Genomic DNA, 57,671 nt, shown 5'->3' with positions numbered 1-57,671 from the left:
TTTAAAAATGTGGTCCATTAAAAAGAATGCGTAAATTACCGATAATGTTTTATTGGGTCAATATAAAAACCATTTTTTTAATGATTTTAGATTATATTTTTAATGTAAAACATTCTTTGTGATGTTTTTTGTTATCAATACATACTAATGGGTGTGCTATTTTTACATATTTGATTAAATTGTTTTTTGAATCTTTTTAAATGTTGTTTTTTACTTGTTCTTGCTGCAACATATCTGGGTAACTTTGATTCACTAGGAAGATAGTTTACATACTTTAGGATAATATGAAGGGATTAACCTGTACTTATGGATAAGAGTAAAGCACCAAACATGTCTACTGAAGATAAAACAGTCGTCGCTGGATTAGAAAATGCTGGAACTAATACCAACAAAGTGAATTTGATTGGAAAATGTTTCAAAAGCAGATATTTAATTGAATCTAAAATTGGCCATGGTGGTATGAGCGATATATACCGAGCCAAAGATCTCTATTTAGAATCTTTAAATGTAGCAGAACCATTTGTTGCAATAAAAGTACTATTATCCCAATTATCTAATATTCCTGAAGCCCAACAAGTCCTTATTAAAGAGTCCGTACAAACTCAACTATTATCTCACCCTAATATAATTCGTGTTTATGATGTTGACACTGATGATGGTTTTCACTTTATGGTGATGGAGTGGTTAGACGGTGAGTCATTAGATCAAGTTATTAAACGTTCAAAGCCATTGGGGATCAACTTTAATGGCTCCATAAAGATTATTGAACAGATAGCTTCGGCACTGTCGTATGCTCATAAGCAAGGTATAATCCATACTGATTTAAAGCCTTCAAATATTTTTCTTACTCGTGAAGGTAATATCAAAGTATTTGATTTTGGTGTCGCTAAAAACTTACAGCAAAGAGAAGACCAGTATGCTTTTGCTGAAGCGGATCAAGACTCTCCTTTAACAGGTTATACCCCAGCTTATGCAAGCTATGAACAGTTATCTGGACAAGATGCATGTATTGCCGATGATATTTTTGCTTTCTCATGCATTAGCTATGAGTTGTTAACGAGCAAACATCCTTACAAGCGTATTGCTGCAAATGAAGTCGATTTAACGAAAACTAAATTGGTTAAACCAAAACATATTAGTTTACGACTATGGCCAATGCTGAAGAAAGGCTTAGCACTTCAAAAAGCCCATCGTGCATCTTCGATTGAACAAATAAACAAAAAATTTCACAGCAAAAGTTGGCCTTTACCTACTGCGATAGCTGCGGGTGCCGTTATTGCTGTTGTTGGGGTGCAAGTTCAACAATATTATCAAGTTCAATTAGATGACTTGCAAAGTAAAGTCGCTAAAACAAGCAAAGCACAAAATGAAGTTGAAGCGTTTCAATATATTCCCGCTACTGGGTTATTAGATCGCATAGATGATATTCCTGATGATAATGCCTTAATCAAAAATGGCTTATTAAAAATACATCAAGTAGAAGTATTAGATATTGTCGAACAGCGTATTGCTTCGTTGCCTAAAAGTCATAATGGCTTATATCAAGATTACGAAAAAATCGCACATGTTATTGAGGATGTAGAACGTTATTATCCAGATTCGATTCGTTTATCACAAATGAAGAATCAGGCTGAACGCAGCAAGCAATCTGTGATTGATTCTCTGTCAGAACGTTTAAGCTTGTTATTATCTCAAGCTCGTTATAACGAAGAGGGCAGTAATAATATCCAGTCTATTGTTGATGGTTTAGCTTTCGTAGAACCCAATTATCGTTATATGGCAAGCACAGAAGAATATACGCTGTTTGCAACAACATTTAATAATGCGTTAAAAAGCCACAATATTAAACAGATAGGTGCATTAATTACGACGGGTGAAATGATATTTGCCAGTTACCCTGATGCGAAACCGCTTATTGCATACGGTTCAGAATTAAAAGTGGCTGTAAAAGCGTTGAATGATTATCACAATTCAACGGCGAAAGGGATCACTGTGAGTTACCCATATGAGGCTGCTGAAGTGTATTACCGAGATACTTTTGACCAATTAACATTGCGATTAGAAGCCATTGACGATCCTAAAGATTTACAAAAATTTGATCGAGATGTGAGAGATCTTGCAACAAATTTACCAGAGGACTTTAAGCCATTACAAACTCTTGATAAGCGTTTAGCGGCTTCATTTTTACGTCAAGCGAATATCTATCTAGAAAAACAATATTTGAAAACAGCACGAGAATTATTTGCTCGAGGCAATGAGATGTATGAACGCCTAAATGGTGTACAAAGGCTATAACTGACAAGCTATTGATGATGAGTCTATAAGTTGATGAAGGACGATATAATAAAAATGGAATTATCGCTAGAAATTGTGAGTTATCACAGATTATCCCCTGAGCAAATCATAACTAAAACAGTGACTGATTCGTTAACTTTGGGTCGTTCAGAATCATGTGATTGGTATTTACCAGACCCTGAAAAAGTGGTTTCTGGCACACATGCAAAAATTACCAAACGCAATGATGGCTTTTATATTGCTGATTTATCAACGAATGGTCTGTATGTAAACCGTGCTGTTGATGCGCTTGGTGCAACCCGTGAACATAAAATAGATCATGATGATTTACTGACGTTCGGCGATTATGAAATTAGCGCTAAGTTACCGATGCAGACTGCAGATGCGAGTCATATACAGCATGCTCAAGTTGCTGCTATTCCAGCTAAATTAGAGACGTCTATCACCCCGCAAAAAATGACTTCATCAACGTCATCATCAATGTTTAATTCTGAATTTGACTCTGATATTGCAGGGTTTGATTCTGCTATGTTGTTAAAGCAATCTAGGCAGCAGTCAGCAGGCTTATCCGAAATGAACGCTGACTTGCAAGACCACTTTCAACCCCCCGTGGCGATCCCAGAAGAATGGGATAAAGATATTTTTGGTCAGAATTTACACAGTAATGTTATAGCCTCTGAGCCGATGAAACCTGTTACTCAAGAGGTTCAGGCGACTATTGCTCCTGTAAAAGTAACCGAGACAATTAATACTGATATCTCCAAAACGGTCGCGGCGCCTTCTCAATCGCGAGTGAGTCACCAAAACGTTACGCCATCAGGCTTAAGCCAAGCATTTTTTAAAGGATTGGGAATAAATGAGCAAGATTATTCTGGTGTGCTAAGTGAAGAGTTGATGTTTGAACTTGGGCAAAGTATGCAGTTAATGTTGACTGGTCTTATGGACTCCTTACGCCAGCGATCAAAGCTAAAAACAGAATTTAGAATTAATCAAACTACGTTCCAACAGCGAGAAAATAATCCTTTAAAGTTTTCTGCCAATATTGATGATGTGTTTCAAAATTTATTTTTAAGAAAAAGCGCCAGTTTCTTATCATCACAACAAGCTATTACAGAAGCATTTAATGATGGGCGCAAACATGATACCGCATTAACAGCTGGTACTTTAGGTGCTATTCGTGGGTTATTAAATCAATTAGATCCTGATTTAATCGAAACTAAAAGCCAAAGCCAATCGTTTACCGGGTTGTTGGTACCTGGACAGAAACAGGCCAGGCAATGGAAAGTGTATAGAAGCTTACATTCAGATCTTAACACTGAATTCTCGCAAGACAGTGCCGCCGCATTATCAGACGATTTTGTTAAAGCATACGACAATAAAATCAAAACGTTATAATTATTAAGGGCTAATAAATGAAGTTAAAGTTTGGTCTATATTTAACCACAATCATCAGTGTGTTATTACTCGCTGCCGGTTGTAAAACTATCAATGCTGTTGTGCCACCATCGACAGATGTGACGTTTATTGCGAGTGCCGATATTAATCCAGATATCAACAATCGTCCTTCACCAGTGGTCGTCAAAATTTTCGAATTATCATCAAGAACCATCTTTGATACACAAGATTTTTTTACTCTTGATGAATCAGCTGAAAGTGTTCTTGGTCCTGATCTTATTCGTAAAGATGAATTGGAACTACAACCGTCAGAATCTCGAGAGTACACGATGACATTAGGCAACAATACCCGTTTTGTTGGCGTCATTGTGGCGTATCGAGATATTGATTCATCACGCTGGCGTTCGGTTGTTGCAGTCGATCCTACGGGGTATGACGATGTCATTATTAACATCGAAAAAATAGCAGTTTATAACTCAGAAAAATAATGGTTGTGAGTCAATAGGGAAATTATGAGCGATTTTAGCCCAATAGCATGGACAGAGGGCATGTTTCTTCGTCCGCAACATATGCAACAGCAAGAACGTTTTCTGCAACATCAACAGGCACGTGCCGCGAGCAATAATAATCCTTTAGCGTGGGGAGTGGTGAGCTATGAAGTTAACTATGGCCTTTTACCGCTTGGACAATTTGGATTAGATAGAATTGACTGTGTATTTCCTGACAATACATTAGCGTGTTTACCAGAACAGAGTCCATTGCCTAAAGCTATCAGTATTCCTGCAGGTACCTTTGACCAGCTAGTGTATTTGGTTCTGCCTGTTGCGAAAAGTAATGGCTTAAATATTTCATCATATGAACAAAACCAAATTACCCGTTACACCTATGAAGATCACAACATTGTCGATACGAGTGTGGGTTCTGATGCAATGGAAGTACTCCAAGTTGCTAAACTAGACTGCCGCTTAAAACTGCAAAGTGAAGACCGTTCTGGATACGTATCGATAGCGATTGGACGTGTTATAGACGTGTCAGAAGAAGGCGTTATTCGTTTAGATAAAAAATTCATTCCGGCTTGTACAGGTATTGAACACATTAAAGCCCTAATGAATGTGACTACCGAAGTTACCGGTATGATTAATCAACGAGCAGAAGCTATCGCGGGCCGTTTAAGCCAATCTCAAGGTACGTCTAGTTCTATTGCAGACTTTCTAATGCTGCAATTATTGAATAAATACCAGCCTATTTTTGAACATTACGGTGTCGTTAATCATATTCATCCTGAATTGTTATATCGCACCTTAATTAGTTTTTCGGGTGAATTATCTACATTTAGTAGCCCTAATAAGCGGCCACCTAATTTTCCTATTTATCAACATGACAACTTAACCTATGTATTTAGCAATACCATGGTAATTGTCAATCATGGGTTAAGTAGTGTTTTAGAGCAAAGTGCAACTGAACTTGTGCTAGAGAAAACTAAATTTGGGGTTTATTTCTCGACGATTGCAGATAAAAGCATGCTCGACAATGCGGAATTCATTTTGGCTGTCAAAGCGAATGTCCCCAATGATGAACTACGTCAACGGTTACCATCTCAAATCAAAATTGGTTCGGTTGAATCGATCCGTGAACTGGTTAATAACCAATTACCAGGTATTGGTATTTCTAATTTACCCGTTGCACCAAGACAAGTGCCATATCATGCTGGATATCACTACTTCCAACTGGATAAAAATAATAGCCATTGGGTCAAACTCAAATCAAGTGGTGGCGTAGCTATGCATATTTCAGGTGCTTATCCTGATCTTCAACTTGAGCTTTGGGCTGTGAACATTTAAACGTCAAATATTAAGGATAATTTTGTGAACGATAAAACCATCGTTAAACCTCGTCCAGGGAAAGGGGCAGGTATGGCGGGTACTAAAACCAAAGTCGATGATGATAATCAAAAAACGTTGATCCAAGATCAACGTGTTGATAATCGAGCGAATCGCTCACAATTAAGCTTATCGCAAAACCCGATCGTGGACTATGCCGGTACGCTATTATCGATTTGTACACAATTACGAAATAGCACTCAACATGATGATGTCAATACATTGCGGGTTCACTGTGTAGAGCTCATTAAAAATTATGAGCAACAACTGCGTAATTCTGATTTAGCGTCAGATGACATAAAATCGGCTCGATATTGTTTATGCTGTTTTATTGATGAAGTGGTATTAAATACTCCATGGGGCGAACAAAGTTATTGGGCATCTGACAGTCTATTGTCTACTTTTCATAATGAAACGTTAGGGGGGGAATATTTTTACACCTTGCTTGATGCTTCACTGCGTAACCCTGCAGAAAAGTGTAATTTGCTTGAGCTAATGTATCTATGCTTAACGTTAGGCTTTGTCGGTAAGATGAGAATTGAGCCGCAAGGCGACCAAAAGCTTGAAGCATTACGAGAACGAACATATTTAGCTATTCAATCTTGTAAAGGCGACTTTCATCGTGAATTATCTCCAGGTTGGAGACAAAATATTGTACCAAACTTAACGTTCCAACAACCGTTTCCTTTATGGGTTATCGGTACGCTATTTGGTGTGGTAATCCTATTTATCTATATGTGGTTTAGCTACAGTATTAATCATTATTCTTCAGAAACTTACAAAGAGTTAACCTCGATAGTGCCATGGGATAAAACCGTTGAAGCACAACAACAACTTAGTCGAGAAGAAGCGCTTTTATTACAACAGTTACTGCAAACCGAAATAGGTAAAAACTTACTCGAGGTAGAGCAGTTAAGCGATCGCGTAAGGATCCGCATTGGTGCGACCGAACTCTTTGCTTCTGGTAATACCCAACCTCGTTCTGATTTTGAAGCCATCTTGGCCAAGATTGCGCGTACCCTTGAAAGCACCGATGGTAAAATTTTGATTACCGGTCACACCGATGATGAACCTATTTTTACGTCTAAATACCCATCTAATTGGCATTTATCATTAGCACGGGCAACGTCAATTGCTAATGTTCTGGCTAATAACGCATCGTTAAGTGGTCGTTTATGGCCTGAAGGGCGTGGCGAATCTGAGCCAAGAGTACCTAATGATAGCGATCTCAATCGCGGTTTAAATCGTCGAATCGAAATCGACTTATTGTTTTAATGTGACATAAAGGAATCGCATCAATGTCTTTAAAATCAGTCGGCAAAGGAATTGTCGAAACACTCAAATCTAAATGGGTCATTACTATTTTAGGGTTTGTGTGTATATCACTTCTTATTTGGTTCGGCGGTCCATTAGTGGCTATCGCTGGACATGAACCATTAGCATCAGCAGCATCGCGGATTATTTTGTTGCTTATTATCGTGATTGTTTTTGGCACCATCCATTTTACGCGACAATTATCTCACAGAAAACAAAGTGAAAAGATGGTTGATAGCTTAATTAATGGCGAAGATGGCAATAACATATCGGGCGATGATTTAGCCAAAAGTGAAATCACTGTTTTACAGAATAAAATGACTCAAGCGTTAGATATTCTTAAAAACACTAAGTTGACTAAAAATAAGAGTATCTACGAATTACCTTGGTATATCATGATTGGTCCGCCAGGCAGTGGCAAAACCACCGCGATTCAGCATTCTGGTTTGGAATACCCATTAAAAGAAAAAATGGGTGTTGATATGATTGAAGGCATTGGCGGTACTCGCCACTGTGATTGGTGGTTTACCAATAAAGCGGTATTGATTGATACAGCGGGTCGTTACACCACTCAAGATAGTCATATTAAACAAGACTCGCGTGCATGGCAGGGCTTTTTGGGGTTATTAAAAAAATATCGCCCAATCCGACCTATCAATGGCGTCATTATCAGTATGGGTATGTCTGATTTACTGAATCAAACGAAGACAGAAAGAAATTTACATGCCCGCGCGATTAAGCAACGTTTACAAGAGTTGCAAAATCAGCTTGGTATGACTTTTCCTGTGTACGTCTTATTTTCAAAATCAGATTTGGTCGCAGGATTTAATGAATTTTTTGACGATTTAACCAAAGAAGACTGCGAACAGATTTGGGGTATTACATTCCCATTAAATGTTGACTCTGAAGCCACGGATACCGTCAGCTTATTTAATAAAGAATTTCATGATTTATTATTGAATTTAAATGCTCGATTGAATAGTCGTTTGAAAAACGAGCGAGATTTAGAGCGCCGTGCTGCTATTTACGAATTCCCGAAGCAACTTAGACTTTTGCAAAGCTCTGCTGATGATTTCCTTAAAGAAATATTTGCCCCAAATGCCTATGAAGAAGCACCTTTACTTCGCGGAGTGTATTTAACGAGTGCGACACAAGAAGGCACTCCTATTGACCATCTGTCGAATCACTTATCGAGTGGCATTAAGAGTAAAGCAAAAACGTCTGCGACGAATAAGCAACGAAGCTATTTTATTAAACGTCTTTTAGAAGATGTTATTTTTCCAGAAAAAAACCTAGCCTCAACTAATCGTAAACATACCAATAAAAACCAATTGCTTCGAAAAGTATCGGTAGGTGTAGCGGCGAGTGTGACTTTACTTACCAGTTATTTTTGGTGGCAAAGTTACGATTGGAATCGGCAATTAATTGATGATACTTATCAAGGCATTACTGCTTATAAAACCATTACCAATGGTGGATTAAATGCCAAATCTGATGTAATCACATTAACCAAAGGCTTAACGCTTATCCGTGATTTACCGGTAGGTTTTGGAACGGATAAACCAGACGATGCACATACACTAGGCTTGTATCAGGGTGACAAGTTAAAACAACCAGCCACAGCGGCTTATCATCGCGCACTTGAAACTCATTTAATGCCGTTTTTGCAATCTATTCTTAGTGAAGAAATGGATGCTAATAGCGAGCACCTTAATTACTTATATGAGACTTTGAAAACGTACTTAATGCTATATTTTCCAGAGCATTATGACAAAAGCGATGTTCAGGTATGGTTCTCTGCATACATTGATAGAAACCTTGAGGGTGATGTCAATAACGAAGTGAGAGATGAGTTAAACAAGCATATAGACACATTATTGTCTCTCGGTATTCGAGGGGCTAAATACGACAGTAGTACCGTCGATTTTGCTCGGGCTAATTTAACGATGCTGCCTTTGGTCGAACGAGCATATCAACGTTTAAAAAATGATTTTTCAAACGGCAGTATTCCTGACTTTAAGTTAGTCGACATACTTAGCTTAGACAGTTTAGACGGCCTAATGTTTGTCAGTGGACGTCAATTTAATCAAGGCATACCAGGGCTGTACACTTTTAACGGCTTCCACGGTATTTTTAGTATTGAAAAAAATAAAATCATTAAAAATCTGACTGCGGACAGTTGGGTTTATGGTGATGATTTAGCGACGCTAGATGAGCAAGCAAAAACGATGCTCGCTCAAGAGCTAGAGAAAAGGTATATCCGAGATTATATTTTCTATTGGGAAGATTTTCTAAGTGATATCGCCATTAAGCCATATGCAACACGTGAGGAGGCTGAGCGTGTTACTGCTGCACTTGCTAGTCCTGATCAGCCTATTAAAACCATTATTACAGCCGCTCAAAAAAATGTGAATTTAACTAAAGTGCCTGTTAGTTCAAATAATTTAAAAGTTGCTACAGAAGTTGCTGGCAATATTACAGATGTTGCATTTAGGTCTAAAAAAGCTCAACTCAACAGGTTATTACCAGATACTTCAATACAGTCTGATGCGGCTGAATTACCGGGTAAAGACGTTGAATATGCTTTTGCAGAGTTATTAAAAGTGGATATAGCTGATGTTGATGAAATACAAACAACATTACGCGCGCTTAATCGTAATTATAACAAATTAGCTATGCAATCTGATGGTCAAGCAAATGTTGTAAACCAAGCCACAGAAGAGAGCTTTGCACAACTTGGACAGAGTTTGTCTGAGCAATTGATGAGTTTACCTCACCCAATTAAAAATTGGTTAGGCGAGGTAGCGTATAAAACTCGTTCATTTGCTAAATCAAACCAAAGCCAGCGCTTTAATGGTATTTGGCGGTCGCAAGTGGTATCTGAATTTAATAGCGCTATAGCAGGTCGATATCCATTTGATCGTAAATCTAAATCGAATGTGAGATTAAAAGATTTTGGTAAGTTTTTCGGTTATGGCGGCACATTAGATAAGTTTTGGGATCAATATCTTGCAGCGCATGTAGATACCAGTAAAAAACCTTGGCGTTTTAAAAATAATATCGGTATTCGTACCGATATATTAGAAATGTATCAACGAGCAGACATTATCAAAGAAGCTTTTTTCGAACCGGGCTCTAATCAGCCAAAGGTCCATTTCTCATTAGAACCAGAATCGTTAGACAGTACTGTCAGTATGATCCTGTTTGAAATCGATGGACAACAACTTAAATATCGCCATGGCCCACCTCGTAAGGAATTATTTTCTTGGCCTGGACCTGGAGCCAATAATGAAACCAGAATTGCTTTTTCGTTTCATAACGGTGGTCGCTCTATCAATAAAAAATATGAAGGTGAGTGGTCGTTTTTCAAGCTGTTAGATGAATTAAGTAAAAAACGTCCGCAGACTAAAAAAGATGGCAAATTAGTGATCAACCTTAAAGGTTACAACGCGGAACTTAAATTAACAGCAAACAGTGTTAATAATCCATTTTGGATGGCAAATATGGAGAAGTTTAGATGTCCTGCGAACCTTTAACATCAGTGGGTTACTGTGGGAAAGTCCCCTCAAAAGGGGACTTTATTCAGCAGAACTTGAATGTTGATTTTCTTAAAAATTGGAATGACTGGTTACAAGCTGTTATTGCTGTGAGTAAAGAACAAACTGAGCATGATTGGCTAGATTATTACTTAACAAGTCCTATATGGCATTTTTCGTTATCTTCTGGTGTGTGTTGTGATGAAGCTGTTGTCGGTACCGTTATTCCTAGTGTTGATCATGTCGGGCGCCATTATCCTTTTACGCTTGCGGGGTTACATACTCAAACAGCGTTAAGAGGATGGATAGACAATCAATGGGTTGAGGTGTTTGAACAGAGCATATTACACGTTCTTGAAGATGATACCGTCATTGATAAATGGTTTGATACGATCCTAAAAGAGCCACTATCCGTAGCCGCCAATGGTGATCGGTTATCAGAACATGAATCGCTTGATCGAAACAAAAAGTCTTGGGTATTTTTGGGCGACAATTCATCAGATGTATTGTTATTACTCGATCAACAATACAGAAAACGCTTTGACCGCTACAGTATTTGGTGGACAGAAGGCTCCGATGAGGTTGAATCATGCACCATTATTACAGAAGGCTTACCACAAATAAGCCAATTTATTTCGATGTTAAATGGTCAGTGGATAAAGCATGGTTGGAATACTGCCGAGTTAATTAAGGAGCAAACATCGTGCACTTAAGTCATGCATTAACTCACCGTGGAACGGTTAGAGAAATAAACGAAGATGCTTATTTAGAGTTGCCACATCTCGGTGTTTGGGTTGTTGCAGATGGAATGGGCGGCCATGCTGCAGGCGATGTCGCAAGTCAATTAGTGATTGATGGTATACAACAAGCGGTTGAACATCTGCAACCCGACACGATAACGTTGGATGTGTTAAAGCAATCACTGCAAAACAGTAATCGTTTTTTGCAACGTATGAGTGAGCAAGAATTTGATGGCAAGGTAGCTGGCAGTACCGTTGTGGTATTGTGGCTTTATCAAGATAATTATCACTTACTCTGGGTCGGTGATAGCAGAATTTATTTGCTACGCGACCAACAAATGAAACAAGTTACCAAAGACCATAGCCAAGTCAATGACATGGTAGACGAAGGATTACTTTTACCAGAAGAGGCTGAGTCACATCCATTAGCCAATGTTATTACTCGTGCGGTTGGTGTGGATTCAAAGTTAGACATCGATTATCGCACTGGCAAGGTCAGAGACGGTGATGTTTTTTTACTTTGCAGTGATGGCCTCAACAAAGAGTTAAACGATGTCGAAATAGAGCGAACTATTAAGTCCGGTAATATTATTGACTCTGGATTAGCACTATTGCATGCATCATTAGTCAGAAATGCTCGAGATAATGTCACCTGTATTCTTGTCAAAAATGCACATGCAAAAATATCCATTATTGACGATAGTGATAAAACGATCCCTGTTTTTGGTTAATATTAATTAGCTATAAAAAACAGGTTAAATAATGTGAAGTGAGTGTTTAATTTTACTTTGTTTATAATTGAGCAACATTAATTGTGATGTAATTACATAGGGTGTATTGGCGCGTTAATTATTATTACTTGTGATTAGTTGCAGTATTAAAACCATATATTACCTTTATTATAGACGGTGTTATGTATTGTTTTTGATGCGCTATGCTTCTATCATTATGCATTAATCATTTTGTTCAGGGACTGAATTAGATTGAGTAAGCTTAAAAATTTAACCATTGATGAATTAATTCTTCCTATTTCTGATGATGCAGGGACTGGAGTCGATCCGCGTGAAGATATTAGTCCAACATCGACCTATTACCTCCTTAAGGATGTGCGGAATATTGCACGATCTAAAGAACGTAAAGCACTGACTGATGAAGAAGATGTGTTGTCAGTTGCGGCGGAATGGCGTCCAATTTTTGAACAAGTTCCTCTTATCTTAAAAGAGCAATCGAAAGACATAGAATATGTTGCTTGGTTCATTGAGTCTGCGTGTCGATTACATGGTTTTAAAGGTCTGAGTTTTGGGTTCACGCTTGCTGCTGAGCTTATTGACACTTTTTGGGACTCTTTATACCCCATTCCCGATCCTAGTGATTTAGCAGAACGATTAGCGCCATTAATTGGCCTAAATGGTATTGAAAGTGAAGGTTCACTTATACATCCCATTAGAACCATCCCAATAACCGACGGCAGTGTGACTTTTTCAACGTGGCAATACGAGCAAGCACTCGATACAAGCCGATTAGATAAAGATAAACAAGAAAAGCGATTTGAGTCAGGCTCTGTCTCACTTGAAGATGTCGAGCACAGCATCAAAGAAACCCCAGACAGTTTCTTTATCGAGTTACATCACGATATCAATAATGCGATAGCAGCATTCAGTCGTTTATCGGCATCAATGGATGACGCGATGAACGGTGAGCCGCAACCAACAAGCTATATTCGCAAGGCATTAGAAGCGTGTGAGTTACAAATTAACTCAATTACGGCGCCCATAATCGCAAAAAATAAATCAGACTCTGAACAAGAGCAGCAGATATCACAAGAGCCAAATAGTGACGTTGTAGATAATCAAACAATGCCGTCTGGCGTAAATGGGCAACTTAATTCAAGAGCTCAAGCTATTAATAATCTTGAAAATATCGCTAACTTTTTTAGAAAGACTGAACCACATTCGCCAATGTCTTATGCAATTGAGCAAGTCATACGGTGGAGCGACCTCAGTTTACCTGAGTTGTTGCAAGAATTAATCCAAGATGGTGAAGCGAGGAATGGCTTCTTCAAGTTATCTGGAATAAAAACTGAAGATTAATCTGTAGTTGATTACTCAACATATTATTGAAAGGAGTTCAAATGAGTGTACATGATAGATTAAAGCGAGTAAGAAAACCGCGTGTTCATATTACTTATGATGTTGAAACAGAAGGCACTGTTGTAAAAAAAGAATTGCCTTTTGTTATTGGTGTTACAGGTGATTTTACTGGACACAACACCACAGATTTAAAGCCATTAAAAGATCGTCGCTTTGTACAAATTGACCGTGACAATTTTAATGATGTGTTAAAGCGTATGAGTCCACAGTTAAATATTTCGGTGCCAAACACGTTAGCGGGCGACGATTCTGAAATGAAAGTGGCTCTGCAATTTAACAGCATCGAAGACTTTGAACCTGCCGCGATTGTTAATCAGGTTGAGCCATTGAAGAAATTAATGGAAACCCGTAATAAGCTTCGCGATTTGATGACTAAAGTCGATCGTTCTGAAAACTTAGAGAACATTTTAGAAGAAGTGTTAAACAACACCACGAGTTTAGACCAGTTAGCAGGTGAACTTAACCTCAAAGGAGCTGAATAATGAGCATGGAAGCCGCGTCATTAGATGCTGTATCTGAAGAGCAAACACACAGTGTTTCTATTTTAGAGCAAGCAATTGTAGCAACAAAGCAAACCGATTCATCGCGTGCAGAAGAACTCATTCGTTCGTTAACGGAAGAAGCGCTTAAAGGTACTGTTCAATGGGATAAAAACCTTACAGTCACGTTTAACAAAGCGATTGAACGTCTAGATGAAGTTATCTCTAAACAGCTAGCTGCCATTATGCACAACGAAGAGCTACAAAAATTAGAAGGTAGCTGGCGTGGTTTACATCATACGGTTAAAAATTCTGAAACTAACGAAACCTTAAAAATCCGTGTAATGAGTTTATCTAAAAAAGATTTACACAAAGATTTAAGCAAAGCGGTTGAGTTTGATCAAAGCCAAATGTTCAAAAAAATCTATGAATCTGAGTTTGGCACTCCAGGTGGAGAACCTTATGGTTGCCTAGTGGGTGATTATGAATTTAGTAATCACCCTGAAGATGTTGAAACGTTATCATTAATGTCTAATGTAGCCGCTGCAGGCTTCTGTCCATTTATTTCGGCTGCTGGCTCATCGTTATTTGGTTTTGACGAATGGACTGAATTGAGTAAACCTCGTGATCTTGAAAAAGTATTTGAATCTTTAGAATACACTCAATGGCGCTCATTCCGTGATAGCGACGACTCGCGTTTTGTTACGTTAACAATGCCTCGTGTCCTTGCTCGTCTGCCTTATGGTTCAGCAACAAAACCCGTTGAAGAGTTTTGTTACGAAGAGTTCGATATTGATGCCGCAACAGGTCGCTCTAAGGTCGCTAATCATGATGATTACTGCTGGATGAACGCCGCTTATGTTATGGCAACCAATATGGGCCAAGCATTTAGTAAGTACGGTTTCTGTACCGCGATTCGTGGTGCTGAAGGCGGTGGTAAAGTTGAAGGTTTACCTGCGCATGTGTTTACCAGTGATGATGGCGACCCAGATTTAAAATGCCCAACAGAGATTGGTATTACCGATCGACGTGAAGCAGAACTAAGTAAATTAGGTTTCTTACCATTATGTCATTATAAGCATACAGATTACGCGGTGTTCTTTGGGTCTCAGTCTTGTCAAAAGCCTAAAATATTGACCAATCATGATGCAACTGCAAACGCAGCTATTTCAGCTCGTTTACCTTACTTAATGGCGACGTCACGCTTTGCCCATTATTTAAAAGTCATGGCGCGCGACAAAATCGGTAGTTTTATGGAAGCCGAAGATGTTGAAGCTTGGTTAAACCGTTGGATCCTTTCTTTTGTTAACGCATCAGAAGGTGGTGGACAAGAAATCCGTGCTAAGTATCCTCTCGCTGACGCTAAAGTTGAAGTGAAAGAAATCCCTGGTCAACCTGGTTCATACAATGCTGTTGCATGGTTGCGTCCTTGGTTACAAATGGAAGAACTGACTGCTTCTTTACGTCTAGTAGCGAAGATCCCTAAAGTAGGGTAATCACGCGCTAGCGTACTGACTCTCTTTTGTTTTCAAGGATAGAAACAAACGATGCCGCATGAAACCATTTCATTTGTAACAAGTGAAATTTTCAAAGAAGAAACAGGTGTTAACAAACCTGTTTCTTCGACCACACAGGCACTAAAAAATAAACACTTAGTCGAACGATTCTTAAGGGAGTCGGACTCGACTAGGTCGTTATTGTTGTGGCTCGAAAACTCGAGTCATTCACTGGCACAATTCGACAAACAATCAGTATTACCTTTTCTGTTAAAAGCAATTGAAAGAATTGATAAGCAAATAGAACAACAGATCAACGCCATTATTCATCACAATGCATTTCAAGCTTTAGAGGCTAGCTGGCGGGGTTTACTTTATCTTGTTAAGCAACAAGATCTGCATGATAAAGACCAAAAAGTAAAAGTTAAAATGCTCGATTGCTGCTGGACTACTTTGTCTAAAGACATTAACCGTGCGATTGAGTTTGATCAAAGTGATTTTTTTAAGCTTATTTATAACAACGAATATGACATGTCTGGCGGTGAACCTTTTGGCACATTGATTGGTGATTATCAAATCACCCATAAAAATCGCCCAGGTGTCACAACAAATGATATTGATATTTTAAAAGAAATATCACGTACTGCAGCGGCTGCATTTGCGCCATTTATCACCTCTGCGAGTCCGTCATTATTAGGTGCAGATGACTTTGCTGATTTATCTGCACATATGAACATCAGCAAAATATTTGAACAACATGAATACATCAAGTGGAATTCATTGCGCAAAATGGACGACTCTCGTTTTATTGGGTTAACGATGCCTAATATTCTTATGCGATCACCTTATTTAAATGATGGTAGTCGCAGTGAAGGATTTAAGTTTAAAGAGTCGATTAAAAACCCTAAAAAAGACCATTTATGGGGCAATGCTGCTTATGCTTTTGGTGGTGTATTAATTAGAGCATTTTGTGAGTCAGGTTGGTTTGGTCATATTCGTGGTTTAGAGCCTGGAGCTCGTAAAAAAGGCTTAGTGTGTGATTTAGCCGTGAGTCAATATGAACCCGATTTATACCGTAAACGCATGAAACCATCGGTTGATTTGTTAGTCAGTGACCGAGCTGAAAAGGCGTTCTCTGATCAAGGATTTATTCCACTGTCTCCCGTATTAGGCTGTGAGCATTTGGTTTTTTACAGTAATGCTTCAGTACAAAAGCCTCCTAAATATGATTTACCAGAAGACAACATCAACGCTAAGTTATCGTCAATGTTGCAATATATTCTGTGTGTATCTCGCTTTGCCCATTACATCAAAGTGTTAGGCAGAGAGAAAATAGGCTCTCTTCATTCTGCAGAAGCATGCCAGCGAGAATTACAGCTTTGGTTACACAAATATACAACAGCATCGGATGTGTCTTCTGATGAAGTGCGCAGTAAATACCCTTTACGTAATGCGCAAGTACAAGTAAAAGAAATGCGTGGCAAGCCAGGACATTTCTATTCAATTATTCAGCTACAACCTCATTTTCAATTAGATCAGATGGTGTCCAGTATTAAATTGGTCACGGAACTGACTTCAAGAAATTAACCTAAGGTATCCCATGAAAAAGATTGAACAAATGCTGCAAAATGGTCAGCTACAAGAAGTGATTCAATTTGTTGAGGCACAATTAAAAGACGACCCAATGAATGTTGATCTAAAAAGTAAACACATTGAATTGTTGTGCATTAATGGCGAACTAGAACGTGCTGATAAACAATTGAATTTTTTAGTACAGAAACACCCAGACTTTCTGATTGGTGCATCAAATTTACGTCAATTAATCCGAGCAGAGCAAGCCAGGCAAGATTTTACCGTAGGCAAAGCGGTACCACAGTTATTTTCTGAATCTGATGCACATGTCGAAGCACTCATGAAGTTACGTTTAGCCATGACAGAGTCGCAACAAGCGACGCTTGATAGTGCAGCTAACCTTGAAGCATTGCGCCCACAAGTGAGCCTAGTGCTTGATGGCAACACCATACAAGAAATCAGAGATCTAGATGATACATTGGGTGGTTTTATTGAGATATTTGGTACTGACGGTAAATTCTATCTCGCGCAATTGTCTGAAATTGATTACATCAATATTAAACCCGTTACATCGTTACTCGAGACCGTGTGGCGAAGAGTCGACTTAGGCATTAAAAACGGACCTTGCGGTGAAGCCCATATTCCGATGGTGTATGCCGGCAGCGAAACGGATGCGCAAAAGTTAGGCCGTGAAACGGATTGGCAAGAAATAGCCATTGATGTCATGACAGGTAAAGGCTTAAAAATGTGGTTTGCCGACGACAAAGCGATTGCGCTTAATCAAATGACTAAAATTTCGACTCCAGTTTTACAGTAGGTCACGGTGTTAAGTAAAAGCCAGCAACCTATAATGGCGTCGATTTTAGACCGATTAATAGATGATGCACCAGATGAGCAAGATGTTAAAGACAGTCATAGAGGTCTTAATTTACGCCAATTAAGGTCTAACGTGCGTCGTGATTTAGAGAATCTGTTAAATGCTAAGTTGCAATGGCAAACGTGGCCAGAGCATCTCACTGAGCTAGACCATTCATTGATGAATTATGGTCTACGAGATTTTTCATCGATGCCGGTGGCTAGTTTGGATGGTCGTCAACTTTTGTGTAAACAAATTGCCGATACCATAAAGCGTTTTGAACCTAGGTTTTTAGAAGTCATGGTTGAAGCTGTCGACAACGAACAACCGCTAGATCGAGTGTTAAGACTTAAAATAAATGCGTTGTTATTTGCAGATCCAGAGCCTGAATATATTACATTTGACTCTGAGGTCGAGCCGGTACATTTAGCGATGATTGTTAATGAGGGAATACTGTGAATCAAGAATTGTTGGAGTATTACAACCGTGAGCTGGCTTTTATTCGCCATATGGGCGCTGAGTTTGCTGAGCAATACCCTAAAGTGGCTGGCCGACTTCGTTTAAGTGATGAACATGTTGAAGACCCGCATGTTTCTCGATTAATCGAAGCGTTTTCTCTGCTCACGGCCCAAATTAGACAGAAACTTGATGACAGTTTTCCTGAACTGACAGAGGCATTACTAGGCCAGTTGTATCCTGACTATCAAGCGCCTATTCCATCGATGTCAGTGATTAAGGTGACTACTGAAAACCTATCAACAACCGGAGTTACATTACCTCGTCTAACCAAAGTTGATACTCAAGTTGAGGGGATGAAAACCTGTCATTTTCAAACCTGTTATGACATGAAATTATGGCCTATTGAAGTGCAAGCGGTTCAATTTCAAAATGCACCGTTTAATGCTCCAGAGCCACAATGGCCTGAACGTGCGAAAGCGATTATAAAATTAGATATAGCGGCTGAATTTGAAGAAGTCAGCATGCCAAGTCTCGGTATTAATAAATTACGCTTTTTCTTAAACGGCCAAGATCATCAAACGTTCCAGCTTTATCAATTATTATTTGAACACAGCCTTGGGTTTGCGTTAGTCAACGACAAGCAAACAGTGTGTAAATTTTTAACGAAAAGACATTTAAAATCTGTTGGATTTGAAGATGACCAGCAAGTCATACCTTACAGTCAACGTAGCAGCGCAGGTTATCGATTATTACTTGAGAACTTTATTTTTCCTGAGAAGTTTTTATTTTTTGATATTGATGATCTAGGTGATTGCTGGCAAGGCATTGACGATAAATTCTCAATATATATTTATCTCAAAGAAGGTTCACCAGACTTAGAAAAACAGGTTACAGCGAGCCATTTTTTACTGGGATGCACACCGGTAATCAACTTGTTTGAACAAAAATTAGAGCCGGTCAGCATTGATGCATCGCAATACGAATACAAATTAGCCGCTCGCTATTCTGATTCTGAAGTAACCGAAATTATTAATGTTCAAGACGTTATTGCTTATGACCCTAAAGACAATAAAGTCGACGTTACGCCATTTTATGGTGAGTCTCATCCTCAATATTTAGGCCATAGTAACTTGTTTTGGCATGTGAGACGTGCGTCAGCAAGTTGGTCAGGTGGCTATACTGAACTTGGCACTGAATCATTTTTGTCGTTAGTCGATCATAACTTTAAAGGCTTTAAGGCTGAAGAAGATTACGGCGCGTGGATCCTGAGTATTAAGGCGCAATGCAGCAATCGCAATTTACCTGCACATCTTCCGTTTGGTACCAATGAACCTAAAATGTTTGTCCCCGAACGTGCCGATATTATTAAGCATGTTAAATGTCTACTTGCGCCGACATTACCCGTTCGCGCAGCGCTGAGTGACGCGTCACGTTGGCAACTGGTTACCCATTTATCGATTGACAGTTTTAGTGGCAAAGATGCCCTCAACAATTTGAAAGAAACGCTCAAGTTATATGATTTTAAGTGTTCACCTGAAAATAAGAACTTAATTGAGAATATCCATTTTGTTGAAGTTAAACCTGATACAGCACGTGTTAATCAACATGGTAGAGTCAGTTTTTGCAGTGGAAGTCATATAGAAATTACCTTTATTAAAGATCACTACTCAGGTAGTGGGGTGTTTTTCTTTTGTACTGTTTTAGATCATTTCTTTGCTCAGTTTGCGGCCATAAATAGTTTTACTCGACTGAGTATGCGCTTTAAAGACCAAAATTCGGTTGCTTATACATGGCCTGCTCGTGCTGGCCAAAGGCCGTTATTATGATGCCTGATATGATCCATGAGCAGTTACAGGCCATTATTGAAGCACCTACCGAGCATGATTTTTATCAAGCGGTTTATCAGTTTCAACAGCAATTAGCACAAGGCAGAGAGCAAGGTTATAAGGTGGGGTATGACGCTATTCCTCAACAGGAATTATTGCGTTTTAAATCTGATCAACACCTTGGTTTTCCAGGTCAAGCAATCAGTGACGTTGTGGTTAAGACTCAAAATAAAAATAAACAATTAACGGCAGATATGCATGTATCTTTTATGGGACTAACCGGCCCAAGCGGTGTTTTACCCTCGCATTACACAGAACTATTACTAGAGCGCTTAAGGCTTAAAGATACTGGAATGCGTGATTTTTATGATTTATTTAACCATCGACTCATTTCGTTGTTTTATCGTGCTTGGGAAAAATACCGGTTTTCGGTTAATTATCAATCTTCAGCAACAGGTAAAGCAGACAGTTTTACCCATGTATTAAGCCTATTAAGTGGAAAAAAATCACTTAACCGATACTACAGCGGTTTTCATCATACCAAAACGCCTAGTGCTGAATCGCTTAGAAGAATGCTCAACGATTTTACCGGTTGCCAAGTTGATGTGATGTCGTTTCAAGGCCGCTGGCAGCCGTTAGCTAGAACAGAGCAAACGAGGATGGCCAGCAGAAGCATGCCCGAAGGGCAATATGCCCGTATGGGTGTTGATGCCAGTATGGGGAGCCGTATTTGGGATATCAATTCAAATATCAGTATTCATATAAAGCCTAAAGAGGGGAGCAATGTAAACCGCTTTATGCCAGGTGCTGCCAGCTATGAATCACTTAAATCGTTGGTGTCGGGGTATTTAGGTCATTCTGTTAAATACAAAATATTTTTAGAGATAAAACAGCAAGATGCACCTACCGCTCAACTGTCTAAGTCTGCGATAGGACTGGGATTAGGCTGTGGCTTAATGAGCCGAGCCGTGCATGCACAACAAACAAAAAGTTTAATGATTTAATTAATAAAGGACTATGAATATGTCAGCGATGACTTTAAGTAAATTAGTTGGGAAACTTAACCCAACATGTCGTAAATCTTTAGAAACTGCTGCCAGTGTATGCCATAGCCGCAGTCAATTTAGTGTCGAAATTGAACATTGGCTGCTCGCTTTATTAGAAAGTGACTCTGGTGATTTAGATATCGTTATGGCGAGTTTTTCTGTACAAAAAGATCAACTCATTAGTGATATTAGACAAGGGCTCGAAAAGTTTAAAACAGGCAACAGTGCTGCACCCAGTTTGTCGCCGCACATTGTCAGTTTATTGCGCCAAACCTGGTTAAACACCAGTATTGAATTTAATGATAATGAAATAAGAAGCGCATACCTGATTTTTACATTACTGACTGACGATTCATTAAACTCATTAGTCTCTCGTTCGGCAAAGCAATTATTAAAAATAGATCCTGCACAACTTAGGCATGCTTGGCCACAGTTGGCCCGTCAATCGACAGAGCATAAAGTGTCAAGTACTGACATTGAAGAAACACAGGCAATGCAAACTACACCAAGTAAAACGCCTAGTTTGGATCAATTTACACAAAACCTAACGGAACAAGCTGAAAACGGTAAAATTGACCCTATTCTTGGCCGCGACAATGAAATAAGACAGATGATAGATATTTTGACTCGTCGTCGCCAAAACAACCCTATTTTAACCGGTGAAGCCGGTGTGGGTAAAACTGCCGTTGTTGAAGGGTTAGCCCTTAAGATTGCCCAGAAAGAAGTGCCAGCAGCATTGCAAAATGTACGCATTCACGTGCTTGATTTGGCTTTGTTACAAGCAGGTGCAGGCGTAAAAGGTGAGTTCGAAAACCGTTTAAAAGCTTTAATAAATGAAGTAAAACTGTCAGTTAAACCTATTGTTCTCTTTATTGATGAAGCACACACAATGATAGGCAGTGGTGGTCAAGCGGGTCAAAATGATGCTGCTAATTTACTGAAACCCGCTTTAGCGCGCGGAGAGTTGCGCACTATCGCTGCGACGACTTGGGCTGAATATAAAAAGTTTTTTGAAAAAGATGCCGCGTTAACCCGTCGTTTTCAGGTTGTCAAAATTGAAGAGCCTTCACCAGAACAAGCCATCGGAATGATGCGTGGATTGTTACCGGTTATGGAAGGACATCATAAAATTCTGGTTTCTGATCAAGCTTTATGTGCTGCAGTAAACTTATCGCATCGTTATATTACAGGGCGTCAATTGCCAGATAAAGCGGTGAGTTTGTTAGACACCGCTTGCGCGCGCGTTGCAATGAGTCAGGCTTCTATGCCGGGTATGGTTGAGTCTTTACAAAGACAAATCCAACAGTTAGAAACGCAAATCAATATTCTCACCCGTGAGCAAAAAACGGGTACAGATCACAACAAAACAATAACTGAGTTAACGAAAAAACATAAATTATTGACGAAAGATTTAGCACCATTAACGCTTCAATGGCAGGCAGAATTAGTCACAGTTCAACAAATTGCTGAGTTAGTGAGTCAAATTCAAAGTTCAAAGGAAGACACCGCGCCTCTTCTGGCCCAGTTAACAGAACTTAAAGCAGAACTTTCAGCAAATAAGCACCCAATGGTGCATTGGCAAGTCGATGAGCAACTGGTTGCTGAAGTCATTTCAGACTGGACGGGTATTCCTGCAGGCAAAATGCAGGATGATGAAATTAAAACCATTTTAAACCTAAAAGACACTATGGCCAAACGAGTCATTGGTCAGGATCATGCTTTAGATTTAATTGCTAAAACGGTGCAGACATCTCGAGCACAACTAGGCGATGAAAAGCGTCCAATTGGTGTGTTCCTACTGGCAGGTCCTAGCGGTGTAGGTAAAACAGAAACGGCATTAACATTAGCTGAGCAAGTATACGGCAGTGAAGATAATGTCACCGTGATCAACATGTCTGAATTTAAAGAAGAACATAAAGTCTCATTACTTTTAGGGTCACCTCCAGGGTACGTTGGTTATGGTGAAGGTGGCGTGCTGACTGAAGCCGTACGTCGTAAACCATATAGTGTTATTTTGCTCGATGAAATGGAGAAAGCTCACCCAGGCGTGCAAGATATTTTTTATCAGGTTTTTGATAAAGGCACGATTAAAGATGGGGAAGGGCGTGATATCGATTTTAAAAATACCATTATCATTATGACCTCTAATGCGGGAACCGATACCACTATGGCATTGTTTGAAGATGAGCAGATTGCGCCTTCGATAAGCGGTTTACGTAAGGCTCTTCAAGATGATTTGCTGAGTTATTTCAAGCCAGCCTTCCTAGGTCGTTTGAACGTTATTCCATACATACCATTGACGCAAGAAATGCTGAGCGAGATCACCAAACTGCAATTACAGCGGGTAGGTCATCGTCTTGCTGACCATTATCAAGCTAAGTTTAGTTACAGTGATGACGTTGTGAGTCAAATTGTGTCTATGTGCCAAGATGCAGGTTCTGGCGCTCGTAATGTTCATAATATTTTACAAAATACAATGCTGCCGGATCTTTCTATCAAAATATTACAGAATATGGCTAACAATAAGAAAACGGCGAATGTAAAAGTGAATGTCGTTAAAGAAGAATTTGTATATAAAATTTAGCGATAGAATGATTAAAAAAACTAATACCTATTATAAAGTATTAGTTTTATATTTTACACATCAATATATACGTTAGGACTCATCAGGTATATACCCTAAATGATGTGTTCTAATTATATTTGATGTGTATTATTAATAACAATCAAAATATTATTTATCACAAGGGATAGTTGATTATCAAAAAAGCTTTGATATAATCTTCCCGCTAATTACGACACTCACTATATTTGAATGGATAATGCAGTTGAGTATTATTTGTTGGTAAGTGCATTTTTAATAAATTGAAATATTAAGTTTAAATTATTGAACTTATAAAACTGTCCATTAATGGATGACATTACGCAAAAGGAGCATTACTAATGCAAGCGAATACATATTTAAACTATGAAGGCATCAAAGGCGAAACTACAGCTGAAGAATTCAAAGACATGATTACTGTGTTATCAGTCGATTGGAACATCAGCCGTGAGATTACTTCTTTCACTGGTACTGCTAAAGACCGTGAAGCAAGTGCAACTCGTTTAGGTGATGTGACCATTACTAAATTACAAGATAATGCTTCTACTGACATCTTCAAAGAAGCGACTATCGGTAAAGGTAAAAAAGCGGTTTTCCACATCACTAAGCAAGGTGACAAAATCGAAGAAATCATGCAAATCGAATTAACTGATGCAATGATTTCAAGCTACAGCGTTTCAGTTCATGGTGACCGTCCTGTAGAGACCATCACTATCAGCTACACTGAGATGATGATGGCTGTTACGCCAACTGATGATAAAAATAACATTACTGCAGCGCTACGTTATGGCTACAGCGGTGTTAAAGGTCAACAAATGTAATCTGTTTGTGATCTTTATCTTGGGGGAACTTGTTTCCCCCAAGATCTTTATTCTTAAAGACTGAGGCAAGGAATGCTTAAGGCCACTCAAAAAAATAATATTATCAGTATCGCGACGCCATTAGGTAAGGATACCCTGTACCTAACGCATTTTACTGCCACCGAAGCCATTTCTCAGTTATTTTCAATCAGCGTGACGATGTTTACTGTTGGTACTCAGATTAGCCTCGACAGTCTTGTCGGTAAAAGTGTTTCTGTCACTTTGCGTAATGCGGAAAGTAACGGTGCGGTAAGGTATTTTCATGGTGTAGTAAGCCATCTCGAATCTGCAGGAATGCGGACCGCGGCTTCTGACGATGCACAAAACTATATCGATTACCAGGCTGTTATCGTGCCTCAAATGGCATTGATGAAGAAACGCAGCAATTGTCGTATTTTTCAAAATAAGTCAGTCATTGATATCATTACAGACTTATTTGGTCAGCATAAAGTCGAATTTCAAAACAAAACAACCAGTTCATACCCCAAGTATGAATACTGCGTACAGTATTTAGAGTCTGATTTAGATTTTGTATGTCGATTATTACAGCAAGAAGGCATTTTCTTCTTTTTTGAGCACAGCCTTAGTGCTCACACGTTAGTTCTTGCTGATGACATTAATGCTTATAAACCTTGTGCCGAAGATAAAGTTCGCTGTTTCTCGGGGCATTTAGCCGAGTCGCATATATCACACTGGCAAGGTGGTATGAGTATGGTCAGCGGTGGTTTTATTCAAAAAGGTTACGATTACGAACAACCTAAACTCTATCCTTCAGGTAATCACAGTAACAGTCATCTTCCTGAGCAAAATGCATTAGAAGTCTATGACTATTTAGGCGAGTCTGAATTTAATAAACGTCCACAACCCTTTGCTAATAACCAGCTTGAAGCGCTACAGAAAGACATGAACAAGTGCAGCGGCCAAGGTGATTGTCGTAGTTTTATGGTAGGTAAATTCTTTACCTTTAAAGATCATGAAAACGTAGCTTATAAAGGTAAGAGCTTTGTGTTGAGTTCATTGAGAACCTCTGCAACTCAACCTAATCAATCAGGCGCGAGTCAATCGGCATCAGGAAGCGTTTATCAAAACGATTTTGAATGTGTGCCCAAAAATACCCCATATCGCCCTCAACTTCATTTGCGTAAACCCTTAATCAATGGTGTTCAAACCGCTGTGGTGACAGGTGAACCAGGTGATGAGCAACATATTGATAAATTTGGCCGAGTAAAAGTGCAATTCCATTGGGATCGTGAAGGTGAATTTAACAGTAAAAGTTCATGTTGGATCCGCGTCGCTCAAAGTTGGGCGGGTAACAAATGGGGCGCATTTTTCTTCCCGCGAGTCGGTCAAGAAGTTTTAGTTGAATTCATTAATGGCGACCCCGATCAGCCTATCATTAGTGGTGCAGTGTATAACGCAGATTTAATGCCGCCATACGCATTACCCGCTAAAAAAACGCAGTCTGGTATTAAAACTCACAGCACCAAAGATGGCGGGGCAGATAATTTTAATGAGTTACGCTTTGATGATGAAAAAGGCAAAGAGTTACTGTTTCTTCAAGCCGAAAAAGATCATCTGCTAAATGTTAAGCACGATCAAAAAGACACCATAGGCAATGACAGATTTACCGATATCGTTAATAACGATAACGTAAAAATTGGTCACGACCGATTAGAAGATATCGCCAATAACGACAGTTTAAAAGTGGGTAAAGTACTCAATATCGAAGCCGGTAAAGAGATAGTCATTAAAACCGGCAGTGCATCGATTAAAATGAGCAGCGACGGTTCGATTTCTATTGAGGGTACTAACATTACGATTAAAGGGACTAACGTTAAGGTTAATGGAACCAGTATCGCCTTAAAAGCGGCTCAAATTAAGTTGAACTAGCCATGTCATTAAGCCGTTACCCTGGAGTAGGTTTGTTAGGGCCATTTTGTCGAGGTCATGAAATAACTTGTCAATTTGGTTATCGACATTTAATTTGTAAGCCCGTCGATAAACCGCAAGATCCACTGCTCAATCCCCCTAATATAACGTTATGGGTGAGTGCCACTTATGGTGAGCAATTTTTAGTCAATCGACACAGCTGGAAAAACTCACCAGAGTTACTGAGTCTGATTTATTGTTACTTGCATAACGATACCTATGTTGCGATACAGCATCCTGAAGCACACATGATTAATGCCATTGCGATGGCATTTGAGCAACGCTCTTTATTAGTCATCCCTTTAGATAGCGAGTAAGCCTCACTTTAATTGCAGCACGACAAGTAAAGGAATATTTGATGGGAATGCCAGCCGCGACAATTTCATGCATGCACCTTTGTCCTAAAACCAATCCAGGACCCGTTCCACACGTTGGCGGTCCCATAATCATGGGCTCTGGTAATGTACTGATTGGCTCGTTACCTGCCGCGCGTAAAGGTGACAAATTAATTTGCGTTGGCCCACCAGATACCATTAATGCAGGCTCGAGTTCTGTACTCATTAATGGTAAACCAGCCGCTAGGATGGGGGATGGCACCGCACATGGAGGGAAAATTATAGTAGGTAATCCTACTGTAATGATTGGTTAGTATGAACAAGGATTGTGTTTAATGAATTTGATTGATAGTTTTAATCTTCTATTGGCTCAACGACAAGTGATGTTGTCGTCGTTTCAGTGTATGCCAAAAAACGTTGAAGATAACACTCAATCGCTATTGGTCATTTTGAATATGATCCAGCAAAAAAACGATATTGCCTGGCCATTACTGAATGCCAAAAATCGCAGTGAAATTATTGATGCCTTTGTCACCGATAAGCGTTACAGCCTAATAGATAAAGTGGTTATTCTGCCTTTATTATTAAAAATCCACCTTAAAAATCAGGTCCTTGAGCAAGTTAATATTATTCAAACACTGTTTGCGAGTCATCTACTTGACACGGGTCAGTGCGGTTCAACTTTTGCATTCATGGCGAGTCAACTTGAGTTTGATAAGGTTAACTTTACGGCAAGTAACAAAACCCCTGAGCAAATTCAGCAATATATTTTATTTTGTATTTATCAAGGCAAGCGGTTAAAGCGCACCGATGGTATAGACACACCTCATTCATCACGTTCGACTCTGACGTCGTTGTATCTCGAAATGCTGATGATAAACATCCATGATCCTCTAAAGATTTATCGTTTATTTAGTGAGCTAGACTATTGCCATAGTGCGCTGTTTGAAGTGTTTATCACTTCATTAGACGAACCGATGGTAACCCAAGTGTTTAACTTAATGAGCCAAAATACCGATTTAACCTTACGGGTTATTGAGTTAATGGGGTATTCAGGATTTAGCCAGTTTGTACCGTTTTTAGCCCGCGCCATGCAGCAGCCAACTCAAACATTAATCGCTTTTCGTTCTTTGCGAACCATATTAGGAGCAGAACTGGATCAAGCTGTACCTTATCAATGGCAATTTGAAGAAGACGAAGCTGAACGTTGTGAGTACTTACAGTTTTATAGTGCTAAATTATTACATCGTTGGATGTTACTCGCCCCCAAAATTCCAGAGGTCAGGTTAATCAACGGCATAGAAGTCAACGTTGCCAGTATTGATAAAATCATTAACAACTCGAGTCCTGTTCATCAAAAAGTCGCTTTTTTACATAAGCTTAGACTTAAAAATGTCGTCAATATAACACCTCAGCGTGCGAAGATCGCCTTATGATAATGCATGCAAAGGCATTGAGTATGATTGTTGGTCCATACGAAGACCCACAACACTTGATTAACTTGCCATTCTCGCAAGCGCTCGACTTTGATTCTCAATTGTCTGACGGGCAACATGTTGCATCGGTCATGGCAAAAGGTCTTGCAACCGAGTCTGTTTTAGCGCGTTTGAGTGATATGCTGTGTAAGTTACCGATTAGCAATGAAACCCTATTTCAGCCTTATTGTCATCAACCTGTTTTTTGGATTTTACCTCATTTAGACAAACAGCAACTGGTTGAATGGGTTGCGCATATACATTCGTTATTCCCTTATTGTTTTGCACATCCACAGAGTCGTTTTTTTTCGATGGGCAGCGCCGGTTTTTTATCTGCGTTAAGCGCATTAAAGGCAATAGACGCGGATAACGCCTCTGCAACCTTTATAGCCGTTGATAGTCTGTTTATCGATATGGCTCATTTTAGCCAAAACAATGAGCTTATTTCACAACAACAAGATTGTGGCCGGTGTCCCGCAGAAGCCGTTATTATGGCGAGTATCAATCTCGCCACAGACGGCTTACAACTTGTCGATTTATTTCAAGAATCATGCAGCACTGTACAGCAAACACAAACCATAAAAACCTTGTTTGATCGTGCTTGTCAGGTTGAAGGTGTAGAGGTACTGGCGCAACTTTATTTACCCGGTAACCATACGACGGCGATAGAAAGCTGGCTAAATGCATATGAACAATTAGCTGGCAAAATTGATCAAGACACCCAATTAACCCAATCTAACTATTTTACCGGTGATATTGGCAGTGTCGCAGGGCTATACAATTTTTTACACCTTTATAACCGTTATCATCAACAACAGATCACTGGAACCAGCTTACAACTTGAAGTATCTCAACAACTTCATCTAGGTTTGGCAATGTACTCATGGATAGAGAAGGCATAAACGAACATGACGGTCAGTAATTTCTATTTTAAAGGTCATAACCGTTTTATCGTTATTGCACCTGCCAGTGTGTCTACCCCTGGAGGTTTTCAGCTACTCACATTTGATCAGACTGAAAATATCGGTACGATTATTAATGAGATTTCGCCTCATATAGTCCGAGATCGCAATGCACTCATCCATGCGCGAAGTTTATTGATGAATGCAGGCGTAAATGTCACCTTAAGGCCTAGAGATATTACCCTAAAACTCTGTGACATTATTGATCGTAATTTGCTCCGAGTTTACGTAGAAACGCCTAAGCAACAGATTCAGCATTCAACTGAAACCGCTTCAATTGGGGCAACGTCTACTAATCAAAGCACGCCAACAACCAGTAAAGGTAAGCAGACTTCAGCATCGGTGCAATCTGGAACTGTTGTTAACAGTACCCAGACAGAAGTCAGTATAGATAAACAAGAGTGCCGCAGTGATCCTGTGTCAATGCTCAGTGGTGAAGAGATACTACCGCTGATTGATTTTGAGCTTAATGGCTTAATGCCGCTAACGTGGCGTCGTTTGTATCGTTCGAGCAAAATTCTCAACAATGTTGGTATGGGTTACGGTTGGCGACATAACTTTTGTGTACAACTCGAAAGTCAATATCAAGCCCCTCCTAAAGTGGGTCCTAAAAAACCGGGTAAATACTGGTTTGAATTAACCGATGACGAAGGCCGAGTGCATCACTTTGATGCTGTTAAGCGCGGACAAACCAGTATTCAGCTTACTACTGGCTGGTCACTGGTACATCAAGCCGATGGCCGCCATGTATTAATTAAACCAGATGACAGCCATTGGGCCTTCGTACAAAAAAAACTAGCGGGTAAAGATGTTTGGCAGTTAGAGACCATTAGTAATCATCAAGGTCAGTATTTTCAACTTTACTATGACCAATATGGCCGTTTAGCCCAAATCACTAGCGGGCCTAAGCGTGGTGTGCTGCTGTTTTATAATGCACAAAGCAATTTATTAAAAGTCGCTTCGTATATGTTAGACAGTGATGGTAAAAGACAAGTACATCAGAATTTGTTGGCTAGCTATCAATACGATGATGCTCAAGCGCTGATTGCCGCCACTGACAGTTATGGTCGAGTAGAGCGCTACAGCTATGTTAAAGTTAAATCGGTAGATATTACGCCCGATAGCGATCATCAATACAGCCCAAAAAGCACCACGTATTTATTACAACGCCGCACCCGCGCCTCAGGCTTTAGCCATCACTTTGCCTGGGACGGGCAAGATCACCTAGCCAAGTGTGTAGAACAATGGGGTGATGACGATATTTATCATTATCACTTTGAATATACCGCCCTTGCTCAAGGGGTAAAAAGTAGCTGCGTTGACTCATTAGGACACCGTGAAAGCTTTGTTCATAACTCGCAAGGTTTATTAACAGAGCATCAGAATGCCAATGGCACTATTATTCAGCACCAATACGACAGTGTCGGCCGTAAAGTCGCCACCATTGATGGCTGTGGTAATCGCATTCAATATCGTTATAACGCAGAAGGTCAATTACAAGCAGTTATTCAAGCCGATGGCGGTACCACACGATTTGAATATAATCGTTTAGGGCAACGTATCGTTACCCATGATCCAATTGGCCGAGTGGCTAAAAGGTACTACGATGCGACCGGACGACTGTTGTCTGAGCAACATTTTGATGGCCGTCAATTGCAATATCAATACAATGATGCAGGGCAGTTAACGCAAAAAGTCGATGTTAATGGCGTTGTTCATCGCTACCATTGGGACCGAGATGGTGAGTTACTGGCAACGCAAGTTGGTGATGCATTAACCCGTTTTAGCCATGACAAATTAGGCCGAGTTAACGCCACTATCGATCCCCAAGGTTTAGTGACCGAATTTATTCGTGACACTAAAGGCCTAATTGTTGAAAGTAAATCCTATTCGCAAGAGACGCAAGATAAACAAAACCAGCCTCAAGAAGTCATTAGTCATTATTATCAATACGATGATGCTGGACGTATTATTCGCCAGCGCCAACAGGCTGATGCTGCTGGTGAGCAAGAACTCCGTAACGATAGTGAGTACATTGATAACATTATCGACTATGACGGTTTAGCCCAACCGCGCCAACAAACCTTTGCCGATGGCAGTTGGCTGAAGTTTTTTTACGATAAAGAGCGTAACTTAAATCGCATCGAACGCAGTGACGGGGCGCAATACCGCATTGAATACACGCCAACTGAGCAACCTAAAACCTTAATTGGTTTTGATGGCCGTGAGCAACATTATCAATATGACGCGAATGACAAATTAGTTGCGGTTAACGACAGCGATATTCGTTTTGTTGAGCTCAAGCGTGATTCAATGGGACGAATTTGTCAGCAAAGTAGTCATGTAAAACTTGAGCCCAGTGCAACATCGGCATTACTTAACACCCAGAACTTTTATCAATATAATCAGATAGGGCAAATTACCCGCGCCCATAATCAACATCGAACAGTGCAGCAACACCTTGACGCTCAAGGGCGCATTAACAAGGTACAACAAAGCCAATGGCAACTTGACTATCAATATGATGACTCGGGCAACCGCAGTGGCTTAACGTTACCTGACGGGCAACAAATTGATTATCAATACAATAAAAACAGTCAATTAAGTGGCATTAGTTTTACAGACAACAGTCCATCGAAGCAGAGTATCTCGCTAGCGGATTATCACTATCTGCCATCGGGTTTATTGGATAAAACGATACAGGGCAATCAGCTTGAGCTCACTCATGCTTACGATGCTCATTCAAGATTAATTGAGCAGACATGGCAACATGCACTAAAAGAGACGCAATTATTTGAGTCCAGACGTTATCAATACGATAAACAGCACCAGTTGCAACGCTGTGAAATCGAGCAGGGTAAAGCTAGCGTCACTGATGGTCAATCTTCTGAACATATTAACCACAAACCAGAAGTTAAGCAGTTTAGCTATAACAAAATTAACCAGTTAATCAGTAATAGTATTTCAAGTTTGCCAGAGCAAAACGCTAATCGTGGCGATGGTCAATCAAATACTCGTCAGCAATATCAATGGGATGCTTTTGGTAACCCATTACAGGCTATTCGTACTAGTGATATTCAAATCCAGGCTGTAAGTGACAATCATGTTAGCGATAATGCAGCGGCTAACAGTCAAGCGGCTGAAACAGTAAGACCGAATAAAAATCTCAATGATGTAGTAGTAAACAACGACCGCTTAATGAGCATGGCGGGCATCGATTACCGCTATGACGCCAGTGGTAACCAAATCAGCCAAATCGGCACTGGCGATAAACAACAGCGCAGCTTTAATGGTTTAAACCAATTAGTGCAAATCAACGTTAATGGCAAGCTGACCCAATACGAATATGATGCATTAGGTCGTCGCAGTGCAAAAATTACTGAACTCAGTCGCACCGACTTTATTTGGGACAATCACCAGCTGATTGGCGAATGCACTTTAGGTGAATACACCTGGTACATTTATCAGCCTGATACTTTTACTCCAGTCGCACTCATTAAAGCTGGGCAGGTTTATTATTATCACCTAGACCAACTCGGCACACCGATTTGCTTGACTGATGAAAACACCCAAATTGTTTGGCGAAGCCAGCAAGATGTGTTCGGCCAGGCAATTGAAAGCACATCTATTAAAGGTAGATACATTGAAAATGCAGATGCTGGTCAGCAAGACAAGATAACTAACCCAATCCGTTTTCAAGGCCAATACTTTGATGACGAATCTGGTTTACACTACAACCGCTTTAGGTACTACAGCCCTCAACAAGCAAGATTCATCCATCAAGACCCTATTGGCTTAGTGGGCGGGATAAACCATTATCAATATGCGCCTAACCATGTGAACTGGGTGGATCCGTTTGGGCTGAGTTGTAAAGAGAATCGTTGGAATGTATTTCAGACAAACACAAGAGGGCATTTCAAGAATAGTAGTGAGGCCGCAGAAAGCTATAGAAAAGTAAAAGAAGTCGAGGCTATGGATAAGATAAATCGCCCTGATCCATCCTCTTATTTACCAGAATCTTATATAAATGCTCATATTCAACAATTTGTAATTGAAGGTGCCGGTTTTATAGTGATTCAAGGATGGATGGAAAATCCTGATTATCCAAATCTACCGCCTAGGAAATTTGGAGGACTTCGCTCTGAAATGGATTCAATTGTTAAAAAGTATCAAGCATCAGGTGGTGATTGGACCATATTACGAGACGAGCTTAGCTTAGGTGAAGGGGTTGACCTTTCCAAAGATGAAATTGCTTATATAGTAATCGATCCCGATGATTCAAGGGTTTCCTACGACATGCCCACAGGCAGAGAGGCAGGAGCTTATAAGAATGAGTGGGTTCCTGGGGGGAAAACTAAAGGAGGTATTACCGAAGCTGCTTTAGTCAACTCAGAAAAAATATTTCATAATAATGATATTAATGAACTTTCCAAACAATTTAGAGGCTCTAAAAAAATAAAATGATAAATAATAATTTTCAAAAAGCCATACAGAGTGGAAATGTCCATGATTTCTTTAGAGGCAAGGGATCATATTTTATATCAAGTCCTGATTATGATGGGCATGTGCATGGTGCTCAAATGGGAGGGGCTGCAAGGGTTTATGCTGAAGAGTCAAGAGAAAACTCAAAAGAATTTGATGAGTCTTTTTTAAATTTTTTAGATAACTTGGAGGTATCAGAAGAAGATCTTAACCATTTACTTGCCAACTTATCTTCGTATTGCGCTCAAAAAAGTAGAGGAGGCTTTACTTACAGCTTTCTTTTTGAAGATCAAAATGGACCTGAATGGGATTCTGTAAATCGCTATCTCAATGAGGTATCTAAATCACCTTTTTTTGAAAATGTTAAATCTCAAATTTCAAGACATGCTAATTTTCTTAATAAAAAGGGATATAGATTCCTCTCGCTTATTTTTGAGGGCTTATAAAAAGTGAGGAATAATAACAAGGCCATATATGGCACTACCTAATACAGTCATGATTAATCATGATCTTAGTTTTTTAGTTCTAAATATACAAAACAAGGAGGTTGCGATGTCATCAATAAAAATAACTCAAGCTGTCGGGCTGGGTGGAGTTAACAATCTAAACGATGTAAAAGCTGTACAAACGGCTTTAAATAAATTACTCAAATTCATTCATCCTACAAAATCATTAATTGTTGATGGCCGTTTAGGCTCTAGGCCTGAAAGCGCTAAAACTGTTGCTGCGATAAAGCTATTTCAAAGTAAAGTGCTCAACATGGTGCGACCAGACGGTAAAATTGACGTTAATGGTCGAACTCATCGAAAGATGAATGAAAAACTGTTAAGTGTAACGGTGCTTCCTAATGTAAATACCTCTTTAAACATGCCTGTAACTAATGCTTTCTGGATGAAAACAGCCATTAATGAGGTAGGTGAATCCGAAGTTGCGGGTACTAAAGCAAACCCTCAAATTTTAGAATACTTTAAGGCGTCTAAGTTTTGGGGAACTGATGACAGTGGTGGTCAAAATGCCTGGTGTGGCTCTTTTGTTGCTTGGGTGATGAAACAAAATAATTTTGAACCCGTGAAAAATGCTTTTAGAGCGAAATCGTGGATTGATTTTGGTAAACCCATAACTCAACCTGTTTACGGTGCTATAGGCATCAAATCAAGGCAAGGTGGTGGACACGTAGCGTTTGTTGTAGGGCAAAGCGTTGATGGTCAGTATTTGTTTATGCTTGGAGGTAATCAAAGTAATAGTGTGAAAGTTTCTAAGTATAAAAAAGAGGTATGGGATAATTTTGTTGTCCCTTCCAACTTTGATTCATCATCGGCCTCTTTACCTATTTATACTCAAACGTCATCGATTGCAGGAAGTGAAGCATAATGAAAAAAATAATAGTCATCCTATTCTTGTTAGTCGGTGTTATACATTCCGCAATAGCTCAAAGCGTCGTTTCATCAGAATTAAACGGTTTTATACAAGCAATCGAAAATGTTCATTATCTTGCTAAAATAAAAGTCACTAAAGTAGAAGTAACGGTCCAAGATGATGGATTAGAAAAGCAGGTTTATTTTGCTGACGTTCTTGATACATATAAAGGAGAATCTCACAAAAATATAACTTATGAGATGCTTGTCGAGCAAGGTGAGGATGTCGTTTTTAATTCGACTCCTGTTTATGTCGCACTATGTATAGATAGTACAGGAAACTACTACTGGCCCGGTACAGGCTCAGAATTCAAACTTTCAACAGCGATTGACTTATGGTTAGCTGAAAACAAAGAAAAATTGATAAATATGGACACTGTCGAAGGATGGTGTAAGTAACCTGAACTCGGGATAACAAAAGGTTTTCAAACAGCCCTTTGTCTAGCACCAGTATTAACTCAATAAACTTATCACTATAATATCTGACGCCTAATTTTATACCGAAATTAGTCTAAATCAACATCAACGCCATCAACGCCATCAACGCCATCAACTCCATCAACAACGTAAAGGAATACTATGCACGATATATTTGGCGAAGTTAGACGCGAATTTTACACTCAAACAATCAAGGAGTAGTTAGGTTGGATTGTGGGGACATTTCTGCTTGTCGTGTTGATTAAATGGTTTGCTCAACAATATGACGTTCCTGAATTTGAGTTTCATGTCTGGGTTTCAGCAACGCTTTATCTCTGGTATGTCTCGACTATTAGCTTATTAATCGGTAGCACCTACTTTATAGCCCGTAATGCTCAAACTATGTTAGAGAGGCGAGCAACACACCCTCAAAAGCCCGACAGTATTGATTTAACCAATGATTTGGTCAGAGTAAAAAAAATCAAGATTAAAGCCGCGACTATTGCCGTCGTTGCACATCTTATTAATGCCGGTCTTGTTTACTTTGTCACAGGCCACGTGCCTGGCATGACGTCTGAATATCAATTGTATGCTGTGATAGGTGTGTTTGCGATAGCAGCCATTAAACCTGCGATGTTAGCGGTAAATGCGGTTCGAATGGAAATTTTTGGCATGATTGAAGAAGCGGATTACCCACAACAATCTGTTGCTGATTTATGGCGAGTGGTGAATGACTTTAACGACTATGAAGAACGATTAGAAAAAGTATTTGAACGCATAGAAGAGGCCAAGCAGGAGTTTAGCAGTGAAAAAGAGGTTGCGATTTCTGATATTGTTGAGAAATTAACAGTATATAAGACAGAATTACACGCGGTATTTGATGAAAAAATAACACTTTTCTCATCATCAGATAGCGCAAGAGAAGCAGCTTATCATGCGTTAAAAGAAGCGCAGGCACCACTCAGTAAAGAAGTCTGTAAAATATTGGCGGAACTGCAAAACTTACAAAGCTTTGTGATTGATTTGCGTGATAAAAATATCAAGGGAGAGCAATTGATGTCAGCATTAAAAGAGTTTGGCATTGAGTCATTGGCTGATTTAAATGTGAGTTTTCAAAAATCGATAGTGACGCATAATCCTCCCTTACGAAGTGTGCCATCGCCAATAGTAGATGAAGGCATACCTAGCTAAAAACGTCTGATTTTTATAGTTCGATTGAGTGATGATGACGGTGCGTTACAGGTACGCATCTGCTTTAACTATGGCTTCAGTGTTATACCCTATACAATGCGCGTGTCGAAGCTAAGGTCTTGTAACAGCCAATTGTTCCCGTTGTTGAAGATGGTACGGTAATACTTAATCACTGTGGTACATCACATGCTCAGTCTTCCTCATTAATTTATATGCAATTTACACCACTTTGACAGCCGATAATAATGCCAATCTAACAGGTTTCTGGATGATTGCAGTTTGATGTTGAGTTGTCTTTATCAAGTGATACTGTTGTGTTGAGATTAACTAAGAGCAATTTAGAGGGGAGTTATTCTGAATTAGGTTAGCAATCATTAGAGGTATTTAACGTTGATTTATTCACTACGATAATAATCAGTCACATCCAAACTTAGATAACAAAAAAGCGCCTTTCGGCGCTTTTTTAGTTGGTTAATCAGGTGATTAACGCTTATCAACGCTCACAAAATCACGCGCAGACTCGCCAGTGTATAACTGACGTGGACGGCTGATTTTATGGCCTGGTTGATCTAACATTTCTTTCCAATGTGAAATCCAACCAACAGTACGTGACAGTGCAAATAACACTGTGAACATATCGTTAGGGATACCAATGGCTTTCATGATGATACCAGAGTAGAAATCAACGTTCGGGTATAGCTTCTTAGAGATGAAGTATTCATCTTCAAGGGCAATACGCTCAAGTTCCATTGCTACGTCTAATAATGGGTCAACCACTTTAAGTTCTTTAAGGACTTCATGACAGGTTTCACGCATCACTTTAGCGCGAGGGTCGAAGTTCTTATAAACACGATGGCCAAAGCCCATTAGACGGAATGGATCGTTTTTGTCTTTCGCTTTCGCGATAAACTCAGGAATGCGATCAACACTGCCGATTTCTTCTAACATTTCTAAGCAAGCTTCGTTAGCACCACCATGAGCGGGCCCCCATAACGAAGCAATACCTGCTGCGATACACGCAAATGGATTTGCACCTGAAGATCCAGCTAAACGGACAGTAGATGTTGATGCATTTTGCTCATGATCAGCATGCAATACAAAAATACGTTCCATTGCTTTTTCAACGACTGGGTTGACTTTGTACTCTTCACACGGAGTAGCAAACATCATCGACAGGAAGTTACCCGCATAACTTAAATCGTTACGAGGATAAATAAATGGTTGTCCCGTTGAGTACTTGTAGCACATCGCTGCAATTGTCGGCATTTTCGACACTAGGCGGTAAGCTGCAATTTCACGATGCTTTGGATTGTTCACATCAAGCGAGTCTTGATAGAAAGCAGATAATGCACCGGTTACACCACATAGCATTGCCATTGGGTGTGCGTCACGACGGAAGCCTCTGAAGAAGAATGCAATTTGCTCATGTACCATAGTGTGTTCTTTCACTGTGGCAACAAATTGTTCGTAATCAACTTTCGACGGTAATTCACCGTAAAGGAGCAAGTAGCATAAATCTAAATAGGTCGATTCGGTTGCTAGCTGTTCAATCGGGTATCCACGATGCAACAAAATGCCTTTATCACCATCGATATAGGTAATTGCTGACTCGCAAGATGCAGTCGCTAAAAAGCCTGGATCAAAGGTGAAATAACCTTTCTTTCCAAGTGTGCTAATGTCGATTACATCAAAACCTTCAGTACCTTTTTTGATCGGTAGGTCGATTGAATCGTTTCCTGGTAACTCTAATTTGGCTATATTATCAGCCATACCCCGTTCTCCTTACGTCATTCTTATCTATGAGTGCGGCATGTTAAGCGGACATTACTGTACAGTGAATGTGGATCACAGATCAATTTAAATAAGCGTTTAAATTTGTTAGACCATGGTATATGTCCGCGCAAAACCGCTCTGCGCTTGCATTAGAATAAAAAATTACTAAAAAAACTTATTTTGCATAATGTGAGGTTTGTATTTGACAATTCCCGCGAGTATACTTGCCTGCGTCCCTAAGGGAGACCAACGTCACAGTTTAGAAATGATGAATTTACGAACTAAATAGTGATTTCTCAACTGATTAAGATGTGTGAGAGTAGTCTGTTTTTTGTTTAATACTGTTATGCCGAATGTCGACATTGTCCATTAAGCAAAAAATAGACACATAACAAAAATAATGCTCAATGGAGCTGAGTGAGCAGAACGTGAAAAAGCAAAGACCTGTCCATCTAGACCTGCAAACGATTCGCTTTCCTGCAACAGCGATCGCGTCAATCCTACACCGCATTTCCGGTGTCATCATGCTATTTGCTATTGGTATTCTTCTTTGGTTGTTAAATTCAACTTTAACATCAGCAGAAGGTTTCGCTAGCGTACAATCCTTGTTTGATAGTTTCGTGATGAAGTTCATCCTCTGGGGAATTCTAACCGCGTTGGGTTATCACTTATTAGGTGGCATTCGCCATTTAGTGATGGATACTGGTCGTTGGGAAGAGTTAACGTCGGGTGTCGCATCAGCTAAGGCCACGTTTGCATTAGCAGCGGTCTTATCAATCATAGCGGGGATTTGGGTATGGTAACAAACGCAGCAAGTTTTGGACGCAGTGGTGTTCATGACTATATTTTATTACGCGCAAGCGCTGTGATTCTCGCTTGTTATACTATTTTTTTAGTAGGCTTTATCGCGTGTAGTGCCCCGTTAACCTTCGAGATTTGGAGTGGCTTATTTAGTTCACTACCAATGAAAGTGTTTACCCTAATAACGCTCATTGCTTTACTTATCCATGCTTGGATTGGTGTATGGCAAGTGTTGACTGATTATGTCAAGCACACTGCGTTACGTGGTGTATTACAGTTTACCTTTGTTGTGGTCGCGTTTAGTTATTTAGCGTCAGGCATTGTAATAGTGTGGGGTGTTTAAGTGAGTATTCCAGTACGCGAATTTGATGCAATCGTGATCGGCGCTGGTGGCGCTGGTATGCGTGCAGCATTACAGATTTCTAAAGAAGGTAAAAGCTGTGCGCTTTTATCAAAAGTGTTTCCAACTCGTTCACATACTGTATCTGCTCAAGGTGGTATCACCGTAGCATTAGGTAATGCGCACGAAGATCATTGGGAACAGCACATGTACGATACGGTTAAAGGTTCTGATTTTATCGGTGACCAAGAAGCCATTGAGTTTATGTGTCAAACCGGTCCAGAAGCGATTATCGAACTCGAGCAAATGGGTTTACCATTCTCACGTTTTGAGAATGGTACTATTTATCAGCGTCCTTTTGGTGGTCAATCGCGTAACTTTGGTGGTGAGCAAGCGGCACGTACTGCTGCTGCGGCTGACCGTACAGGTCATGCGTTGCTTCATTGTCTTTACCAACAAAACGTTAAGCATAAAACAGATGTATATTCTGAATGGTATGCTTTAGATCTCGTTAAAAACGAAGACGGCGTGGTTGTCGGTTGTACTGCAATTGAAATCGAGACCGGTGAAATTGTTTACTTCAAAGCTAAAGCGACAATTTTAGCCACTGGTGGTGCAGGGCGTATTTACGCATCAACCACCAATGCTCACATTAACACTGGTGATGGTGTTGGTATGGCGGCACGCGCTGGTGTTCAGTTGCAAGACATGGAAATGTGGCAGTTCCACCCGACGGGTATTGCTGGCGCAGGTGTTTTGGTAACAGAAGGTTGTCGTGGTGAAGGTGGATACCTTTTAAACAAAGACGGCGAACGTTTCATGGAACGTTATGCACCAAACGCGAAAGATTTAGCATCTCGTGACGTGGTAGCACGTTCAATGATGACTGAAATCCGTGAAGGTCGTGGTTTAGATGGTCCTTTAGGTCCTCACTGTTTGCTTAAACTTGATCATTTAGGTAAAGAAACTTTAGAAGCGCGTCTTCCTGGTGTATGTGAATTATCACGTACATTCGCGCATATCGATCCGGCCGATGGTCCAATTCCTGTGTTACCAACTTGTCATTATATGATGGGTGGCTTACCGACTAAGGTAAGTGGTCAGGTTATTCGTAAGAATGATGATGGTTCTGAGCAGGATGTATTAGGTTTATTTGCTGTAGGTGAGATTGCTTGTGTATCTGTACACGGTGCAAACCGCTTAGGTGGTAACTCATTACTCGATTTAGTGGTGTTTGGTCGTGCTGCAGGTCAGCATTTAGGTAAAGCATTAGATGCGACTCCTGATCCAAAAGCTGCGTCTGACGTAGAAATAAATGCATCACTTGCCCGTCTTAATCGTTGGGAAAGCAACAAAGACGGTGAAGAGCCAGCGGTTATCCGTAAAGATCTTCAATTGTGTATGCAATTAAATTTCTCTGTTTTCCGCAGTGGTGATGCCATGGCAGAAGGTTTAGAACAGCTTCAAGCAATTCAAAAGCGTCTTGAAAATGCCAAGTTATCTGATAACTCAAAAGAATTTAATACTCAACGTATTGAATGTTTAGAGCTCGATAATTTAATGGCAACGGCGCTAGCGACTGCATATGCAGCTAACTTCCGTACTGAAAGCCGCGGCGCGCATTCTCGTGAAGATTATTTAGAACGTGATGACGACAACTGGTTATGCCACAGCTTATTTGACCCTGTCACTAAAGCTATGAGCAAGCGAGATGTCAACATGGCACCTAAATTACGTGAAGCGTTCCCACCTAAGAAACGTACCTACTAAGGCAGGAGTTGCAAAGATGAAATTAACATTTGCATTGTATCGTTATAATCCTGATGTAGATACCAAGCCTTACATGAAGGATTACACCTTAGAAGTGCCTGATGGCTCTGATATGATGGTGTTAGATGCGTTAATTAAACTGAAAGAACAAGACCCAACGCTTGCGTTTCGTCGTTCATGCCGTGAAGGTGTGTGTGGTTCTGACGGTTTAAATATGAATGGTAAAAACGGTTTAGCGTGTATCACGCCATTATCTACCTTAAAAGGTAAGAAAATTGAAATCCGTCCTTTACCAGGCATGCCGGTTGTTCGTGATTTGGTTGTAGACTTAACCCAATTCTACAAGCAATACGAAAAAATTAAGCCTTATCTGATTAATGATGAAAAGGCACCAGCTCGTGAACATTTACAATCACCTGAAGAGCGTGCTCATTTAGATGGTTTATATGAATGTATCATGTGTGCATGTTGTTCTACTGCTTGTCCATCTTTCTGGTGGAACCCTGATAAATTTATCGGACCAAGTGGTTTATTACATGCTTACCGTTTCTTGATTGACAGCCGCGACACGGCCACTGAAGAGCGTTTATCTGAACTAGATGATGCTTACAGCGTGTTCCGTTGCCATGGCATCATGAACTGCGTTGATGTTTGTCCTAAAGGATTAAACCCAACAAAAGCGATTGGTCACATTAAGTCAATGTTGCTTAAGCGAGCTGTTTAATGCACGAAGTAGAGCAAAATAATATTATTTGTTAAGCTCGATTAAGAGTCATCTTCATTATGGGGATGGCTCTTTTGTGTGTTTATGTAAGACCTTCTGCAATTATCTTGTTAAGATAATTTCAGACTACGTGTGAATAACCCTGCTTATTCACTGTTATGTTTATGGCTAGCACGTGTATCAAGTTTGAAAGGAATAACAATGCACCAAGGCATCATGAAAGCCTGGCTCGAATCATCACATTTAAGTGGTGCTAACTCGACCTACGTAGAAGAGATGTATGAAGCCTATCAAGAAGATCCTCAATCAGTGACTGCTGATTGGCAGCTTGTTTTTGATAATCTCCCGCCCGTGAACGGTGCCTCAGTTGAAGTACCCGAAGCCGCCCACTCTAAAGTTCGAGACTACTTCCGTAGTTTAGCCCTTGAAAGTCGCTTTAAAGGCGCTGCTCGCGTTAGCGATCCTGAGCTAGATGCGAAACAAGTTAAAGTGCTTCAGCTCATTAACGCTCACCGTTTCCGTGGTCACCAAAACGCAAACCTTGATCCATTAGGATTGTGGAAGCGTGAATCGGTTCAAGAGTTAGATCCTGCTTACCACGGCTTAACAGCTGAAGACATGCAGCGTGAGTTTAATACGGGTTCGTTTGCCTTAGGCGGCGAAACCATGAAGCTTGCTGACATTATCCATGCACTAAAATCTACCTATTGCGGGTCGATTGGTGCGGAATATATGCACATCACTGACACCGATGAGAAACGTTGGATCCAACAACGTCTTGAGCCAACATTAGGTAAAGCCAAATACGATAACGCGGTTAAGAAGCGTATTCTTGAAGGCTTAAACGCAGCAGAAGGCATGGAAAAATACCTTGGTGCTAAGTTTCCTGGTGCGAAGCGCTTTTCTCTTGAAGGTGGTGATGCACTAGTCCCAATGATGCGCGAAATTATTTATCGTGCAGGTGAAGCGGGTACTAAAGAAATTGTTGTGGGCATGGCTCACCGTGGCCGCTTAAACCTACTCATTAACATTTTAGGTAAGCGTCCTGCAGAACTGTTTGACGAATTTGCGGGTAAGCATGCAGATACTCATGGTTCAGGTGACGTTAAATATCACCAAGGTTTCTCATCAGATTTTGAAACGCCAGGTGGCAATGTCCATTTAGCGTTAGCCTTTAACCCATCTCATCTAGAGATCGTAAATCCTGTGGTTATTGGTTCGGTGCGTGCCCGTCAAGATCGCCGCGGTTGTAAAGATGGCCTGCAAGTGATGCCAATTACTATCCATGGTGACTCGGCAATTACCGGCCAGGGTATTGTCCAAGAGACATTTAACATGTCTCAAACTCGTGGCTTTACAGTGGGCGGAAGTATCCGCATCGTTGTGAATAACCAGGTGGGCTTTACGACCTCTAACCATGCTGATGTTCGTTCTACAGAATACTGTACTGACATCGCTAAAATGGTTCAGGCACCTATTTTCCACGTTAATTCTGATGATCCAGAAGCTGTAGCGTTTATTTCTCAGCTGGCTGTTGATTACCGTAACGAATTTAAACGTGATGTTGTGATTGATTTAGTGTGTTATCGCCGTCATGGCCATAACGAAGCGGATGAGCCTAGTGCAACACAGCCGTTAATGTATGCAAAAATCAAAAAGCATCAAACGCCACGTAAAATTTACGCTGACAAACTGATCGCTGAAAACAGCATCCCTGCTGATGAAGTGACCGGTTTAATTAACCATTACCGTGATGCATTAGATGCCGGTGATTGTGTCGTGAAAGAATGGCGTCCTATGACGTTACACACAGTTGACTGGACACCTTACTTAAATCGCGAATGGGATGAAGATTACGCCAGTGCCATGAGCATGGAGCGCTTACAGAACCTTGCCGATAAAATGGTGGATATTCCTGAAGGTCATTCATTGCAGTCTCGCGTTGCTAAAATTTATGGCGACCGCGTAGCAATGGCAAAAGGTGAGAAGTTATTGGATTGGGGTTTCGCCGAAACCTTAGCCTATGCATCTATCCTTGAAGACAAAAAGCGTGTGCGAATTACCGGTCAAGATTCTGGTCGCGGTACATTCTTCCATCGTCATGCGGTATTGCATAACCAAAAAGATGGCACTACTTATTTACCACTGCGTAACGTGGCAGACGATCAAGCGCCAATTGATATTACTGATTCAGTTTTATCTGAAGCATCAGTACTTGCGTTTGAGTATGGCTATGCGACAGCAGAACCCGGCGGATTAACCATTTGGGAAGCGCAGTTTGGTGACTTTGTTAACTGTGCTCAAGTGGTAATCGATCAGTTCTTATCATCTGGTGAGCAAAAGTGGGGCCGCTTATGTGGTCTAACAATGTTGCTTCCGCATGGTTATGAAGGCCAAGGCCCTGAGCATTCTAGTGCCCGTTTAGAGCGTTTCTTACAATTATGTGCTAACCATAATATGCAGGTGTGTGTACCTTCAACACCGGCACAGGTTTACCACATGTTACGTCGTCAAGTTGTTCGACCAATGCGTCGTCCACTCGTTGTGATGTCACCAAAATCGTTATTACGTCACCCATTAGCAGTGTCAAGTTTAGAAGAGCTTGCTGAAGGGACGTTCCAAAACATTATTGGTGAAATCGATACTCTCGATGCCAGTAAAGTTGACCGTGTAGTGTTTTGTAGCGGTAAAGTTTACTTCGAGTTACTTGAAAAACGTCGTAAAGAAAATATCAACAATATCGCCATTATTCGTGTTGAGCAGTTGTACCCGTTCCCTGATGTGGAAATGCGTGCAGCACTAGAAACATATCAACATGTTAAAGATTTTGTTTGGTGTCAGGAAGAGCCACAAAACCAGGGTGCCTGGTACTGTAGCCAACATCACTTCTGGGCTAACATTCCTGCCGGCGCTCAATTAACTTATGCCGGTCGTGAAGCGTCAGCTGCACCAGCATGTGGTTATCCAGCGTTGCACGTGCACCAGCAAGAATCATTAGTGAATAGCGCATTAAAACTGTCGTAATAGATAATTTATATAAAGGGAAGCTTTCAATGAGTATCGAAATTAAGGTACCCGTATTACCAGAATCAGTTGCAGATGCAACGATTGCTACTTGGCATGTAAAACCTGGTGAAGCGGTCACTCGCGATCAAAACTTAGTTGATATCGAGACTGATAAAGTTGTATTAGAAGTGGTTGCGCCAGAAGACGGTTCTATTTCTGAATTGTTATTCCAAGAAGGCGACACGGTTTTAGGCGAGCAAGTTATTGCTAAGTTTGTTGCAGGTGTTGTGTCTGGTCAAGAAGTGACTAAAGCAGAAGCTCAAGCTCCTGCAGCAGCTAGCGACGCGGCAAGTGATGAGTCAAGCGATGCGTTAAGCCCTTCTGTTCGTCGTTTAATTGCGGAGCATAATCTTGATGCTGCCAAAATTAAAGGCACAGGTATTGGTGGACGCATTACTAAAGAAGACGTTGAAGCATTCGTTAAGTCTGCTCCTGCGAAAGCCGCTCCAGCTGCTGCACCAGTTGCACCGCTAGAAGGTCGTAGCGAAAAGCGTGTTCCAATGACTCGTTTACGTAAAACCATTGCAACTCGTTTGTTAGAAGCTAAAAACTCAACAGCAATGTTAACCACGTTTAACGAAGTTAACATGAAGCCAATTATGGATATCCGTAAGCAGTATCAAGATGTGTTTGAAAAGCGTCATGGTATCCGTTTAGGCTTTATGTCTTTCTACATTAAAGCGGTAACTGAAGCGCTAAAACGTTTCCCAGAAGTTAACGCTTCTATTGACGGTGATGACATTGTTTATCACAACTACTTTGATATCAGCATTGCAGTATCAACACCTCGCGGATTGGTTACCCCAGTTTTGCGTGATACTGATACCATGAACTTAGCTGAAATCGAAAAAGCGGTTCGTGATTTAGCGATTAAAGGCCGTGACGGTAAATTATCTGTTGCAGACATGACTGGCGGTAACTTCACTGTGACTAACGGTGGTGTATTTGGTTCGCTAATGTCGACGCCAATTTTAAATCTGCCACAAAGTGCAATCTTAGGCATGCATGCCATTAAAGATCGCCCAATGGCAGTTAATGGTCAGGTTGAAATCCTGCCTATGATGTACCTAGCACTCTCTTATGACCATCGTATTGTTGATGGCCGTGAGTCAGTTGGCTTCTTAGTCGCGATTAAAGACTTCTTAGAAGATCCAACTCGTCTACTACTTGATCTATAAGTCAGTAGATACACCCTCGTCGCTGGCTCACAGTGAGCCAGTTGGATTTGATTAGAAGTATATGGATAGATCATCATGAATTTGCATGAGTATCAGGCAAAATCTTTATTTGCCGAATATGGTTTACCAGTCTCTGAAGGCTTTGCATGTGATACTGCTCAAGAAGCAGTAGAAGCAGCTGGCCACATTGGCGGAGATTTATGGGTTGTTAAGTGTCAAGTACACGCCGGCGGCCGCGGTAAAGCGGGTGGCGTTAAAGTGACCGGCAATAAAGACGAAATCAGAGCTTTCGCTGAAAACTGGTTAGGCAAGAATTTAGTGACGTACCAGACTGACGCTAAAGGTCAGCCAGTGGCTAAAATTCTAGTTGAAAGCTGTACTGACATCGCTAACGAATTGTACCTAGGTGCAGTTGTTGACCGTAGCACACGTCGTGTTGTGTTTATGGCATCGACTGAAGGTGGTGTTGATATTGAAACTGTCGCTGAAAAAACGCCAGAGCTTATCCACACAGCGATTATCGATCCGTTAACAGGTCCTCAAGCTTACCAAGCTCGCGACCTTGGCTTCAAGTTAGGTTTAAACCCAACTCAAATGAAGCAGTTCACTAAGATCTTTATGGGTCTTGCGAACATGTTTAACGACCATGATTTTGCCTTATTAGAAATCAACCCACTTGTTATCACAACTGAAGGTAACCTTCACTGTTTAGATGGCAAAATTGGTATTGATGGTAATGCATTATTCCGTCAACCAAAAATCAAAGCGATGCACGATCCATCTCAAGATGACGCTCGTGAAGCGCACGCAGCTAAGTTTGAATTAAACTATGTTGCTTTAGATGGCAACGTAGGTTGTATGGTTAACGGTGCTGGCCTAGCAATGGGCACAATGGACATCGTAAACCTACACGGCGGCAAGCCAGCTAACTTCCTAGACGTTGGCGGTGGAGCAACGAAAGAACGTGTTGCAGAAGCATTTAAGATCATTCTTTCTGACAGCAATGTTAAAGCAGTATTGGTTAACATCTTCGGTGGTATCGTACGTTGCGATATGATCGCTGAAGGTATTATCGGTGCAGTTAAAGAAGTTGGCGTTAAAGTGCCAGTTGTTGTTCGTCTTGAAGGTACTAACGCCGAATTAGGTCGTGAAGTATTGGCTAAATCTGGTCTTGATATCATCGCGGCAACAAGTCTAACTGACGCGGCTGAGCAAGTTGTTAAAGCTGCGGAGGGCAAATAATGTCTGTTTTAATTAACAAAGATACCAAGGTAATCTGTCAAGGATTTACTGGTGGTCAGGGTACTTTCCACTCTGAACAGGCGATCGCTTATGGCACGCAAATGGTGGGTGGTGTTTCTCCTGGTAAAGGTGGTCAAACTCACTTAGGTCTTCCAGTGTTCAACACTGTTAAAGATGCTGTAGCAGCAACAGGTGCAACTGCAACTGTTATCTACGTACCAGCACCATTTTGTAAAGACGCAATCCTTGAAGCAATCGATGCTGGCCTTGAGCTAATCGTTTGTATCACTGAAGGCATCCCGACACTTGACATGTTACAAGTGAAAGTGAAGCTAGAAGAAACGGGTACTCGCATGATCGGTCCTAACTGCCCAGGTGTTATTACGCCTGGTGAATGTAAGATTGGTATTATGCCTGGTCACATTCACTTACCTGGAAAAGTCGGTATTGTTTCACGCTCTGGTACCTTAACGTACGAAGCGGTTAAGCAAACAACTGATGAAGGTTTCGGCCAATCTACTTGTGTAGGTATCGGTGGCGACCCAATTCCTGGTACTAACTTCATCGACGTATTGGAAATGTTCCAAAACGATCCACAGACTGAAGCGATTGTGATGATCGGTGAAATCGGTGGTAATGCTGAAGAAGAAGCAGCTGCTTACATCAAAGCACACGTAACTAAGCCTGTTGTATCTTACATTGCTGGTGTTACTGCACCAGAAGGTAAGCGCATGGGCCATGCTGGCGCAATTATCGCTGGCGGTAAAGGTACTGCTGAAGACAAGTTTGCGGCTCTTGAAGCTGCAGGCGTAACTACTGTTCGCTCTTTAGCTGACATTGGTAAAGCACTGCGTACTAAAACTGGCTGGTAATACACTTGCTAGTGACTTAATAAAAGGCGCCTCGGCGCCTTTTTTATTGCTCTTTTATGTGGATGTTAATGATGGCCATAGTAAATATTATTTTTCCGATTATGTTTATGGTTACACTTGGCTATGGTCTTACTCGCGTAGGCTTTTTTAGTAAAGAACATATTGCAGGGATAAGTAAATTTACCTTTTATGTCAGTATTCCTGCGTTTTTATTTACCAATATGTTAGCCGCGCCATTAGCACAAAGTATTGATCCGTATTCGTTACTCGCTTTCTATATACCGGTGTTATTGGTATTTGTTATTGGCTATCAAATTAATCGCTATATTGGCCCTATAACACAGCGTAATAGTGATGCCAGCGCCATTTATGCGTTAGGCTGCAGTTATTCTAATACTGTAATTGTCGGCTTGCCTGTTATTACTGCTGCGCTCGGTAAAGCAATGATTGGTTCAATATTTATGATCATTACTTTCCACAGTGCATTTCTATTTGCGTTGACTTTTGTATTGGCCGCTCGCTCGCAACAGCAGGGTTTTTCGTGGCGAAACTTTAGCCGTTCTATGGTGTTAAATCCGGTGGTATTAAGTATCAGCCTTGGAATTATCGCCAATGGTTTAACTATTAAATTAGGTGAGCAACTTGATGATGGCTTAGCCTTATTAGCCAAGCCTGCGCTTGCATGTGCTTTATTTGTGTTAGGTGCCAATCTGAGTTTTTATCGAATAGGAGATAACTGGCGTCTTGCCTTAATCGCGAGTGGGTTGAAAATACTCTTATTACCCGCTCTGGTTTATGTGATGGCGGCGATAGTGTGTCAATTACCTGCGCAAAATACCATGATGTTAGTTTTGTTAAGTGCTTCACCGCTTGGCGTCAATGCCTACCTGATTGCGACTGAGGTTAAACAACATCAAGCAACGTTAGGCAGTACAGTGGTGTTATCGACATTGTTATCGGTGTTGAGTTTTAGTTTGTGGTTAACCTGGTTAACCTAGTTAATTTAGCGTGGGCTAAATAATAGGCAATAAAAAACCAGCAACGATGCTGGTTCTTTTACAACACAAACAGATTATTCGTCTGCGTGATCACAAGTGTCGTTAGTGCAGTGACCATAAAGGTACAAGCTGTGGTGAGTGAGTTTAATATTATGACGCATCGCAATTTCGTCTTGGCGACGTTCAATGACTTCATCGGTAAACTCAATAACCTTGTCACAGGTTAAACACACCAAATGATCATGATGTTGCTGTGTCGACATTTCAAACACGGCTTTACCACTTTCAAAGTGATGACGATTTAAAATACCGGCATCATCAAACTGATTGAGTACACGATATACCGTTGCTAAGCCAATTTCTTCGCCAATTTCGAGTAATTTTTTATATAAATCTTCAGCACTGATATGTTGGTTAGCTGGGTCTTGCATCAGTTCTAGAATTTTAACTCGCGGCAGGGTTATTTTTAATCCGGCTTTTTTGAGCGCTTGATTTCCATCTGTCATTGCTAATCTCTTGATTGCAGAACCCATCGGTTCATCGGTGGATAATCTAATCATTATATGTCCTGAATTTAAAAACATAAACCTCTTAACGCGCTTAATCAACTTATATGCAGATTATTTAGTAAAACACGCACTTATGTTAATCGTATTTGCGTTAAATCACTAAAATCGGCGCAATAAACTTACTTATACTAAGGGATTATTGCACTCTACAAGCAATACGATAGGATGGAATGAGTCGCAAAATACCCAAGTAAGTTGTAAATATTGCTATCGGTTTATAATGATAATATGCAATAAAGTGTTACTGTTACATCAGCAATATTAGAATAATAAAGGACTAAACATGTACCGGCAAATTGTGGTACTGACCGGCGCGGGGATTTCAGCTGAGTCAGGGATTAAAACGTTTAGAGATCAACATGGGTTATGGGAAGAGCATCACATTGAAGATGTCGCCACTCCAGAAGGTTATGCTCGCGATATTGAGTTAGTAGAGCGGTTTTATAATACCCGCTGGCAACAACTGCATGGTGGTGGAGTAGAGCCTAATGCTGCCCATGTAGCGCTGGCAAAACTTGAAGATGAGTTTGACGGTGAGTTATTAGTGATAACTCAAAATGTTGACGACTTGCATGAACGTGCAGGCTCACGCCGTTTATTACACATGCACGGTGAACTCTCAAAGGGCCGCTGCCCACAGTCTTTACAAACGTTTATATTACGTGAACCTTTTGGTGTAGATAATTGCTGCACTTGTTGTATTCCTGCACGCCGTTTACGTCCTCATATTGTGTGGTTTGGTGAAATGCCATTTGGCATGGACAGAATTCACGATGCACTCGACCGCTGTGATTTGTTTATTGCCATCGGTACATCGGGGACTGTTTATCCGGCGGCCGGTTTTGTTGATTCAGCAAACCACCATGGTGCACAAACGGTTGAAGTGAATTTGCTTGCAGCAGACAGACACAGCCAATTTCAGTACCACTTCATGGGGAATGCAGGTGAAATAGTACCGCAATTAGTTGAGCAAATTTTAGCGGGGAAGGTGATTGGCAGTGACTCAACCAATGAATAAACTGACATCCGCAACGCCCCATCCCAACGTTGCCATTATTATGCGCGGTCTGCCTGGCAGCGGTAAATCATATTGGGTGGAACAATACATTAATGCGCTAGGCATTGAGCAGTCTTTACACATTAGGCAATACGGTTATTTTTCCACGGACGATTATTTCCTGGAAAATGGCGAATACAGATTTAATCCACAAAAGTTAGCGCAATATCATCAAGCTAATTTAACTGCTTTTATTCAGGCGATGTCTCATGGTGAACCTGTGGTTATTTGCGATAATACTAATGTTGCTAAATGGGAATATATGGCTTATGACGCTGCGGCAAGGGCATTAGGGTATCAGGTGAGAGTGGTGTTAGTCGGTCAACCTAAAGATGCGCAGCATCAACAATTATGTGCTGAGCGAAATCGTCATCAGGTGCCGTTAGGGCATATCCAAAAAATGGGACATTTATTTGAAGTAGAATGATTTGTAGAGGCAATAAAAAAGGCGCAGTTAGCGCCTTTTTGGTGTCTTAGCGTTAGGTTTACTGAGCCGTGACAGGGGTTGTTAAGTCAATGCTATAGATAGCAAAACCAGCAACCACATCCGCCGTTAACGGTAATTTAACCATTTTACGTTGTTGATTTTCAGCAACAAACTTATCAGCAACTTCACTGTCTTGGGTTTCAAAACGGATATCTAATGCAACAGTCGCATTGTCGATTGTTTTAAAGTCCCAGTTGTAATCTGCAGATGGGTCAACCATGGCATCATAACCGCCTGTGGCATTAGGTTGTGACTCGTCAGTGATATAAGCAGACAATGCATCACGGTTAGTGTCAGGTAGTTCAAGCACAACGTGATCAGAGCCCGTGCCTGCAAATGATCCACCAAATGCGCGGTAGTTATTTGATGCCACAACAAATGACATCGCGGCTAACTCGTCACCAGTAATCACAGTGCCGTCTGGTGTAGTGTACGCTAAGTCAACAATACGATTGGCATCAGCATTAACAACTGCGCAGCTACGATCAAACTTGCTTGGCTGAGTGACGTCAATTTTGTAGGTTAAGCCATCGATAACATCGAAATTATACGTTGGGTGACCAGCACGGTTAATCAAGTTTTGTGGTGTGCTGACCGTAGGGTCAATTTGGTTAAATTGGTTGGCAGAACATTCAAGCCAATCTTTTAACTCTGCACCGGTGGCTTTCACTGCAACCATAGTATTTGGGTATAAATATAAATCAGCGGCATTTTTATAAGACAGGTTGCCAGCATCAACTTGTACATATTGGCTTGCATCACCTGCTGCATAACGTCCACCGGCTTTAAACGGTGCAGATGCAGATAGGATAGGCAGGTCCTTCAAATCATCAGTAATTAATGCTTTAACGCGTGCAATCTGAGCATTTGATACAATTTGAACGGTTGGATCATCTTGTACTAATGTTAAGAAGCTATACATGTCTGCTGCTGCAACACCAATAGGTTGGCTGACGTATTCTATAGTGCCATTATGTTCAACTTCGATTGCATCACGTAAGCTGTCTTCACCAGTAACTAATTCAACTTTATTCGTATTGTCATAAATTGGACGGGCAATGGCGGTTGATTCTTCATGAATAACAGTCCATTTACCTTCAACTTGACGCACAACTAAATCAACCACACCAAGGTTATCACCCCAACGACCTGGCATAACAGCTGGTACGCCGTTTAATAGGCCTTTTTCAACGTCAGTGTTTGGTAAATCGCTATATGTTGCAGAAGGGAACACAGAGTGGCTATGACCAAAGAAAATAGCATCGATACCGTCAACGTTTGTTAATGCATATGTTGCGTTTTCTGCCCATGGGTCGCCTGGGTTTTCGCTTGAACCGATACCAGAATGCGGAATCGCTAAAATAATATCAGCGCCTTCTGCTTTCATTTGTGGCACAAATTTATTCGCTGCTTGAACAATGCCTAATACTTCAACTTTACCGTCTAAGTTTGCTTTGTCCCATTGTAAAATCTGCGGTGGAACAAATCCGATATAACCAATTTTAATGGTGTGCTCATTACCGTCTACGTCAGTGACGACTTTCTCTTTGATGATATACGGAGTGAACATGTTTTCATTAAATAATACATCATCCCAGCAACCGTCTTTGTCAGCACAAATAACGTTGGCATTAATATAAGGGAAGTTGGCACCGTCTAACGATTGTTCTAGAAATGATAAGCCATAGTTAAATTCGTGGTTACCGATATTACCGACTTCATAGTCAAGTGTGTTCATTGCTTTGTAAACAGGGTGAGTATCGGTCAGCATGTTGCTATCAGTTTTAAACTTATTTGCAATATAATCGCCCATTGGGCTGCCTTGTAATAAGTCACCATTATCAACTAACACTGAGTTAGTGACTTCAGCACGTGCAGCATTAATTAGGCTGGCGGTGCGCACTAAACCAATGGTTTTATCTTCTTTACCAGAGTAATAGTTGTAATCCATCATATTGGTGTGTAAGTCAGTGGTTTCCATTACGCGCAGTTTAATGTCCGCAGCCACTGTGTCTTTATTATCGTTATCATCTGATCCGCAACCACCTAGCCCCAGTGCGCCAGCGATAACAACAGCAAGTACTTTTTTATTTAACATAATTATCTCTCTTTTTATTTGACCCCGGGGCACAGTGTGTCATTTGCCCCTAACGTAGCGTTAACATCATTTACCTATTTTGATAATAAAATGAAAACACGGTCGTGATTATAAGCATAATTCATGAATAAATTGTGATGAAACGCTAAATTAAATTGATTAATAAGTGAGAGTGCTCAATTGTTAAGCGTAATTAGTGATATTTATAACATTAAGATGATTATTTTTATTGGATTTAATATGAGCGAATACAAATATATGTTTGTAATTCATAATTGATTGTGAATTTAAAACATTTAAATGCGGACGTTGAGTTGTTAAGTATTCATAAATATCGCGTAAGTATTCTAATGCTTAATATATTGTTTTTTTTGGTTAGCGTTCATCGAAAACATAATATTTAATATATGAACGTCAAACAAATAATGTAAGCGTTTTCATTAGGAAATAAAAAACCGAGTAACATAGTCGTTACTCGGTTTATTTTAATATATTTAATGCCAAATTATATTATGGTTTTAAAATCACTTTTACCGTAGCATCAACATCCGCTTCGTCAATATAACCAATGGCATTAGGATTGCTGGCAACAGCTGATTTCATTGCAGCTGCGCTAGGCACCGTTGCCGGTGGGTTACCTTTACCGGTAAAAACCTGTTTTGACCAAAATGCTTTAAGCTGGGCATCTGACTTACCGGTAACAGCCTGATGAAACGCACTGCGCGTTGCATTGCCTTCTTCAAGCTCATATACCACAACAGATGAGTCGCCTTTACCTAAAAAGGCTTTCTTGGCATCACTTGCTGACATATCGCCAGAAGCTGTGTTACCAATAACCACTACGGCAGCGTTAGCTGAAACAATCGCAGACAGGCTTAGTGCTAATACAGTGAATAACGTTTTCATTTCGACACTCCTTAGAATACTGCGTCAAATTTAACGGTGTAGATTAAGGTGTCATCATATATAATTTGACCTGTATTAGAATCAACATTATTGAGGAACCCACCAGAGGTGTCACCAAAGTCATCAGCGTAAGTCACATCAAATTTAACCGCGACGTTATCGATTGCGTCCCAACGTAAACCCAGGCTGTATGCCATACGCTCAGCATTAAAGGCAAGCATTTGGGTTGCAGCCGCTACTGATATAGGTAAACGCTCGTCATTGTCCTGAGTTTTCATGTAGGCGACAGTCACGTAAGGCGTAAACTCTTTAATGCGGTAACCTAATGTTAAATAACCTGAATCACTATCAGGGTAAGCAGCATCAACTTCAATACGGGTCCATTCTGTAATCGCGATAACTTCACCGTTATCATAACTTGCACCGACTCCCGTGAAAGTACCTTTCTCGTCATTGAGTTCTAAAACGGTGTAATCTGCTTGGGTTATCACACCCGGTGCTAATTCAACGTCTACTTCACTTTTCACGCTACCATCAAGCTGAGCTTGGCCGTATACCGCACGTAAAGTCCATGTTTCATCTGTCCAGCTGACGTTTGCACCAATCAAATTACTGACTTCAGTGCCAGTGCTTTTAACTTTAGATTCGCCACCAAACATTTGCATCGTTAGGGTTGAGTCATCAAAATCAACATCATATGATGCACCCGCACCTGTGTATGACGAGAATGGCACGGCACCGTAAACTTCTTCTGGAGGACGTGCAAAAGGTTGTGCGTAGCCAACATCTAAATAGTCTGAATACATGTATAAAGGCACGCGAAGTTTACCACCACGAAGCTTGACACCATTTTCAAAACGGTGTGCTAAATAAGCCCATTCCGCTTCAACTTCCCAGTCATATTCGCCACGCATCATTAACTGCAACACCGCTTGAGTGCGGTCAGAAATATCGAATGTGGCTTGTAAACCCACTTTGCTGTCTTCACTGAAGTTTGCACTCGTGTCAGCACTGTTATAGCCAGCGTCATTGTCTGAACTAATATAAGCACCACTAATAAAACCATTAAGTTTAACTTTATCTTTTAGGCTTGCATTTTGCTGTGATTGTAACGCTTGAACTTGTTGCTCTAACTTGGCGATTTTCGCATCTGCTGCATCGTCAGCCAGGGCAATACTCGGCGCCATTGCAATCGATATTGCGACAGGCAACGCTTTTAAATTAAATTTCATGTTGTCACTCCTGGTTATTACTCATCATTCACCCAATGGGTTCATTTTATAATAGATATTACCGTTACAATGTACTCAAACCTTAAATTGGTTTGTAATAGATTGCAGTTTTTCACTTATGTTTTGGATATCAACGCTTATTCCGCCCATATCCGTTGTTGTCGCCCTGACTTTTTGCGCACTGTTTTCCATCTCTGCCACATATTGCTGAATTAATACTGAGGTATTATGTTGCTCTTCTGTGGCTGCAGCAATTTGATCGTTTACTTCTGCAATTGCACTGACTTTATTAGTAATACTGGTTAAGGCATCACCTGCTGTTGAGGTTGATTGAACCCCTTTGTCAGCCGTTTCAATACCGCGCTGCATCGCATCAACCGCTTGTTTAGACGTGGTTGTAAGCTCTTTTAACACTTTTTGAATTTCTTGAGTCGATGTTTGTGTCCGTGAGGCGAGTGTTCTCACTTCATCAGCGACAACCGCAAACCCTCGACCATGCTCACCGGCTCTTGCCGCTTCAATTGCCGCATTTAATGCTAATAAGTTTGTTTGGTCAGCAATACTGCGAATGGTGTCAAGAATACCGTTCACTTTATGAGTGAATGCATCTAATTGATTAACCACTACCGCAGTAGTTTGCACTTCTTCTGCTAAAGTTTTTATGGTGTTCACTGCGTCATTGACGATCGTAAACCCTTTCTTGGCTTCGGTATTGGCGTTTTCAGCTTCTAATGCTGCACTTGATGCATATTCTGCAATATGAGTGACACTGACAAACATCTCTTTCATCGCATGCGAGATTTGTTCAATTGCCGCATTTTGCTGTTCTACATTCAATTCGCTTTGCTGACTGCCATTTAATAATCCTAGCGCCACTTCATTTAAGTGCTCAGTTGTGTGCTTTGTATCGGCAATAGATGATTGAAGTTTAGTAATAAATTGATTAAACCAGTAAACAAGTTCAGCAATTTCATCTTTACCTTGATATTGGATTCGAGAGCGTAAATCGCCTTCACCTTCAGAGATATTTCTTAGAGACTGAGTCACATTATCAATGGTACTGATAATAGAGCGATTAACGAGTAACCCGACAGCTATCATCACAATAGTTGCAATAATACCAATGAGTAATAGGCTATTTTCAGCTTGTTCTGTACTGGATATTGTAGTTTGAATTTCTTGTTCAAATTGCTTTGAGTAAGCTTGTTTCTTTTCGAGAAATTGTTTTACTAACCCTTGATAGCGCTTGGCGTTGTCAGCTGCTTGAGTTTGTATTTTACTAAAGTCGACATCGTCTTTGATGAATTCAGCAGCGAGAATCCTCGCATTGTCATGATATAGCGCTAATTCACGTTTTTGTTGTTGAACATAGCTCAGCTCTGTTGGCAGCAAAACAGCTAACTCGGTTAAGTTGTCGGTTATATCTTTCACCATGGTTGTTGCAATATCTAAACTGTCTTCTTCACCTGTGGTAATGGCAGGGCAACCGCATGAGTGTTCATTAATTAGCCATGTCACTGAATCCAGCTTGTAATACTGCTTCTAAGTATGCTGTTTTCATCCAGGCTCGTTTTTGTTTAGCTGGTATGCTTCCCTTTGAAGGTTCGCTTCTAAGCATATTTAATGCGGCTTGGCGTAACATAGCCCAATTTTCAGCACCATGGTCTTGATAAATTTGGCAAGCATCCTCACCCATACAGACATCTAACACCCAATGCAGACTATTTTCTACAGCCCAATGAGCACGCACCGCTTCAGCGAGTTGCAGCTCTGTCAGTTCAGCGGAACTGATATGGTAACGATACATTAGCTCAGGCGCTTTTCCTTTTTGCTGACGAAAGCTCAT

Annotated in this window: 45 protein-coding genes and 1 pseudogene; 39 read left to right on the top strand and 7 right to left on the bottom strand. The window is 40.5% G+C overall.

Annotated elements, in window-relative coordinates; translation table 11 throughout:
• The first annotated feature begins 330 nt into the window (after positions 1–330).
• From GQA99_RS12385 to GQA99_RS12250, 28 genes are all read left to right on the top strand, one after another.
• Entirely contained in the window at positions 331–2,295 is a 1,965-nt protein-coding gene (locus GQA99_RS12385; RefSeq protein WP_160054195.1) for a serine/threonine-protein kinase, read from the top strand.
• Positions 2,296–2,349: 54 nt separating this feature from the next.
• Complete coding sequence (gene tagH, locus GQA99_RS12380) at positions 2,350–3,690, top strand: type VI secretion system-associated FHA domain protein TagH (RefSeq protein WP_160054194.1); 1,341 nt, start codon at positions 2,350–2,352, stop codon at positions 3,688–3,690.
• Positions 3,691–3,707: 17 nt separating this feature from the next.
• The gene (gene tssJ, locus GQA99_RS12375; RefSeq protein WP_160054193.1) at positions 3,708–4,178 is read left to right on the top strand and encodes a type VI secretion system lipoprotein TssJ; all 471 of its coding nucleotides are present in this window, start codon (positions 3,708–3,710) and stop codon (positions 4,176–4,178) included.
• Positions 4,179–4,202: 24 nt separating this feature from the next.
• A complete protein-coding gene (tssK, locus tag GQA99_RS12370) occupies positions 4,203–5,531 on the top strand; it encodes a type VI secretion system baseplate subunit TssK (RefSeq protein WP_160054192.1) in 1,329 nt (442 codons plus the stop codon).
• Between the two features lie 24 nt (positions 5,532–5,555).
• Positions 5,556–6,845 (top strand): type VI secretion system protein TssL, long form, encoded by a 1,290-nt coding sequence (tssL, locus tag GQA99_RS12365; RefSeq protein ID WP_160054191.1) that lies wholly within the window; start codon positions 5,556–5,558, stop codon positions 6,843–6,845.
• A gap of 23 nt (positions 6,846–6,868) precedes the next feature.
• Complete coding sequence (gene tssM, locus GQA99_RS12360) at positions 6,869–10,420, top strand: type VI secretion system membrane subunit TssM (protein WP_160054190.1); 3,552 nt, start codon at positions 6,869–6,871, stop codon at positions 10,418–10,420.
• Positions 10,402–11,133, top strand: a complete 732-nt coding sequence (tagF, locus tag GQA99_RS12355; protein ID WP_160054189.1) for a type VI secretion system-associated protein TagF — start codon at positions 10,402–10,404, stop codon at positions 11,131–11,133. Before tssM ends, tagF begins: the two co-directional genes overlap by 19 nt.
• On the top strand, positions 11,124–11,891 hold the full coding sequence (locus tag GQA99_RS12350) for a PP2C family protein-serine/threonine phosphatase (protein WP_160054188.1): 768 nt from the start codon (positions 11,124–11,126) through the stop codon (positions 11,889–11,891). The genes tagF and GQA99_RS12350 overlap by 10 nt, the downstream gene beginning before the upstream one ends.
• Positions 11,892–12,143: 252 nt before the next feature.
• Positions 12,144–13,250: a type VI secretion system protein TssA gene (gene tssA, locus GQA99_RS12345; protein ID WP_160054187.1), complete on the top strand. Its 1,107-nt coding sequence runs from the start codon at positions 12,144–12,146 to the stop codon at positions 13,248–13,250.
• A 41-nt stretch (positions 13,251–13,291) separates the two neighbouring features.
• Positions 13,292–13,792 carry a type VI secretion system contractile sheath small subunit gene (gene tssB, locus GQA99_RS12340; RefSeq protein WP_160054186.1) on the top strand — a complete coding sequence of 167 codons (501 nt, stop codon included), beginning with the start codon at positions 13,292–13,294 and terminating at the stop codon, positions 13,790–13,792.
• Positions 13,792–15,285, top strand: a complete 1,494-nt coding sequence (gene tssC / locus GQA99_RS12335; RefSeq protein ID WP_160054185.1) for a type VI secretion system contractile sheath large subunit — start codon at positions 13,792–13,794, stop codon at positions 15,283–15,285. Before tssB ends, tssC (GQA99_RS12335) begins: the two co-directional genes overlap by 1 nt.
• Before the next feature lie 51 nt (positions 15,286–15,336).
• Positions 15,337–16,872 carry a type VI secretion system contractile sheath large subunit gene (gene tssC / locus GQA99_RS12330; protein WP_160054184.1) on the top strand — a complete coding sequence of 512 codons (1,536 nt, stop codon included), beginning with the start codon at positions 15,337–15,339 and terminating at the stop codon, positions 16,870–16,872.
• Between the two features lie 13 nt (positions 16,873–16,885).
• Entirely contained in the window at positions 16,886–17,674 is a 789-nt protein-coding gene (locus GQA99_RS12325) for a type VI secretion system accessory protein TagJ (RefSeq protein ID WP_160054183.1), read from the top strand.
• A 33-nt stretch (positions 17,675–17,707) separates the two neighbouring features.
• Complete coding sequence (tssE, locus tag GQA99_RS12320; RefSeq protein WP_160054182.1) at positions 17,708–18,172, top strand: type VI secretion system baseplate subunit TssE; 465 nt, start codon at positions 17,708–17,710, stop codon at positions 18,170–18,172.
• Positions 18,169–19,998, top strand: a complete 1,830-nt coding sequence (gene tssF / locus GQA99_RS12315; protein ID WP_160054181.1) for a type VI secretion system baseplate subunit TssF — start codon at positions 18,169–18,171, stop codon at positions 19,996–19,998. Before tssE ends, tssF begins: the two co-directional genes overlap by 4 nt.
• Positions 19,995–21,002, top strand: a complete 1,008-nt coding sequence (gene tssG / locus GQA99_RS12310) for a type VI secretion system baseplate subunit TssG (RefSeq protein ID WP_160054180.1) — start codon at positions 19,995–19,997, stop codon at positions 21,000–21,002. The genes tssF and tssG overlap by 4 nt, the downstream gene beginning before the upstream one ends.
• Positions 21,003–21,021: 19 nt before the next feature.
• A complete protein-coding gene (gene tssH / locus GQA99_RS12305; RefSeq protein ID WP_160054179.1) occupies positions 21,022–23,628 on the top strand; it encodes a type VI secretion system ATPase TssH in 2,607 nt (868 codons plus the stop codon).
• A gap of 359 nt (positions 23,629–23,987) precedes the next feature.
• Positions 23,988–24,467, top strand: a complete 480-nt coding sequence (locus GQA99_RS12300; protein ID WP_160054178.1) for an Hcp family type VI secretion system effector — start codon at positions 23,988–23,990, stop codon at positions 24,465–24,467.
• Between the two features lie 72 nt (positions 24,468–24,539).
• A complete protein-coding gene (gene tssI, locus GQA99_RS12295) occupies positions 24,540–26,396 on the top strand; it encodes a type VI secretion system tip protein TssI/VgrG (protein WP_160054177.1) in 1,857 nt (618 codons plus the stop codon).
• A gap of 2 nt (positions 26,397–26,398) precedes the next feature.
• The gene (locus GQA99_RS12290) at positions 26,399–26,752 is read left to right on the top strand and encodes a hypothetical protein (RefSeq protein WP_160054176.1); all 354 of its coding nucleotides are present in this window, start codon (positions 26,399–26,401) and stop codon (positions 26,750–26,752) included.
• A 41-nt stretch (positions 26,753–26,793) separates the two neighbouring features.
• A complete protein-coding gene (locus GQA99_RS12285) occupies positions 26,794–27,084 on the top strand; it encodes a PAAR domain-containing protein (protein ID WP_160054175.1) in 291 nt (96 codons plus the stop codon).
• A 21-nt stretch (positions 27,085–27,105) separates the two neighbouring features.
• A complete protein-coding gene (locus tag GQA99_RS12280; protein ID WP_160054174.1) occupies positions 27,106–28,206 on the top strand; it encodes a hypothetical protein in 1,101 nt (366 codons plus the stop codon).
• Positions 28,207–28,229: 23 nt separating this feature from the next.
• On the top strand, positions 28,230–29,147 hold the full coding sequence (locus GQA99_RS12275) for a hypothetical protein (RefSeq protein WP_160054173.1): 918 nt from the start codon (positions 28,230–28,232) through the stop codon (positions 29,145–29,147).
• A 6-nt stretch (positions 29,148–29,153) separates the two neighbouring features.
• Positions 29,154–33,671 (top strand): RHS repeat-associated core domain-containing protein, encoded by a 4,518-nt coding sequence (locus GQA99_RS12270; protein ID WP_160054172.1) that lies wholly within the window; start codon positions 29,154–29,156, stop codon positions 33,669–33,671.
• Entirely contained in the window at positions 33,668–34,135 is a 468-nt protein-coding gene (locus GQA99_RS12265; protein ID WP_160054171.1) for a hypothetical protein, read from the top strand. Before GQA99_RS12270 ends, GQA99_RS12265 begins: the two co-directional genes overlap by 4 nt.
• A 28-nt stretch (positions 34,136–34,163) precedes the next feature.
• A complete protein-coding gene (locus GQA99_RS12260) occupies positions 34,164–35,060 on the top strand; it encodes an NlpC/P60 family protein (protein WP_206194578.1) in 897 nt (298 codons plus the stop codon).
• On the top strand, positions 35,060–35,503 hold the full coding sequence (locus GQA99_RS12255) for a hypothetical protein (protein WP_160054170.1): 444 nt from the start codon (positions 35,060–35,062) through the stop codon (positions 35,501–35,503). The genes GQA99_RS12260 and GQA99_RS12255 overlap by 1 nt, the downstream gene beginning before the upstream one ends.
• 252 nt (positions 35,504–35,755) lie before the next feature.
• On the top strand, positions 35,756–36,712 hold the full coding sequence (locus GQA99_RS12250) for a hypothetical protein (protein WP_160054169.1): 957 nt from the start codon (positions 35,756–35,758) through the stop codon (positions 36,710–36,712).
• A 483-nt stretch (positions 36,713–37,195) separates the two neighbouring features.
• Here GQA99_RS12250 and GQA99_RS12245 read toward each other — a convergent pair whose 3' ends face one another.
• Entirely contained in the window at positions 37,196–38,482 is a 1,287-nt protein-coding gene (locus GQA99_RS12245; protein WP_160054168.1) for a citrate synthase, read from the bottom strand.
• Between the two features lie 410 nt (positions 38,483–38,892).
• Here GQA99_RS12245 and sdhC point away from each other — a divergent pair, with 410 nt between their 5' ends.
• The 9 genes from sdhC (at position 38,893) to GQA99_RS12200 (ending at position 49,476) form a co-directional block, all read left to right on the top strand.
• Positions 38,893–39,288, top strand: coding sequence for a succinate dehydrogenase cytochrome b556 subunit (gene sdhC, locus GQA99_RS12240; protein ID WP_160054167.1), 396 nt, complete (start codon positions 38,893–38,895; stop codon positions 39,286–39,288).
• A complete protein-coding gene (gene sdhD / locus GQA99_RS12235; protein ID WP_160054166.1) occupies positions 39,282–39,629 on the top strand; it encodes a succinate dehydrogenase, hydrophobic membrane anchor protein in 348 nt (115 codons plus the stop codon). Before sdhC ends, sdhD begins: the two co-directional genes overlap by 7 nt.
• Positions 39,630–41,396 carry a succinate dehydrogenase flavoprotein subunit gene (sdhA, locus tag GQA99_RS12230; protein WP_160054165.1) on the top strand — a complete coding sequence of 589 codons (1,767 nt, stop codon included), beginning with the start codon at positions 39,630–39,632 and terminating at the stop codon, positions 41,394–41,396.
• Positions 41,397–41,412: 16 nt separating this feature from the next.
• On the top strand, positions 41,413–42,120 hold the full coding sequence (locus GQA99_RS12225) for a succinate dehydrogenase iron-sulfur subunit (RefSeq protein WP_160054164.1): 708 nt from the start codon (positions 41,413–41,415) through the stop codon (positions 42,118–42,120).
• A 201-nt stretch (positions 42,121–42,321) separates the two neighbouring features.
• On the top strand, positions 42,322–45,144 hold the full coding sequence (sucA, locus tag GQA99_RS12220) for a 2-oxoglutarate dehydrogenase E1 component (RefSeq protein ID WP_160054163.1): 2,823 nt from the start codon (positions 42,322–42,324) through the stop codon (positions 45,142–45,144).
• A 29-nt stretch (positions 45,145–45,173) separates the two neighbouring features.
• Positions 45,174–46,364, top strand: a complete 1,191-nt coding sequence (odhB, locus tag GQA99_RS12215) for a 2-oxoglutarate dehydrogenase complex dihydrolipoyllysine-residue succinyltransferase (protein ID WP_160054162.1) — start codon at positions 45,174–45,176, stop codon at positions 46,362–46,364.
• Between the two features lie 75 nt (positions 46,365–46,439).
• On the top strand, positions 46,440–47,606 hold the full coding sequence (sucC, locus tag GQA99_RS12210) for an ADP-forming succinate--CoA ligase subunit beta (RefSeq protein ID WP_160054161.1): 1,167 nt from the start codon (positions 46,440–46,442) through the stop codon (positions 47,604–47,606).
• Positions 47,606–48,478 (top strand): succinate--CoA ligase subunit alpha, encoded by an 873-nt coding sequence (gene sucD, locus GQA99_RS12205; protein ID WP_160054160.1) that lies wholly within the window; start codon positions 47,606–47,608, stop codon positions 48,476–48,478. Before sucC ends, sucD begins: the two co-directional genes overlap by 1 nt.
• Before the next feature lie 71 nt (positions 48,479–48,549).
• Positions 48,550–49,476, top strand: coding sequence for an AEC family transporter (locus GQA99_RS12200; RefSeq protein WP_160054265.1), 927 nt, complete (start codon positions 48,550–48,552; stop codon positions 49,474–49,476).
• Positions 49,477–49,550: 74 nt separating this feature from the next.
• Here GQA99_RS12200 and fur read toward each other — a convergent pair whose 3' ends face one another.
• Positions 49,551–49,982: a ferric iron uptake transcriptional regulator gene (gene fur, locus GQA99_RS12195; protein ID WP_160054264.1), complete on the bottom strand. Its 432-nt coding sequence runs from the start codon at positions 49,980–49,982 to the stop codon at positions 49,551–49,553.
• A 346-nt stretch (positions 49,983–50,328) separates the two neighbouring features.
• Between fur and cobB the strand changes: the two genes are divergently transcribed.
• Positions 50,329–51,063: a Sir2 family NAD+-dependent deacetylase gene (gene cobB, locus GQA99_RS12190; protein ID WP_160054159.1), complete on the top strand. Its 735-nt coding sequence runs from the start codon at positions 50,329–50,331 to the stop codon at positions 51,061–51,063.
• Positions 51,056–51,529, top strand: a complete 474-nt coding sequence (locus GQA99_RS12185) for an ATP-binding protein (protein WP_160054263.1) — start codon at positions 51,056–51,058, stop codon at positions 51,527–51,529. Before cobB ends, GQA99_RS12185 begins: the two co-directional genes overlap by 8 nt.
• A 58-nt stretch (positions 51,530–51,587) precedes the next feature.
• On the opposite strand, the gene GQA99_RS12180 is transcribed toward GQA99_RS12185, so the two are convergent.
• From GQA99_RS12180 to GQA99_RS12160, 5 genes and pseudogenes are all read right to left on the bottom strand, one after another.
• Positions 51,588–53,687: a bifunctional 2',3'-cyclic-nucleotide 2'-phosphodiesterase/3'-nucleotidase gene (locus GQA99_RS12180; RefSeq protein WP_160054158.1), complete on the bottom strand. Its 2,100-nt coding sequence runs from the start codon at positions 53,685–53,687 to the stop codon at positions 51,588–51,590.
• 510 nt (positions 53,688–54,197) lie between these two features.
• The gene (locus GQA99_RS12175; RefSeq protein ID WP_160054157.1) at positions 54,198–54,593 is read right to left on the bottom strand and encodes a type 2 periplasmic-binding domain-containing protein; all 396 of its coding nucleotides are present in this window, start codon (positions 54,591–54,593) and stop codon (positions 54,198–54,200) included.
• A gap of 11 nt (positions 54,594–54,604) precedes the next feature.
• The gene (locus tag GQA99_RS12170; RefSeq protein WP_160054156.1) at positions 54,605–55,825 is read right to left on the bottom strand and encodes a hypothetical protein; all 1,221 of its coding nucleotides are present in this window, start codon (positions 55,823–55,825) and stop codon (positions 54,605–54,607) included.
• A 75-nt stretch (positions 55,826–55,900) separates the two neighbouring features.
• Positions 55,901–57,304: pseudogene (locus GQA99_RS12165) on the bottom strand (methyl-accepting chemotaxis protein); the annotation flags it as partial.
• A 22-nt stretch (positions 57,305–57,326) separates the two neighbouring features.
• Positions 57,327–57,671: ISAs1 family transposase (locus tag GQA99_RS12160; RefSeq protein ID WP_160054155.1), on the bottom strand; the 345-nt coding region annotated here is incomplete at its 5' end.

The organism is Shewanella litoralis, assembly GCF_009828585.1.
Taxonomy (GTDB): domain Bacteria; phylum Pseudomonadota; class Gammaproteobacteria; order Enterobacterales; family Shewanellaceae; genus Shewanella; species Shewanella litoralis.
Note: the sequence above shows the minus strand (reverse complement) of the source record. Positions and strands in the feature narration are given on the sequence as shown.

What these genes read in the sequence shown, in the direction of transcription:
- tssI (WP_160054177.1), top strand. Translation starts at nt 24,540, where the DNA reads ATGCTTAAGGCCACTCAAAAAAATAATATTATCAGTATCGCGACGCCA.
- tssB (WP_160054186.1), top strand. Translation starts at nt 13,292, where the DNA reads ATGAGTGTACATGATAGATTAAAGCGAGTAAGAAAACCGCGTGTTCAT.
- GQA99_RS12245 (WP_160054168.1), bottom strand. Translation starts at nt 38,482, where the DNA reads ATGGCTGATAATATAGCCAAATTAGAGTTACCAGGAAACGATTCAATC.
- tssH (WP_160054179.1), top strand. Translation starts at nt 21,022, where the DNA reads ATGTCAGCGATGACTTTAAGTAAATTAGTTGGGAAACTTAACCCAACA.
- GQA99_RS12275 (WP_160054173.1), top strand. Translation starts at nt 28,230, where the DNA reads ATGATTGTTGGTCCATACGAAGACCCACAACACTTGATTAACTTGCCA.
- GQA99_RS12260 (WP_206194578.1), top strand. Translation starts at nt 34,164, where the DNA reads ATGGCACTACCTAATACAGTCATGATTAATCATGATCTTAGTTTTTTA.
- GQA99_RS12385 (WP_160054195.1), top strand. Translation starts at nt 331, where the DNA reads ATGTCTACTGAAGATAAAACAGTCGTCGCTGGATTAGAAAATGCTGGA.
- tssC (WP_160054184.1), top strand. Translation starts at nt 15,337, where the DNA reads ATGCCGCATGAAACCATTTCATTTGTAACAAGTGAAATTTTCAAAGAA.
- cobB (WP_160054159.1), top strand. Translation starts at nt 50,329, where the DNA reads ATGTACCGGCAAATTGTGGTACTGACCGGCGCGGGGATTTCAGCTGAG.
- tssC (WP_160054185.1), top strand. Translation starts at nt 13,792, where the DNA reads ATGAGCATGGAAGCCGCGTCATTAGATGCTGTATCTGAAGAGCAAACA.
- GQA99_RS12285 (WP_160054175.1), top strand. Translation starts at nt 26,794, where the DNA reads ATGGGAATGCCAGCCGCGACAATTTCATGCATGCACCTTTGTCCTAAA.
- GQA99_RS12255 (WP_160054170.1), top strand. Translation starts at nt 35,060, where the DNA reads ATGAAAAAAATAATAGTCATCCTATTCTTGTTAGTCGGTGTTATACAT.
- GQA99_RS12265 (WP_160054171.1), top strand. Translation starts at nt 33,668, where the DNA reads ATGATAAATAATAATTTTCAAAAAGCCATACAGAGTGGAAATGTCCAT.
- sucD (WP_160054160.1), top strand. Translation starts at nt 47,606, where the DNA reads ATGTCTGTTTTAATTAACAAAGATACCAAGGTAATCTGTCAAGGATTT.
- sdhD (WP_160054166.1), top strand. Translation starts at nt 39,282, where the DNA reads ATGGTAACAAACGCAGCAAGTTTTGGACGCAGTGGTGTTCATGACTAT.
- sucA (WP_160054163.1), top strand. Translation starts at nt 42,322, where the DNA reads ATGCACCAAGGCATCATGAAAGCCTGGCTCGAATCATCACATTTAAGT.
- tssG (WP_160054180.1), top strand. Translation starts at nt 19,995, where the DNA reads ATGATGCCTGATATGATCCATGAGCAGTTACAGGCCATTATTGAAGCA.
- GQA99_RS12325 (WP_160054183.1), top strand. Translation starts at nt 16,886, where the DNA reads ATGAAAAAGATTGAACAAATGCTGCAAAATGGTCAGCTACAAGAAGTG.
- tssK (WP_160054192.1), top strand. Translation starts at nt 4,203, where the DNA reads ATGAGCGATTTTAGCCCAATAGCATGGACAGAGGGCATGTTTCTTCGT.
- GQA99_RS12270 (WP_160054172.1), top strand. Translation starts at nt 29,154, where the DNA reads ATGACGGTCAGTAATTTCTATTTTAAAGGTCATAACCGTTTTATCGTT.
- tssM (WP_160054190.1), top strand. Translation starts at nt 6,869, where the DNA reads ATGTCTTTAAAATCAGTCGGCAAAGGAATTGTCGAAACACTCAAATCT.
- tagF (WP_160054189.1), top strand. Translation starts at nt 10,402, where the DNA reads ATGTCCTGCGAACCTTTAACATCAGTGGGTTACTGTGGGAAAGTCCCC.
- tssJ (WP_160054193.1), top strand. Translation starts at nt 3,708, where the DNA reads ATGAAGTTAAAGTTTGGTCTATATTTAACCACAATCATCAGTGTGTTA.
- GQA99_RS12170 (WP_160054156.1), bottom strand. Translation starts at nt 55,825, where the DNA reads ATGAAATTTAATTTAAAAGCGTTGCCTGTCGCAATATCGATTGCAATG.
- sdhC (WP_160054167.1), top strand. Translation starts at nt 38,893, where the DNA reads ATGGAGCTGAGTGAGCAGAACGTGAAAAAGCAAAGACCTGTCCATCTA.
- GQA99_RS12290 (WP_160054176.1), top strand. Translation starts at nt 26,399, where the DNA reads ATGTCATTAAGCCGTTACCCTGGAGTAGGTTTGTTAGGGCCATTTTGT.
- tagH (WP_160054194.1), top strand. Translation starts at nt 2,350, where the DNA reads ATGGAATTATCGCTAGAAATTGTGAGTTATCACAGATTATCCCCTGAG.
- GQA99_RS12200 (WP_160054265.1), top strand. Translation starts at nt 48,550, where the DNA reads ATGGCCATAGTAAATATTATTTTTCCGATTATGTTTATGGTTACACTT.
- odhB (WP_160054162.1), top strand. Translation starts at nt 45,174, where the DNA reads ATGAGTATCGAAATTAAGGTACCCGTATTACCAGAATCAGTTGCAGAT.
- GQA99_RS12185 (WP_160054263.1), top strand. Translation starts at nt 51,056, where the DNA reads ATGAATAAACTGACATCCGCAACGCCCCATCCCAACGTTGCCATTATT.
- GQA99_RS12180 (WP_160054158.1), bottom strand. Translation starts at nt 53,687, where the DNA reads ATGTTAAATAAAAAAGTACTTGCTGTTGTTATCGCTGGCGCACTGGGG.
- GQA99_RS12300 (WP_160054178.1), top strand. Translation starts at nt 23,988, where the DNA reads ATGCAAGCGAATACATATTTAAACTATGAAGGCATCAAAGGCGAAACT.
- tssE (WP_160054182.1), top strand. Translation starts at nt 17,708, where the DNA reads ATGGCGTCGATTTTAGACCGATTAATAGATGATGCACCAGATGAGCAA.
- sucC (WP_160054161.1), top strand. Translation starts at nt 46,440, where the DNA reads ATGAATTTGCATGAGTATCAGGCAAAATCTTTATTTGCCGAATATGGT.
- GQA99_RS12175 (WP_160054157.1), bottom strand. Translation starts at nt 54,593, where the DNA reads ATGAAAACGTTATTCACTGTATTAGCACTAAGCCTGTCTGCGATTGTT.
- GQA99_RS12280 (WP_160054174.1), top strand. Translation starts at nt 27,106, where the DNA reads ATGAATTTGATTGATAGTTTTAATCTTCTATTGGCTCAACGACAAGTG.
- GQA99_RS12225 (WP_160054164.1), top strand. Translation starts at nt 41,413, where the DNA reads ATGAAATTAACATTTGCATTGTATCGTTATAATCCTGATGTAGATACC.
- fur (WP_160054264.1), bottom strand. Translation starts at nt 49,982, where the DNA reads ATGACAGATGGAAATCAAGCGCTCAAAAAAGCCGGATTAAAAATAACC.